Origin of the sequence: Mitsuaria chitosanitabida ATCC BAA-476 = NBRC 102408 (assembly GCF_001598255.1) — a bacterium.
Lineage (GTDB): Bacteria > Pseudomonadota > Gammaproteobacteria > Burkholderiales > Burkholderiaceae_C > Roseateles > Roseateles chitosanitabidus.
Genome location: NZ_BCYP01000009.1, coordinates 1 through 40,543, shown reverse-complemented (window position 1 = coordinate 40,543; position 40,543 = coordinate 1). Strand labels below are relative to the sequence as shown.

Annotated in this window: 29 protein-coding genes; 7 read left to right on the top strand and 22 right to left on the bottom strand. The window is 71.0% G+C overall.

The features are described from left to right. Nucleotides 1–104: 104 nt before the first annotated feature. The 6 genes from MCHT01_RS06025 to MCHT01_RS06000 form a co-directional block, all read right to left on the bottom strand. Entirely contained in the window at nucleotides 105–13,397 is a 13,293-nt protein-coding gene (locus MCHT01_RS06025) for a filamentous hemagglutinin family protein (RefSeq protein WP_067063709.1), read from the bottom strand. A 340-nt stretch (nucleotides 13,398–13,737) separates the two neighbouring features. Further along, entirely contained in the window at nucleotides 13,738–14,727 is a 990-nt protein-coding gene (locus MCHT01_RS06020; RefSeq protein ID WP_067063708.1) for a FecR family protein, read from the bottom strand. A gap of 162 nt (nucleotides 14,728–14,889) precedes the next feature. Further along, nucleotides 14,890–15,408 carry an RNA polymerase sigma factor gene (locus MCHT01_RS06015; protein ID WP_067063705.1) on the bottom strand — a complete coding sequence of 173 codons (519 nt, stop codon included), beginning with the start codon at nucleotides 15,406–15,408 and terminating at the stop codon, nucleotides 14,890–14,892. Then, nucleotides 15,405–16,091 carry an STN domain-containing protein gene (locus MCHT01_RS06010; RefSeq protein WP_245643174.1) on the bottom strand — a complete coding sequence of 229 codons (687 nt, stop codon included), beginning with the start codon at nucleotides 16,089–16,091 and terminating at the stop codon, nucleotides 15,405–15,407. Before MCHT01_RS06010 ends, MCHT01_RS06015 begins: the two co-directional genes overlap by 4 nt. 114 nt (nucleotides 16,092–16,205) lie before the next feature. Beyond that, nucleotides 16,206–16,940: a transposase gene (locus tag MCHT01_RS06005; RefSeq protein WP_067063701.1), complete on the bottom strand. Its 735-nt coding sequence runs from the start codon at nucleotides 16,938–16,940 to the stop codon at nucleotides 16,206–16,208. Between the two features lie 200 nt (nucleotides 16,941–17,140). Beyond that, nucleotides 17,141–17,632, bottom strand: coding sequence for a type II secretion system protein N (locus MCHT01_RS06000; protein WP_067063699.1), 492 nt, complete (start codon nucleotides 17,630–17,632; stop codon nucleotides 17,141–17,143). 188 nt (nucleotides 17,633–17,820) lie between these two features. Here MCHT01_RS06000 and gspH point away from each other — a divergent pair, with 188 nt between their 5' ends. The 3 genes from gspH to MCHT01_RS05985 are packed head-to-tail and all read left to right on the top strand — an operon-like array spanning nucleotide 17,821 to nucleotide 19,573. Continuing rightward, complete coding sequence (gspH, locus tag MCHT01_RS05995) at nucleotides 17,821–18,432, top strand: type II secretion system minor pseudopilin GspH (RefSeq protein ID WP_084451995.1); 612 nt, start codon at nucleotides 17,821–17,823, stop codon at nucleotides 18,430–18,432. Next, nucleotides 18,429–18,836, top strand: a complete 408-nt coding sequence (gene gspI, locus MCHT01_RS05990; protein ID WP_067063696.1) for a type II secretion system minor pseudopilin GspI — start codon at nucleotides 18,429–18,431, stop codon at nucleotides 18,834–18,836. Before gspH ends, gspI begins: the two co-directional genes overlap by 4 nt. After that, on the top strand, nucleotides 18,833–19,573 hold the full coding sequence (locus MCHT01_RS05985; RefSeq protein ID WP_067063694.1) for a prepilin-type N-terminal cleavage/methylation domain-containing protein: 741 nt from the start codon (nucleotides 18,833–18,835) through the stop codon (nucleotides 19,571–19,573). The genes gspI and MCHT01_RS05985 overlap by 4 nt, the downstream gene beginning before the upstream one ends. A gap of 205 nt (nucleotides 19,574–19,778) precedes the next feature. Here the strand turns inward: MCHT01_RS05985 and MCHT01_RS05980 are convergent, their stop codons facing one another. The 9 genes from MCHT01_RS05980 to MCHT01_RS05940 form a co-directional block, all read right to left on the bottom strand. Then, the gene (locus tag MCHT01_RS05980; RefSeq protein WP_067063691.1) at nucleotides 19,779–20,999 is read right to left on the bottom strand and encodes a substrate-binding domain-containing protein; all 1,221 of its coding nucleotides are present in this window, start codon (nucleotides 20,997–20,999) and stop codon (nucleotides 19,779–19,781) included. A gap of 322 nt (nucleotides 21,000–21,321) precedes the next feature. After that, entirely contained in the window at nucleotides 21,322–22,530 is a 1,209-nt protein-coding gene (gene gspF / locus MCHT01_RS05975; RefSeq protein ID WP_067063690.1) for a type II secretion system inner membrane protein GspF, read from the bottom strand. A 190-nt stretch (nucleotides 22,531–22,720) separates the two neighbouring features. Next, on the bottom strand, nucleotides 22,721–24,265 hold the full coding sequence (gene gspE / locus MCHT01_RS05970) for a type II secretion system ATPase GspE (RefSeq protein ID WP_084451993.1): 1,545 nt from the start codon (nucleotides 24,263–24,265) through the stop codon (nucleotides 22,721–22,723). Continuing rightward, nucleotides 24,262–27,138 (bottom strand): type II secretion system secretin GspD, encoded by a 2,877-nt coding sequence (gspD, locus tag MCHT01_RS05965; protein WP_084451991.1) that lies wholly within the window; start codon nucleotides 27,136–27,138, stop codon nucleotides 24,262–24,264. The genes gspE and gspD overlap by 4 nt, the downstream gene beginning before the upstream one ends. Before the next feature lie 20 nt (nucleotides 27,139–27,158). After that, on the bottom strand, nucleotides 27,159–27,743 hold the full coding sequence (locus tag MCHT01_RS05960) for a type II secretion system protein M (RefSeq protein ID WP_067063687.1): 585 nt from the start codon (nucleotides 27,741–27,743) through the stop codon (nucleotides 27,159–27,161). After that, nucleotides 27,740–29,215 carry a type II secretion system protein GspL gene (gspL, locus tag MCHT01_RS26680; protein ID WP_245643173.1) on the bottom strand — a complete coding sequence of 492 codons (1,476 nt, stop codon included), beginning with the start codon at nucleotides 29,213–29,215 and terminating at the stop codon, nucleotides 27,740–27,742. Before gspL ends, MCHT01_RS05960 begins: the two co-directional genes overlap by 4 nt. A 1-nt stretch (nucleotide 29,216) precedes the next feature. After that, nucleotides 29,217–30,245: a type II secretion system minor pseudopilin GspK gene (gspK, locus tag MCHT01_RS05950; protein ID WP_067063683.1), complete on the bottom strand. Its 1,029-nt coding sequence runs from the start codon at nucleotides 30,243–30,245 to the stop codon at nucleotides 29,217–29,219. 9 nt (nucleotides 30,246–30,254) lie between these two features. Beyond that, nucleotides 30,255–30,707 carry a type II secretion system major pseudopilin GspG gene (gspG, locus tag MCHT01_RS05945; protein WP_067063681.1) on the bottom strand — a complete coding sequence of 151 codons (453 nt, stop codon included), beginning with the start codon at nucleotides 30,705–30,707 and terminating at the stop codon, nucleotides 30,255–30,257. Nucleotides 30,708–30,892: 185 nt separating this feature from the next. Beyond that, nucleotides 30,893–31,741: a hypothetical protein gene (locus MCHT01_RS05940; RefSeq protein WP_148661415.1), complete on the bottom strand. Its 849-nt coding sequence runs from the start codon at nucleotides 31,739–31,741 to the stop codon at nucleotides 30,893–30,895. Between the two features lie 10 nt (nucleotides 31,742–31,751). Between MCHT01_RS05940 and MCHT01_RS26040 the strand changes: the two genes are divergently transcribed. Further along, the gene (locus tag MCHT01_RS26040) at nucleotides 31,752–32,087 is read left to right on the top strand and encodes a hypothetical protein (RefSeq protein ID WP_148661414.1); all 336 of its coding nucleotides are present in this window, start codon (nucleotides 31,752–31,754) and stop codon (nucleotides 32,085–32,087) included. Nucleotides 32,088–32,114: 27 nt separating this feature from the next. Here the strand turns inward: MCHT01_RS26040 and MCHT01_RS05935 are convergent, their stop codons facing one another. Both MCHT01_RS05935 and MCHT01_RS05930 read right to left on the bottom strand, forming a co-directional pair. Next, nucleotides 32,115–33,062, bottom strand: coding sequence for a 2-hydroxyacid dehydrogenase (locus MCHT01_RS05935; protein ID WP_067063677.1), 948 nt, complete (start codon nucleotides 33,060–33,062; stop codon nucleotides 32,115–32,117). Then, the gene (locus MCHT01_RS05930) at nucleotides 33,059–33,472 is read right to left on the bottom strand and encodes a VOC family protein (protein ID WP_067063674.1); all 414 of its coding nucleotides are present in this window, start codon (nucleotides 33,470–33,472) and stop codon (nucleotides 33,059–33,061) included. The genes MCHT01_RS05935 and MCHT01_RS05930 overlap by 4 nt, the downstream gene beginning before the upstream one ends. Nucleotides 33,473–33,676: 204 nt before the next feature. Here MCHT01_RS05930 and MCHT01_RS05925 point away from each other — a divergent pair, with 204 nt between their 5' ends. Both MCHT01_RS05925 and MCHT01_RS05920 read left to right on the top strand, forming a co-directional pair. After that, nucleotides 33,677–34,129 carry a hypothetical protein gene (locus tag MCHT01_RS05925; protein ID WP_067063673.1) on the top strand — a complete coding sequence of 151 codons (453 nt, stop codon included), beginning with the start codon at nucleotides 33,677–33,679 and terminating at the stop codon, nucleotides 34,127–34,129. Continuing rightward, nucleotides 34,126–34,350, top strand: a complete 225-nt coding sequence (locus tag MCHT01_RS05920; RefSeq protein WP_067063670.1) for a hypothetical protein — start codon at nucleotides 34,126–34,128, stop codon at nucleotides 34,348–34,350. The genes MCHT01_RS05925 and MCHT01_RS05920 overlap by 4 nt, the downstream gene beginning before the upstream one ends. Nucleotides 34,351–34,375: 25 nt before the next feature. Here the strand turns inward: MCHT01_RS05920 and MCHT01_RS05915 are convergent, their stop codons facing one another. The 3 genes from MCHT01_RS05915 to MCHT01_RS05905 all read right to left on the bottom strand — a co-directional run bounded on the left by MCHT01_RS05915 (nucleotide 34,376) and on the right by MCHT01_RS05905 (nucleotide 37,487). Next, nucleotides 34,376–35,110, bottom strand: a complete 735-nt coding sequence (locus tag MCHT01_RS05915; RefSeq protein WP_067063712.1) for an aspartate/glutamate racemase family protein — start codon at nucleotides 35,108–35,110, stop codon at nucleotides 34,376–34,378. Between the two features lie 19 nt (nucleotides 35,111–35,129). Continuing rightward, entirely contained in the window at nucleotides 35,130–36,116 is a 987-nt protein-coding gene (locus MCHT01_RS05910; RefSeq protein ID WP_148661413.1) for a hypothetical protein, read from the bottom strand. 129 nt (nucleotides 36,117–36,245) lie between these two features. Continuing rightward, complete coding sequence (locus MCHT01_RS05905) at nucleotides 36,246–37,487, bottom strand: MFS transporter (protein WP_067063664.1); 1,242 nt, start codon at nucleotides 37,485–37,487, stop codon at nucleotides 36,246–36,248. A gap of 130 nt (nucleotides 37,488–37,617) precedes the next feature. Between MCHT01_RS05905 and MCHT01_RS05900 the strand changes: the two genes are divergently transcribed. Next, entirely contained in the window at nucleotides 37,618–38,409 is a 792-nt protein-coding gene (locus MCHT01_RS05900; RefSeq protein ID WP_067063661.1) for an AraC family transcriptional regulator, read from the top strand. A gap of 35 nt (nucleotides 38,410–38,444) precedes the next feature. On the opposite strand, the gene MCHT01_RS05895 is transcribed toward MCHT01_RS05900, so the two are convergent. Next, nucleotides 38,445–39,422, bottom strand: coding sequence for a porin (locus MCHT01_RS05895; protein WP_067063659.1), 978 nt, complete (start codon nucleotides 39,420–39,422; stop codon nucleotides 38,445–38,447). 103 nt (nucleotides 39,423–39,525) lie between these two features. After that, entirely contained in the window at nucleotides 39,526–40,425 is a 900-nt protein-coding gene (gene yddG, locus MCHT01_RS05890; RefSeq protein WP_067063657.1) for an aromatic amino acid DMT transporter YddG, read from the bottom strand. Nucleotides 40,426–40,543 lie beyond the last annotated feature (118 nt).

The following is a 40,543-nucleotide window of genomic DNA, read 5'->3' as shown; positions in this document are numbered from 1 at the left end:
GACCTCAAGATGCTGGGTTCCGCAACGCAGATGCTTGGCACTCGCGGCCCCCTCTCCCGCTGCGCGGGAGAGGGCTGGGGTGAGGGCCGTCGCAGCCCAGAGCCTCACGGCTTCGCCGGCCGCTTCCGCTCGTCGAGCAGCGCCTTGCGCTCCGTCTCGGTCAGTTGCGCCATCACGGCGGGATCCAGCGCCTGTCCATGCCCGAGCACCTGCACCGGACTGCGCGGGTCATACGGCACGGTCGCCTGCCCCAACGGCGACGCGGGCTGCGCCGGCGGCGTCGGCGCCGGATCCCCGCCGAAGCCCAGCACGCGCACCGTGAACACCGACGGCTTCTGCTGCCGCACCGCCTCGCGCTCGCGCTGCAGCACGTCCTGCGCCGCGGTCGCCGCGGTGGCCGCCGCCTGGCTGGCGCTGGCCAGCGCGCCCACGTTGACCGCCGCCACCGTCGGCAGACCGGCCGACTGGCCCTTCACCTGGATGTTCTCGGCGTTGACCACATGCAGCGCCGCGATGTTGATGTTCCCGGACACCCGGATGCCGGCCTCCCCCGCGTCCACCGTCCCCAGCGGCGCGATCAGGTCGATGTCGCCCGGCTTGACCTCCGGCAGCGGATTGAGCGTCGCGATGCCGGCGCCGGTGCTGGGCACGTCGGGCGAGAGCCTGACGTTGCCCACCTCGTCGTAGACGCGCCGCGGCGGCGTGAACACCAGCGTGGTCTTGGAGCCGCGGCCCGCGTTGATGTCCCCGCCCGCGGACCAGGCCAGGATGCTGCCGCCGAAGGTGGTCATCACGCGGCTCTGGCCCAGCAGGATGCTGCCCAGCGAGAACAGCTGGATGTCGCCCTGCCCGCGCGTGATCAGGCCCGCGGTGGCCGGGGGCGCGGCGCCCTCGATGCCGTAGGTCTGCGCGCCGCCGGGGGTCAGCACCTGGATGTCGCCGCCCAGGTCCGTGTGGATGCCCGAGCCGCCGTACATCAGCAGATCGCCGCCCGACTTGCCGCCGTCCTTGACCGGGAACATCGACGCGATGGCGTTGCGCCCGCGCAGATAGCTGCCCGTGCGCGGACCGGCGACCGCGTTGAACTCGCGCCCGCCCTCGCGCAGCTCGGCGAAGAACACCTGGCGCGCGAAGATGCGCTGCTGCTCCGGCGGCAGCGCGGCGAAGAACTTCGCGGCCTCGTCGGCGCCGCCGTTGAAGTCGAAGCGCGCCTTCAGCCAGGCGGCCAGCTCGGCGCGATAGGTCTTGACGACCTTGCCGGGCTGGTCGGCCAGCGGCGTGCCGGTCGCGGCCTGGTTGGCCGGGTCCAGGTAGCGCTTGAGGAAGTCGCCGTAGTCCGGCCCCTGCGCGCCCAGGCCCGTCTGCACGACGATCCCGGCGCCAGGTCTTGCGTCCGCGGCGACGACCGGTCCGATGCTGCGCAGCACGGCCTTGTCGTTCTGGATGACGTTGCGGCCGGCGGTGATCTCCAGCGTGCCGGGACCGGCGACGTCGACGTTGGCGTAGAGGATGTCGCGACCGGCCTGCATCACGGAGACGTCGTTCCTGCCGGTGTTGAGGACGAGGTTGCCGGAGAGCGTGGCGGTCTGCGTGAGGTCGCCGCTGAACTCGAAGGTCGTGGTCAGCGGATCGCCCAGCCGGTTGCCGGCGTAGACGATGTCCCGGCCCGCCTTGATCGACACCGGACCGGCCGCCACGTAATCGCGCTGGCCGTCGCGCAGCGTGCCCCTCAGAGTGACGGTCGTGCCGCTGCGCAGACCCACGATGTCGCCGGCGACCGCGTAGAAGCGCGACGGCTCGGCCCCGGTGGACAGGGTCGCGGGGTCACCGCTGACGGTGTTCGCCCCGAACATCAGCAAGGGCTGCAGCCCGCGATCGATCGCCGCGTAGGCATCGAGCCCATTGGTGACGATCCGGTTCCCGCTCGCGTCGAACCCGGCGAACCCGGGATGCAGCGGGGTGGCCATGATCGACGCGTCCGCGCCCGACGAACTGATCGCATAGCCGCCGCCATACAGCGACTGGCCGGCCAGCAGCTCGATGCGACGAGCGCCCATCGGGGCCTGCAGCAGACCGGCCGTGGTCCACTGCGCCATCGAGGCTCCCGCCAGTTGGTTAGCGCCCGAGCTGCCGTAGTAGACGCTGCCGACCGGCGCCACCGCGACCACCTCCCCGGGCAACAGCAGCCAGCCGCCGTTGCGTCCGTAGTCGTAGTCCGCGACCTCCGCCCTGGCCACCGACTCGCCGCCCCGGGTATCCAGCACCAGTTGTCCCCCCGCCGCCATCAGTCGCAGCGCGGTGCGATCGGTCCACAGGCTGAACCAGGAGCTTCCGCGCTGACCATTGCCCGCCGAGGACGTGAACGCGCTGAAGTTGGCCGTCCCCGTCAGACCCGGATCGCCGGTGCCGCCCAGCACAAGGTCACCGCGGCTGGCGATGCGGATGCCGGCGTCGCCCGGCATCAGCATCAAGCCGCCCGTCGCTCGGGTGAGCGTCGAGGCATACGGATCCGGTGCGCGCAACTCCTTCGCGTCCTGCCCGGATCCGTAGAACTGCTCCACGGTCCCGATCTGTCCGGCCGACAGACTCATCGCGCCACGCAGGTTCACCAGGGCCCCGTAGAGCTCGTGCGTCTGAGCCTGCGCACCGACGTTGTCCTCCATGCGTGCCTCGATGTGGCTGTTCCAGCCACCGCCGACGCGCACGTCCAGGTCACCGCCGCCCGTCTGTCGAAGGCTACCGTCGCCCAGGACCCTGCCGCTGCTCGCGACGGCCAGCACCAGCCCCTCACCCCGCGCGGTCAGCGCGCTCTGGCTGTTCTGCAAGACCGGGCCCGTCGTGCGCCGCGAGATCGCGCCCGCGTCGCCCTCGACACGGATGCGCGCGTCGCCGCCGCCCAAGGTGCCGATGCCGGTGAAGCCGTTCACGGTCGGCCAGGCCGTGTCCGCGCCGAGCACACCGCTCACCGGCGCGACGTAGCTGCCGAAATTGATCCACCACGCGGTGGGCTGGGCATCGACGCCGGCGGTCGCCCCGGTGCCCTGACGCCACAGCCAGTTGCCCACGGACGAGCTGGCCGCGCGCGTCTCGCTGCTGGCGGTCCAGGAGTCTCCCGTGAGGTTGCCGCCGACATCCACGCTCAGGTTGCCGCCGCGGTCCGGATACCAGGCCTTATAGAGGCTGTCGGCGCCCGCGACCAGCCGCTCGTAGGCCGGCGCCAGCGATTCCGCCGCGCCACCCAGCACGGTGCCACCGTTGATCGCGCCGCGCGGCGGGTTGAACTTCGCGTCGAGCGCCGCGTTGCCCAGGCTGGTCGCCGTGCCCGCGGTGTAGACGCCGTAGGCCGACTTCATCGTCAGGTCGCCGCCCGCCGCCATCGACAGGTCGCCGGTGCCGGTGCGCACGACGCTGAAGGCCGGCGCCTTCGCGACGATCGTCGTCGGGCCGTTGAGCGTCGACGCGTTCCCCACGCCCAGCGCCCAGAAGTTGTCCGGCATGCCGAAGTCCTGCCACTGGAACGCGCCGTACAGACGCACCAGCTCCAGGTCCGTCTTGCCGATCAGCTCATTGATCGAGTTCATGCCCGGCGGCAGGCCCGCCACGTTGAAGACCTCGTTGGCCCCTTGCAGCGTGAGGCCCATGAGGATGTGACCCGCCGTCGGGTCCCAGTAGTCCATCGGCAGGCCGAAGTCGCCCCAGCCCAGGACCTGGTACAGCCGGATGATCTGATCCTCGCTCTTGCCGATCATGTCCTGCCAGTTGGTGATGCCGTCCGGCAGGCCGAAGTTGCTGAACAGCTCCAAGGCGCCATTCGAGTTCAGCCCGATCTTCACGCCGCCCGGCGTGACCTTCACGCCGTAATGCGTGTCGGCCAGCGTCAGCGTGCCGGTGCCGCGCGTGTTGCGCAGTCGCGCGTCGGCGGCGTCGAGGTCGGCGCCGGCGACCAGGCGCAGGCTCCAGGACTGCGACCCCTCCGGCAACATCTGCGCCACCGACCAGTTCAGCCCCTGTCGCCCCGACGCGTCCGTGGACCGCAGCGGCACCGAGGTCACGCCCTCGGGCAAGGTCAGGACGACCTGGGTGCCCGAGGCGATCAGGGCCCCGACCGGCAGCGCCAGGCTGCCCGCCTGCGTCATGTCGACCGGCAGCGGCGCGCCACTCGGCCAGGCCAGCATGCCCACCTTGAGCGCGGACGGGAGCCGCGTGCCCGCGCCCAGCGTCGCGCCCGCGGGCACGACCAGCCCGCCCGCGCCGACGACGCGTCCCGCGGCGAGCAGCACCGATCCGTCGGCGGCCTTCACGTCGGCCGCCAGCACCGTGCCGACGGGCAAGGTGAGCGACGCGTCGAGCGTGAGCGCCACGGGCAGGCGGGTGCCCGCCGGCAAGGTCACGTCGCGCGCCGTGATCGCGTAGTTCAGCGTCTTGCCCTTGGGATAGACCGTGCCGTCCGCCAGCGTCACGCCGGCGATCGGCACGATCACGTCGCCGCCGAAGCGCTGCACGCCCGGGGTCAGGATCCAGCCCTGATCGTCCGGCGTCTCCGGTGGCGGCGCGAAGCCGTCGTTGATGCTGCCGTAGATCGACAGGTCCCCACCCGCCCGCAGCGTCAGCATGCCCACCTCGCCCGAGCCGTAGACCGCCGTGCGAGGCGTCCTCGGATTCAGGCTGGCGTAGCGCTGGCCGGACAGGTCCAGGTCGCCGCGCACGACGAGATCACCGTCGGGCGTCGCGCTGTCGATCTCGACGGCGGGACGCAGGTGCAGCACGTCGCGGTAGGCCGCGTTGTTGAGGCCCGCGAGCTTCGTGTTCAACAGATCGCCATTGGCCAGCGCGCCGTCGACGAAGCGCGTCGACTCGGCGTGCTTCGCGTCCAGGTAAGTCTGGTCGACGACCTGGTACGGGCGGCCGCTGGCGGCCGGGTCCGTGCCGAAGGGCGCGTCGGTGTAGACCTGCCGGCCGTAGACGGCGATGGCCTTGGCGCCTTGCACGTCGATCCTGCCACGCGCATCGATGGCGATGTCGCCGAAGGTCGCGGCGTCCGTGTCGTGCACGCTGCCGGTGCTGCCGACGCGCGCCGCATACAGATCCAGCGTGCCGCGCGCGACGCCGTCGCCGCCGGTCGAGGCGGTGCCGTGGCGCAGGTCGATGCGCGCGCCGTCGCCCAGCGTCAGGGCGCCGGTGCCCGCGTCCAGCGTCACCATCGCGCGGTTGGGGCTGTCGATGATCTGGCCGCGGCTGTCCACGCGCAGCACCGTGCCGTGCGCGTCCAGCGAGGCCGTGCCGGCGACGGTCAAGCCGCCCGCCGCGGCCAGGCGGATGGCGCCGACCTGCTCGCCGCTGGCATCGACCTTGCCGGTCACCGTCAGCTTGCCGCCGTCCAGCGACACGTTGATCTCGCGCGCCTTGAGCTCATCGCCGATGGTCAGGTCGCCCTGCTTGAGCTGGAAGCTGCGCTCGCCGAGGAAGCCGCCCGCGTTGAGGGTCTTGTTGAGGGTGGCGAACTCGCCGGTCAGCGTGCTGCCGGCGGCGCCATCGCCCAGCGACTGCGCGCGCAGGTCCAGGCCGCCGGCGCGATACGGCACCAGCGTGCCACCCGCGTCGTAACGACCGCTCGCACTGGCCAGCAGCTTCCCGTCCAGGTCGACGCGGCCGGCGTCGGCGTCGAGCGCGATCACGCTCAGCAGGCCGGCGGCGTTGTTGGTCGCGGACAGGTCGATCACCGATCCCGCCGCCTGCGTCAGGTTGCCGTGCGCGCTCTGCAGCGTCACGTCCCCGCCCCAGGAGTAGCGCGTCACGTCCTGCATCGCGATCGCGCGGCCCGCCAGGTCCAGGCGCGAGCGCTCGGTGAGCACGATGTCCCCGTCGGACTTCACGACCAGCTTGCCGCTGGGCAGTGCCACGACGGTGTCGATGCGCACGCTGGCGCCTTGCAGGTCCAGCTCGGCGCCGGTCTGAACGTCCTTGGGGACGCTCGTCACCGGTCCGCCGGTCGGCGCCAGCAGTTGCAGGTCGCCGCCCGCCGTGATGCGGTTGACCGACGCGCCCTGCCCCGTCACCAGCGGCGCGGTCAGTGTCAGATTGCCGCCGGTGTAGGTCGGCTTCGTGCCGGTCCCGGGCGACTGCGACTGGTACACCGACAGCGAGCCCTTGTGGTTCGCGGTGATTCGGTCGGTCGCGGTCATGCGCACGTCGGCGAAGCCCAGGACGGTCCGACCGAAATCGTCGATGTTGTTTGGCTGCGCTTGCGGGCCGTAGCCGAACTCGATCACGTCCGCCTTGATCTGCAAGGCGCCGCTGCCGGTGCCGCGTCCGCCGACGATGGGCGGCGGCGCGTCGCCGGTGCCGCCGACCCAGGTCAGGCGGCCGGTGGCGATGGTCGCCACGTCGCCCGCGTCGCCGTGGCCGTACAGGGCCGGCGTCGACAGCACCAGATTGGCCAGGCGCGACTTTCCAGTGGCCGGGTCGATGGTGCTCAGGTTGACGTCACCGAACAGGTTGATCGAATCGGCGGCAGTCAGAGTCAGACGCTCCAACGCCGGCGCGCCGGAGATGGGATCGCCCTTGAGCAGGCGATCCAGCACGGCCTGGTTCAGCATGAGACCCGGCGTGAGCGCGCCGCGGGTCTGCGCGGCCGCGAGGTCCTCGGCGCTGCCGGCATTCACGGCGCCGACAGCCAGGGTCAGGTTGCGCGTGCCATAGCGGACACCGTCGTTCAGTTGAAAGTCGCTCCGGGTGGCGGCCACCAGCGTGCCTTCCGAGTAGAGCTGCGCGGGCGTTGACGGGACACTGTCGCCGGCCACACCGATGCGGATCGGTCCGCTTCCCGAGAATGCGTTGTCGGGCTGTGGCGCCAGAATCTGCAGTTGACCGTTGGAGGCGCCCACGACCGCAGTCGCTCCCGGCCGATAGACATAGCCATTCGTCGAATCGACGCCTGTCGTGCCAGCACCGATCGTGTTGATCCCGGCACCGGATTCGATGGTGATGCCTCCGTCGAGTCCGTTGGCCAGCAGGAAGACCTCAGGCGCGCGCAGCAGGGCCCCGTCTCGCAAGGCCACTGCACCCACCGACGAGGTCAGGTCCAGGAAGCCGCTTTCGTTGCTGCCGCTCGGCCGGACGCCATAGGACGAACCGAGGGTGCCGCCGACCACGATGCGGGCGGCCCCGAGTGCGTTGAGGTCGCGCGCTCGCACCGACACGCCGCTCGCGCCGGGCGCTCCCGACTCGCTGTCACCAAGCACGTCGATCGTCGACGAAGTTCCCCCCCCTTTGACCCCCAAGCTGGCCGTTCCCCCGTAACCATCCTTGGCGGCACTGAAGAGCGCCGTGCCATCGAAACGCAAGCCGATGCCCGCTCCCGGCACCAGTTGAAGCGCCAGATCCTTGGCGTCGGCCGGCAGCAGTGCCCGCACCGTCCCGTTGAGCACTGCCTGCTGACGGACGAAATCGGCATAGCTGGTTTCGTTGTACTGGGAGTAGCGACGCAGCACTTCCGCGGGCGTGACGATCACCTGCGTGGGCATCGCATCCCGCAGGCCGGTATTGGCCACGGCCAAGGTGCCGGCCACCGCATAGGAACCGTTGCGCATCGCGATCGCGTGGTCAGGCGATTGAGCGGGTGCTGCCCCGTTGAGCTCGACGCGGAACGCTCCCGGCAACAGTGCGTAGTTGGACGGCAGCAAGGTGTAGGTCCCCGCCGGCAACCCGGGCACGTCGCCGGCGCGCAACGCGATCTGCTGGCCGATGCGCGGGGCGACCGCCCCGCCCTTGTCGGTCGGCGCATAGGACGACGCGTAGCCGGGCACGATCGCATAGACCGGATTGGTGGCCAGGCCGGGCAAGGTGAAGCCGTCGCGGCCCACTTGCACCAGGGGACTCACGCGGGCGTCGGTGGAACCACCGCGACCGGAGACAAAGCCGGCGCCACGGAGATCGCCGCCGCCGGACAGGTCCAGCACCGCCCCCTGGCCGACCTCGATGGATCGGCCCGTCAGCGTGAGGTTCGGACCGTTGCCGACACCGGCCAGGGCAGCCGCCTTTCCGTTGATCAGATAGTTCACGCCATCGGCCGTGCCACCGTAGGGCATGACCAGCCCGGCGGCGCTCACGGAGGTCAGGCTGCCGGCGCCGAAGGTCAGTGAATCCGTGTGGAGGGACCCCAGCTGCAGCCGGCCCATCGGCGCCCGGACGACACCGTTCTGCTCGATGCGCTCGCCGTCGAGGGTCAGGAGTCCGAAGGCCTCGGAAGGAATCGCCGGCGGCACGGCGCCGGCGTCGATGCGCTCGATCACCAGACGTGTCCCAGGCACGAAGAAGTCGCCGTCACGCCGCCCCGCCGTGACCTTCGCGATCACGCCGCTGGACGGATACACCTGGGCCGCCCGCATGAGGATGCTGCCGGTCGATGCGAGCTCCACATCAAAGTTCGCGTTGCCGTCAGGCTTGCCGCCGTCCGGGATGAAGCGCAGGTCGCCCTGGCTGAGCAGATTCAGTTGCCCGAAGCCGGCTCGATCCAGCTTGACGTCCCCGACCACCGCATTCAGTCCCAGGGTCACCGCCCCCTTCAGATCGATCAGACTGCCCTCGACCGTCAGCGTGGCGCTCGACGCCAACGTCGTGTTTCCGCCCTGGTAGCTCGGACGTGTGTATTGGTCCGGCCCCCCCAGGTCGCCAACGCCGGAGAGCATCACGTACGGCGCGGCAAGATGCACCTGCCGGCCGGTTCCCGCCGCCGTACCGGACGACAGAGCGGTCGAATAGAGGCGCAACTCGCGGTCCAGCGACAGCTTCACGTCCCCGGCGAAACTCACCGCGCCGTTGCTGTAGGCCGTCAGCGAGGAGAAGCCGCCGTCGCGCACCTGATCCACGCCCAGCGCGCCGTGGCCATAGCGAAGGGCCTCGCCCTCGGCCAGCGTGGCACCGCGTTGCTGCGAGATGACCAGATCCCTGAGATTCAGCACCTCGGGATCCACGCCTTTCGTGAGGTAGGGAAGCGCCTCCAGAACCAGTTGCAGCTGTCCTCCGGACGCGCCGCCCCCCCCAGCGCGGGCGCGCACGGTACCGTCCAGATAGATCCCGTTGGACGACGCGAGCTGGATGCTGCCACCGTCGCTGGCCACTGTGCGCCGCCCGACACCGGGCAGATCGAGTTCGGCCGAGGCGCCGGACGCGTCCAGCAAGGCGCCCTCCCGCACGACGACGAAGGCGTCGGAGGACAGTGCCCGTCCCTTGGGTTCCTCCAGCGTGCCGCCGATGACGATGGCACCGCCGTCGCGGACCAGGCCATGACGTCGACCCTGCGCATCGGTCGCCACCGCGGCGGTCCCGGACACGTCGACGACCGCCTGCTCACCCAGCGTGATGGCACGCTGGCTGGCGCGAGGATCACCCAGCAGGTCGTCGGTCCGACGTGCCGTGGCCTCGAAGTTCCGCGGCCCCAGCAAGGACACCGTGCCGCCGCGCGCCTGCAGGCGCCCTTCGACGTCCAGCCCCTCCCGCCCGCTGAGCGAGATCGACTGTCCCGGGTCGACGCGCACCGTCGCATCGTCTCCGACGATGACCCGGCCGGTCAGGCGCTCAGCATCGGGCAGCCGGGAGAAGACCGTGTCCGCGACACCGGCGGCGAGAGACACCGATGCGCCCTTGCGCTGCGTCAACACGCCGCGCACCGCGTTCTCCTGGTAGAGCTCCGGGAGCCACGATGCGAAACCGGCCGCGGGATCGGCGCCCACCGGCAGGGCCGAGCGATCGGCTCGCAGCACCGGCATCGTCACGTCCAGCGTCACGCCGTCCGGCACCGCGAGACCGAGCCGCCCACGCACGTTGTAGGCGGAGAAGCCCGAGGAGAACAGGTCCGTCGCCAACGACGTGCTGTCGCCCACCGACACCGATCGGGTCAGGCGGGCGCCCGCTGGCAGGCGCGAGCCGGCGGCCACGGTGAAGTCCGTCGGCGCGATCTGGCCTGCGGGAGTCGTGACGTCCTTGGGCTCCCGCAGCCGCATGCCATCCGGGAAGACCTTCTTCTCGACGGCATAGCCGGCGAAACCGCCACTGCCGCCAAAGGTGTAGATGTGGACCCGGGTGCCCTTGGGGATCACCATCGATCCGGGGGCGGAATGATTGAACATCACCCATTCCCGCCCGTCGTCCGCCTGCACGCCGTTGACCGATCCGATCGTTGGCGTCGGCAAGGTCCAGTCATCCGCCAGCACGTACCAGACGTCCGTGGCCAACGATCCGCCTTCCAGTCGCTGCCCGGGCAACGCGACGTAGGACTTGGACACATAGTCCACGGGCAGGACATCGCCGGCCTTGACCTGATAGTCCTCCTGCAACAGCAGGTCGACGAACGAGGTCTCGCCGGCGGCCAGGACGCCACGCTTGGACACCGCCTGGCCACCGATGACGATGCCGCTCGCGGACTCGATGTCCAGGGTGCCCCCGCCCTTGACGCCATGTCCCTTGATGGTGGCGTCCATCGTCAGCACGGCTCCTCGATTGGTGAGGTTCTGGAAGACGATGCCGGCGCCGAGCTGGACCGTCCCGCCCTTGCCGCCCTCGGTGCTGCCGTCGCCCTGTACCGCCGCGCCCGAGGAGACATCGATCGTCGATCCCTTCCGCAGCGTCACGCTGTCGGTGGATCGGATGCTCACCGTGCCGCCATCCAGCCAAGCCATCAGGCGCGCGTCGCCATCCGCCGCGCGCAGATCGGTGTAGCGGCCGGACGCGTCCAGCTTGGCGCCGCCTTGCAGCGTCACGCCGGTCTTCGCGCCACCGGGCGCCGAGAGCCATTCGTCGCCCGTGAGCACGCCGGCGCTGGACCCCTGCGACTGTCTCAGCACATTGCCCACGCGGATCGTCCCGCCATGCGCGGTCAGCCCGGCCGCGACGTCCACCGACGGCGCGTACAGCGTGATCGCGCCACCGTCCGCGACCTGCAGCGCGCCCTGCACGCCGATGTCGGATTTCGCCGCGATCAGCACACCGCCCAGTCCGGCGGCATTCAGGCTGTCGGTGCCGAGCGTGATCACGCCCTGCCGATCCGCGGCCACCGCGTCCCCGAGCTTCACGCCGTCCGCCAGCGCCGGCGCGGTCGGCGTCAGCGCGACGCTGTCGACCACCGCGTCGAGGCGGTACTTCACCGTCGACGACGCCGCGTCATACATCGGCCGATAGGCGCCCACGATCAATTGCGCGCCACGCGCCGCCGCATCCTGCGACTGGTAGTAGCCATCGACGCCGGCCTGCGGCGCCTTCGTCTGCTGCGGCCCCTGATAGGTGTCGCCGACGATCGTGCCCTCCAGCACCGCGCTGCGCGAGGCGATCACCAGCTTGCCCGCGTCGCGGCCGACGGTGTAGCCGTTCTCCAGCCGCTCCTGCGGCGCGATCAGCGGGTTGTAGAAGGTCTCCTGAGCGCTCGCGCCCCAGCGCGCGTGCTCGCCCGAGTAGCCCTGGAACAGGCCCTTGTAGAGCAGGTCGCCCGGCGCGCTCGAGACCTCGTACAGATGCCCGTCCGCCCCCTTGAGCCAGCTTTGCCTGACCACGCCGCCGGCCACGTCCAGCGTGCCGCCCGACAGGTTGACGCGCGAGCCCGCGCGCGTGACCACGTCGCCGCCGGCCAGCGTCACCGTGCCGCCCTGCGCCATCCATTCACCGACGCCGTGGCCGCTCGTGGCCAGGTAGCCGGAGACCTCCAGCAGCCCGCCCGCCGTGTACCAGCGGTCGGTGGTGTAGCCGTTGGTGCCGGCCGGCACCAGCACCAGCTTGCGGCGGTCGATCCACAGGTCCAGGCTGTTGAGGCTCTTGTCGTCGCGGTTGACCGGCGCGTCGCGCTGCTCGTTGCCCTGGGCGTTGAGCTTGAGGTTGTTGGTCTCCATCGCGACCTTGACACCCACCGCGCCGGACACGTCCAGCTCGGCGCCCTTGTCGACCAGCGTCCGCTTGACCGCCTGCACCGCGATCTCGCCGCCGGTGGCCAGCGTGAGCGAACTGCCTTCGAAGGCCACCGTGCCGCCGCTGACGATCTCCACGCGCGACAGGTCGCGCCGGTCGACGATCGTGCTCAGGTTGTCGAACACGCCGGAGGCGTTGTTGCCGGCCGTGCTGCCGATGGCCTTCAGCGCCGCGTCCCGCTGCGAGTCCAGCGCCGTCGGCGAGGCGGTCTCGAGCAGGATGGCCGTCGTCGAGCCCTTGGCCAGCGTCACCGTGCCGGTGTCGTCGCTGGCGCGCGTGGACAGATGCACCGTCCCACGCTTGGCGGTCGAGGTCGTCGCGACCACGACGCCCCCCTGCGTGATGTCGTGGCCGGTGAGCGTGATGTCGCCGGTGGCGGCGGTGATCAGGCCGGTGTTGACCACGGTACCGGCCAGGCTGCCGGCCTTGCGGGTGGTCGCGACCTCGTTGCCCACGGTGGTCGAGCCGGCGTTGCCGTCCGTGCCCGCGCCCTTGCGGATGACGAAGGCGTCACCGGCGGCCAGTACGGTCTGGCCCGAGGGCGTGTCGATCTGGCCGTCGTTGCGCACCTGCGCGCCGACCAGCATCGCGTAGCCGCCCCCCTGCGTGGAGGAGCCGGGCTTGGCCGTGGCGATCCTCGCGCCGGCCTGGACCTCGACGGTTCCGAGCGCGTCGCTGAAAGTCGGCGTGCTGCCGGTCGAGTACAGACCGTTCTTGCGGAACTGGTCGTCGGTGATGGTGGCCGCGGCGGCCACCAGATTGCGCGTGTTGATCTGGCTGGTGCCGGTGAACACGATGCCGTTGCGGTTGACGATCAGCACCGTGCCGTCGCCCTTGATCTGGCCCTGGATCTGCGAGGGCCGCGCCGACGGATCGTTGACCTTGTTGAGCACTGCCCAGTCGGCCTGCTGCTGGAACTGCACCGTCGTGTTGCGGCCGACGTTGAAGGTCTCCCAGTTCAGGATGGCGCGGCTTTGCGTCTGCTCGATGTTGACGGTGGTCTGGCCCGCGTTGACCGTCTGCGTCGGCGCCTTGGCACCGAGCCAGCCGGCCGTGAGGCTGTTGGTGTCGACCGCGAGGCCGCCCTTGCCCAGTCCGTCCGGGACGGTCGGGGCCGTGGCACCGGCCGCGGCGCGCGCGGCGGCCTGACGCGCCTGCTCGGCGGCGATGGCCTGGGCGCTCAGGCCCAGGTTGGCGATGGAGCGCTGCAGCTGCTGACGCGCCGCGTCGGACTGCTGCTGCGCGGCGGCCACGCCGGTGGCGGGCTTGCCGTTGGGCAGGCGGCCGGTCTGCGCGGCGCTGTTCTGCACCGCGCCCTTGGACGCGAACCACGCCGGACTGAAGGCCGTCTGCGCCTGCGCCTGTGTCGCGGCCAGCGTGCCGCCCACCGCGACCATCAGCGCCGCGGCGCGCGCCAGCGGCGCGAGCGCGAAGGACCGATCCATCCCCTCCACGCGGACGGCGCGCCGATCGCGTCCGGCCCCTTGTCCCTGCCCTGCCCGTTCGTCCCGACCTGCTCCCGCGTGCAAGCCCATGTGCTTCTGCGTCATGAATCGTCCCGCCTGATCGTGTGTTCGTCTGTTGTCTGTCGCCAAGCCCACCGACGCTTCCGACGGTGATGGCGCTAGCTCCTTGACGAACGTGGCGATGAGAAACCGCAGCGGATCCGCGGCGATGGCCAGGAATATTTCGAAGGCGGGGCGGGCCGCGGCGACGGGCCGCACGCACACGGTCCGCCGCACCGCCGATCGATCCGATGGCGGGTCGCGTGATCCGAGACGTCGATCAGCTGCTGAGCAGCAGCACGTGCGACGGCAGATGCGTCGCGTCCAGCTGGAAGGAATGCTGGATCTGCAGCAGCGCGGTGTCGAGCTCCGCGATCTTGATGCGCGCGCTGACGGTCTTGCGCCGTACCGCGTCGCCGACCAGCACGACCTTGCCGGCGCGATAGCGGTTGATCTCGTCGATCACCAGCGGCAGCGGCGTCTGCTGGAAGACCAGCTCGCCCCGGCGCCAGGCCGAGGTCTCGTTCGGCCGCGCGGCGGCGACGTCGCTGATCGCGCGGCGGTTGTAGCGCAGCAGCTGCGACTCGCGCAGCGTGCGCTGCCCCGCCGGATGGTCGACCACCACCGTGCCCGACACGCAGGTCACGCAGGCTTGGTCGTCGATCATGCGGATCTCGAAGCTCGCGGCGTTGGCCACGACGCGGCCGGCGCCCGCGACCACGCGGAAGGGCTTGGCGGCACGGGCCACGTCGACGGCGGCCTCGCCCTCGATCAGCTCCATGCCGCCGATCGAGCGCTCGTCGGCCGCGAGGCGACGCACGCTGGTGCGCGTGTTGAGCGCCACCTGCACGTGCTCGACGAACTCGATCTGGCGCTGCTCGCCGGCGGCGGTGCGCTCGTCGGCGCCCCACAGGCGCAGCGCGGGCCACAGGTCCAGCGGCGCGTAGGCCACCACCGCGGCGGCGCCCGCCCCGCCGACGGCGAAGCCCAGGAAGGCGCGCCGGTCCGGCCGCGCGCGTCGCATCAGCGCCTCGCGGTGATGCCGCGCCACGGCGGGATCGGCCTGCAGCAGGCGCGCGCCGGCGGCGCCCATCAGCTGCCATTGACGCGACGCCTGCCGCACCGCGGCCAGCCGCGCCGGATCGGCCTCGACCCAGCGCTGGAAGGCCGAGGCCTCCCAACGGGTCACGCGTCCGGAATGCAGCTTGCGCACCCAGGCCTGTGCATCCTTGAGCACATCGGTCAGCTGGGGTTCGGTGGAGAGCGTCATGTCGTCGTGAGCCGGGTGGCGGTCACCGTTTCGGGACCCTTGCCAACCCTAGACGGATGGCACGGGCCAAAACCGCAGCCGCGGCCATGGATTCTTCAAAAAATTGTCGTGATGCGCCCGTCGTGATGCTTTCGAGCCATGGCATCGCGTCCCGCCCGCCGCTCATCCGGCGACGCGGTCCAGGCGCTCGGCGCAGAACTCCTGCGCGGCCTTGAGCTCCGACTCCACCGTCCGCAGCGAGATCGCCAGATGCCTGGCCACCTCCTTCTGCGGCCAACCCTCCAGGCGCACCAGCAGCACGACCTCGCGGCGGCGCGCCGGCATCTCGGCCAGCGCGGCCATCAGCACGTCCATCTCGGAGCGCAGCTCGGCCAGCTCGGCCGGACCGGGCGCGGGATCGGGCAGCGCCTGCATCAGCTCCTCGACCTCCTCGGTCGACATCAGCTTGCTCTGGCTGCGCTGCACGTCGATGGCCAGGTTGATGCCCATGCGGACCAGATAGGCCTGCGGGTTCTGCACCGGGCCGGAGATGGTCGGGTCGCGCTGCAGGCGCAGCCAGACCTCGTGCAGCGCATCGCCGGCCAGATCGGCGTTGCCCAGCTTGATCGTCAGGCTCTGACGGATCTGCTCGTAGCGCTGCACCAGCAGGTTGCGCAGTTGCGGGAGCACGCCCTCGCTCATGGCCGCGCTCCGCCGTCGGGACAGGCCGTCGCCTCGCTGCCGGCGCGCGGCAGGATGACCAGCGCCAGCGGCTGGGCCAGGCGCGGCGGCGGCGCGGCGCCCAGCCGCAGGCCGTGCAGCGTCGCCACGATGGCCTGGTCGCGCGAGGCGCTGCCCGTCGTCGCCACCAGCCGGGGCGCGACCAGACGGCCGCTCGCGTCGACCTCGAGCATCAGCACCGCGCGATAGCGCCCCGGCGCGGTCTGTCCGTTGGCGCACAGCGCCTCCCAGACGCGGCGCTGCACGAGGCCGTCGTAGCGGCGGTCGTTGGCGGCCTGGGGGAGCTCGGGCCCGGGCTCGTCGTCGAGCACCCGCAGCACGAAGGAGGATTGCGTGCCGTTGCCGACACGCTCGGCGCGCAGCCGGGTGCCCATCAGCAGCAGGTCCAGCGCCTCGCGCGGCGTGTAGCGGCCGCGCACACCGGCGCTGCGGCGGCGCGAGACCAGCTCGTCGCTGAAGAGGACGGTCTGGTCGGCGACAACGGCGTAGCGCTCCAGCGCCGCGGCCAGGTCCTGCCCGGGAATGTCGAAGTCCAGCGGGTCCTGCCGATTGGGGACCGCCGAGGTCGGCCATGGGCCGGGCCCCGCCGCGGGCGCGGGGGCGCCGGCGAAGGACAGTGCGCAAGCGCAGGCCGCGGATCGCATCAGCACGCCAGGGGAACCCTCTTCAAAAGAGAGGGATGTTTCCGTCCTTACGTTGCGACCCGATGACGAAGCCGCGAATCGCGTGCGAGCGCGCCCGCGTTTATCCGACAGGGATTACCCGAGCATGGCGCGGCCTCCCTGCTCGTTCGGTCTGCCGACGGGGCCGACGACCGGGCCGATCGCGCCGAGGGCACCCACCGATCCGACCGACGGCGCCGATCCCATCGGACCGCCGCGACCGCCGTTGCCGACGACCGCGCCCGCCGCGCCGACCGGCCCGTCGGCATGCTGCATGCGCAGGGCATGGAGCAGACCGCGATTGATGCGGAACTCCTCGCTGTCCACATGCAGCATCGCGCCGGTGTTGAGGCAGCGGTGGACGATGTCGATCACGTGCGGATGGCTGGCGACGGTGTTGAGGTCGCGCACGAAGGCCTCGACCTCGGGCAGCGCCTCGGAGCGCAGCAGGTAACCGACGAACCAACGCCAGAGCATGTTGTAGACCAGACCCTCGCGGACGCGTCGCGGGTCCGACAGCGAGTACACGACCTGCAGCAGCCAGGCGCGCGTGATCATGCGGGCGTCGAGCCCGCTGGCGCACTGGCGGGTCAGTTCGGTCATGAACAGGCCTTCGTAGGCCAGCGTGCTGTCGATGGCTTCGCGCAGGGTGACCAGCGGGTGGTCCTCCGGCACGAAGGACTTCAGGTGATCGGCCGCCATCCACAGCGGATGCGACACGATCCAGACCCAAGGCACCCCATAGCGATCGACGGGGACCGGCTTGGTCCGCGCGATCTCCACATGCCGGGACAACTCCTTGTCCAGCGTCTGCATGGAGACGCCCTGCATGTAGTCATTTGGGACATCGGGTCTCAGCCTCTTTCTTCCCATTCACTTCCTCCATCCCTGAAGGTGGCCGACCGGCCGGCGGACAACAAGCGATCTCGCCACGGTGTGCCACTCCCTATCCAGACGAACGAGCCGCGTCGAACCCGCAGCAAGCACGCTCCGGCGGGAGGGCCTTTGCAGTCGAACGGGCCATCCGAGGCTCAGCGCACGCGCGTCAGGCCCGTCGTGTCCAGCGCTTGCCCGGGCGCCGCGACGCGGCGTCGCTGGCCGTCGCGCTCGAGGGTCACGCCGTCGGCGTGGACCGCGGCAAGCGTCGTGCCACGGGTGATCTGCTCGCCGACGACGTAGGGCCTCGGCGGCTCGTCGTTGACGCGCAGCAGCGCGACGGCGCGGCCCTCGCGGATCGCGAGTCCCATCACAGCGACGTCGATGCGCACCTGACCCGGTCCGATCCAGGCCGCCACGGCACCGGCGGCCGGGTCGTCGGGGATGCGGATCGGCGCTGGCGCCTCGGCCGCCACGGCGGCCGGCGCCGGCGGGTGCAGGCGGCTCGCCCAGCAGGCGGTGACCGCCACGACCGCGGCCAGGCCAAGCGCGTGCGCGATCAGCGCGGAGCGGCGTCGTGTCGACCCGGCATTCGCCGATCCCTGGGATCCTCGGAATGCGTTGATCCCATCGAAGAAGTGGGGCATGTGGCATGTCCTCCTTGACCATCCATGCATGCGGCCGGCATTGGCGCCGTGTCCGCAAGAGGCCGAGTGATAGCAGAGCCACATGAGCGATTCGTGTCAGCGCTTCATGTCATCGCCATATAGCGGATCTACGCTGGGCGGCTCACGCAATCGAACGGACGCGAGCGCAGGCCGCTCGCGCTTTCCCGATGGATCCGACAACAAGTCCGCGAGGCCGCGCGCGCGGCTTCACGCTGATCGAGGTGATGGTGGTGCTGGTCATCATCGGCATCGCGACGGCCGCCATCTCGCTGAGCATCGCGCCCGATCCGGCGGCGGCGCTGCGGCTGGACGCACGCGAGCTGGCGCAGCGGCTGGCGGCCGCGCAGCAGGAGGTCCGCATCGACGGCCGCGTGATCGCCTGGGAGGCACGCGGCGACGGCTACCAGTTCGCGCGCGGGACCTGGACGGCGGCGCCGGACAGCGTCGTGCCCGTGGTCACGACCGCGGGCGAGCTCGACCGCTTCGATCGCGACGAGGCGCTGCGGCCGCGCCGCTGGCGCGCCGGGACCGTCCAGGTGATCCCGGCGACACCGCTGCTACTGACCTCGGAATGGGTGGGTGATCCGCTGACCGTCGAGCTGCGCCAGGGTGGCTACGCCATCACGGTCGAGCGGGATGCGACGGGCCGGTTCGAGATCGGACAGGCCCGGCCGATCCCCGACGAGACCTCGCCCGCCACGGTCCGTCGAGCCGGGCGTCCGGCGCTGACGGCCAAGGCGGTCGGCACGGCACCGACGTGGGACGCCGGGGTCGCATGAGCCGCGTCACGCGCGCCGGTCACGCCGGTGGCCCGGCCCGCCCCCTCGGCTTCACCCTGATCGAAGTGCTGATCGCGCTCGCGATCGTGAGCATCGCCCTGGCGGCCTTCGTGCGGCTCACCAGCCAGACGACGGGCAACCTCGGCCTCGTCGAGGCCAAGTCGCTGGCGATGCTGTCGGCGCAGAACTGCCTCAACGAGCTGCAGATGGACGCGCTGCCGCCCCCTGGCCAGCGCCGCGTGCCCTGCCCGCAGGCCGATCAGGCCTTCGTGTGCGACGTGACGATCGGCGCGGCCGAGGGCGGCCTGCGATCGGTGTCGATCGCGGTCCGCGCGGATCGCTCCGAGCGCGGCGACGGACCGCTCGCCACGCTGGCGACACGGATCGCGGAGAAGCAGCGATGAACGGAGAGCATGCGCAATCGGACGTCCGAGGCTTCACGCTCATCGAGGTGATGATCGCGATCGTCATCATGGCGGTGCTGAGCCTGATGGCCTGGCGCGGGCTGGACAGCATGAGCCGCACGAACGCGCGACTGGAGGAGCGATCCGCGCAGTCGGTGCAGCTGATGCGCGCGCTCCAGCAGATCGAGCGCGACGTGGCCTGGCGCTCCACGGTGGAACTGCCGTCGGTCGCCCTCGATCAGGCAAGTCCTGACCCCGCCGCCCCGGCCGCGGCCGGCGTGCCGGGCACGGCGACCGCCGCGACGGGAACGGCGGCCGGTCGCGGTGCCGCGCCGCCGCCGCAGATGCCGACGCTCGTCGCGCTGCTCCCGTCGGGCATGACCGCGACTCGACCGACGTCCATCCCCTTGCGGTTCGAGCTCGTCCGCGCGGCCCCGGCCGCGCCCGGCCAATGGCAGCGCGTGCAGTGGTGGATGCAGGACGGGACGCTCTTCCGCGCGGCGGGCTCACCGTCGGCCTCGTATCCGCTGCCGGTGCCCCGCCCCGAGGCGCGGGTCGCGGTCCTGGCCGACATCACGGCCTTCGACGTGCGGGCGTGGGAGCCGGAGAAGGGGTGGCAGCCGCTGCCCGCCGCGAATCCGGTGCGCGCCTCGGCCTCGGGCCTGGAGATCACGCTGGCGATGCGCCGCGGCGCCGGACCGGTGCTGCGTTACCGGCAGGCGATCGCCTTGCAGTGAGCGCGCGTCCCGCGCCGCGTGCGGGTCGCGGTGCTCCACCACGTGGCCGCGATCGCGACGCGGTGCGGCACACGATCCCCCCGCTCCAACACGATGATGGTCGCTTCGCCATGAGAGAAGCCAGGCGGGTCGGGAGGACCTGGCCTGGCTCGTGGTGCGGGAAGGGGCGGATCCTCCCGGACGGCCCCTTCTCAGCAGTCGCCGATCAGCGGCCGATGCCGGCGCAGACGGACGTGGCGCCGATCTCCAGCGTGCTGCCGGAGGTCAGGAACGCTTGCTGGATGGCCGTGTTCCAGTTGGCCGGCAGCTTCACGAAGTTGTGCGACGCGATCTTGCTGTCGTACGTGCCGTTGTTCAGCTTGGTCACGAAGTCCTTGACGGCGGCGGCCGACGTGCCGGCGCCGATGCCACCGGCGTAGCACTGACCCAGCACCAGGTTGGTGGTGCCGTAGATCGGGTACGCGCCGGTCGGGACGGCGTAGGCCGGCACCCAGTTCAGCGGGTTGGCACGGGCGAGCGCCGTGGCGGGAGGCGTGATCGCGCTGATCGCGGATTGGATCGACGCGGCCGTCGGCAGGAAGGTGTTGATCCGGGCGACGTTGCTGTTGGAGCTGCCGGTGTAGACCGGGTCCGGGCTCACGTAGCCCAGGCGGTGGTCCGTCGCCAGCGCGCTGCTCACGCCGGAGCTGCCGGTCGCGCCAACCCAGGCGTCGGGCAGACCGTCGCCGTTCGCGTCATCGGCCGCCGTCAGGGACTGGGCGCTCGCCACAACCGTCTTGAAGTTGTTGGAGATCGTGAACGACTTGCCGGCGGGCAGGTACGGGCCGCAAGCCGCGTTCAGGAAGCGCGACAGCAGTTCGGTCGTGCCGCTGGTGTCCGTGCGGAACACCACCTGGATCGGGTTGGTGCTGCCATTGGCGCCGTCATCGGCGACGGTCGCGACCTTGTCCCAGGTGCGGAAGTTCGCGTCGTACGCGTAGACGCGGCAGACTTGCTCGGTCGTCAGGTTCAGAGCCGTGACGCCGGTTTCCTTGTAGCCCAGCAGCACCGGGGTGGCGACGGCGGGGATCTGCACCAGACGACCGTAGTTGGCGACCGTCGAGGACGCGCCCGTGTTGTAGGCGCTGTTGTAGGTGGTGACTTCGGCCGAGGTCAGCGCGGAATCGCTGCCGACGATGTGCACCGTGCCGGTCTTGCCGAACAGCGAGGCGTTGTTCGTCAGGAAGGCCGTCTTGCCCGTGCCGCTGCCGGTGCCGTTGTAGCTCCACACGCCTTGGATGGGGCCGTTGGTGAAGATGTCGGTGTACAGCTGCTGCGGCAGCGTCGCGCCGCCCGAGGTCACCGCTTGCGCCGAAGCGGCACCGGCGACGACCATCAGGCCGGCGGCGATGGCCAGGCTGCTCAGTTTGACTTTCGCGAATTGCATTGGATGCTCCTTGAACAAACCAGGTAAGTGGATGAGACCTGGACCTGGCCGACCTCCCTCTGCGGGCACACCGGCTGGTCCCTCTGCTGCTTGAAGCACGCCGGCTCTCTCCGGCGCATCGCCATTCGTTTGACGACGAAGTCATTCTTCGTTTCGCCGGTGACGCCGAGCCCCACAAGACTCCCCAGGATCCGGCCCCGTTCACCGGAGCATTCATCCCGTCCCGACGCCTGCCCATCGGCTTCCTCACGCCGAGCCGGCGCGATCCTCCCGAACACCGGCGATTCGCTCGTGAGAACGCCCGGATCGCGACGCTCCCGCGTCACTGCACCATCTGGTTGATCTCCATGATCGGCAGCAGGACCGCCAGCACGATCAGCATCACCACGCCGCCCATGCCCAGGATCATCAGCGGCTCCAGCAGCGCCGTGAGCCGCGAGGCGCGGCGCTCCAGGTCCCTCGACAGGTTGGCCGCCGCACGGTCCAGCATCGGCGCCAGCGCGCCGGTCTTCTCGCCGCTCGCCACCAGGTGGACGAGGTTCGTCGGGAACAGCCGCTGCTGCCTGAGCGCCGCCGCCAGCGGCGCGCCCTCGCGCACGCGCGCGGTGGTGTCCGCCGCGCAGTGCTTCAGGCGGTCGTTGCTCATGGTCTCGCGCGCGGCGTCCAGCGCGCGCAGCAGCGGCACGCCCGCGTCCATCAGGATGGCCAGCGTCGACGCGAAGCGCGCCGTGTCCACGCCCAGCGCGTAGCGGCCGATCAGCGGTGCCCGCAGCAACGCCGCGTGCCAACGCATCCGACGGCCCGCGTCGCGCAGCGCGCGCCGCGCCACCACCACCGCGCCGGCCATCGCGCCCGCCGCGATCCAGCCCCACTCGCGCAGGAAGCCGCTGGCGTCGAGCATCACCCGCGTCAGCGTGGGCAGGTCCTGCCGCGCCTGCGTGAACGCGCTCACCACCTGCGGCACCACGTAGCCGAGCAGGAAGATCACGATGCCCACCGACACCAGCGCCACCACCGCCGGATAGATGAAGGCCGTCAGCATCTTGCCGCGCAGCTGGTCCCGGTTCTCGAGGTAGTCGGCCAGCCGCTCCATCACGCGGGCCAGATCGCCCGAGTCCTCGCCCGCGCTGACCAGCGCGCGGTAGATCGCCGGGAAGTCGCGGGGCCGCTGCGCCAGTGCATCGGCGAAGCGCATGCCACCACGCACGTGGTCGCAGACCGCCGTCAGCGCGTCCACGAGGACCTTGCGTTCGGCCTGTTCGATGGTGGCGGTCAGGGCCGCTTCCAGCGGGAGGCGCGCGCCCAGCAGGCTGGCGAGCTCGCGCGTGGCCCAGCACAGGTCGGCGCCGCCGAGCCGCGGGGATAACCAGGCCACGCCGCCACTCGCCGCCGTGGCGCTCTCGCGCACGCCCAGCGCGGACAGGCCGCGCTCACGCAGCTGCAGCCGCGCGGCGCGCTCGGAATCGGCGTCGAGCGCGCCGGACTGGATCCGGCCGCTCGCGTCGGCCGCCTCGTACTGGAATCGTGGCATCGCGCCCTCCGTCGTTCCCACATGCCTGAAACCGGCGTACTGCGGGCCACCCTCACCCCTGCCCTCTCCCGCCAGCGGGAGAGGGAGTCATCCGTCGTCGTCCGCCAGCGGGAGAGGCGTGATCCGTCGTCGTCCGGGACATCGGTGTCGGGGCCACGCACGACGCCCGCGGGTTGCGTCAGCCCTTCCGTTACTCGTCGTCGCGCGTGACGCGCAGGATCTCGTCCGGCGTCGTGATGCCGGCGTCGACCCAGCGCCGGCCGTCCTCGCGCATGCTGCGCATGCCGCGGCGCCGCGCGGCCTCGCGCAGCGCGTGCTCGTTGCCGCCGTCGTGGATGATCCGCCGCACCTCGTCGTCGACGATGAACAGCTCGTGGATGCCGGTCCGGCCCTTGAAGCCGGTGTGGTTGCACTGCGCGCAGCCCACCGGCTCGCCGTGCACGGCGCCGTCGGGCTGGGGCCGCTCGCGCTTGCAGTGCGGGCACAGGCAGCGCACCAGGCGCTGCGCCACCACGCCCAGCAGCGAGGACGAGAGCAGGAAAGGCTCGATGCCCATGTCGGTCAGGCGCGTGACCGCCGACACCGCGTCGTTGGTGTGCAGCGAGGCCAGCACCCCGTGCCCCGTCAGCGAGGACTGCACCGCGATCTGCGCGGTCTCCAGGTCGCGGATCTCGCCGATCATGATGTTGTCCGGGTCCTGCCGCAGCGCGGCTCGCAGCGCCGCGCCGAAGCTCATGCCGATCTTGGCGTGCACCGGAATCTGGTTGACGCCGGGCAGGTCGTACTCGACCGGATCCTCGACCGACAGGATGTTGGTCACGCTCTTGTCGAGCTGGCCCAGCGCCGCGTACAGCGTCGTCGTCTTGCCGCTGCCGGTCGGACCGGTCACCAGCACGATCCCATGCGGCTGCCGGATCAGTCGCGTCAGCGCCGCCATGGTGTCGGGGGCCAGGCCCAGGCGGTCCAGGCGCAGACGGCCGGCGTCCTTCTCCAGCAGGCGCAGGACCGCGCGCTCGCCGTGCACCGTCGGCACCGTGGACACGCGCACGTCGATGGGCCGTCCGCCGACGCGCAGCGTGATGCGGCCGTCCTGCGGGATGCGCTTCTCCGCGATGTCCAGCTGCGACATGATCTTGATGCGCGAGATCAGCGCCGCATGCAGCGCCTTGCGCGGCGACACCACGTCGCGCAGCGTGCCGTCGACGCGGTAGCGCACCACCGAGTGCGTCTCGAAGGCCTCGAAGTGGACGTCGCTGGCACCGTCGCGCGCGGCCTGCGTCAACAGCGCGTTGATCATGCGGATCACCGGCGCATCGTCCTGCGCGTCCAGCAGGTCGGTGATGGCCGGCAGGTCCTGCAGCAGACGCTCGAGGTCGACCTCCGACTCCGCCGCGCCGACCACGTCGGCGGCACTGCCCGTCTCCGCGTAGGTCGCGGCGAGCAGCGCGTCCATCTCCTCGTCCGCCACCTCGCGCCAGGCCTGGACGCCGGTGCGACGGCGAGCCTCCGCCAGCGCCCAGCCCGGCGTGCGCGGGCTCAGCACCAGCACCGCGCCGGAGATCGGCGCAACGTCGCTCGCCGTCCCGGTCACCTCCCCGGTCGCGGCCGGACGGTCGGCGACACGCGCGCCCCCGCCTTCCACGCGGAGACCGGGATGCGCCCCATCGCCGCGAGGCTCGTCCGCGGTCACCACGACGCGATGCGCCCGCGCCCACGCATGCGGCAGCGCGCTCATGGCGTCACCACGATCTCGGGGCGATAGCCGAGCTCGCGCAGCACGCTGGTGGCCGTGTCCACGGCGCGCGCGTCGCGCGGCGAGTCCAGCCGCACCGCGTAGCCCGCGCCGCCGGGCCCGGAGACGATGTAGGCCGAGAGCCCGCTGACGCGCACCCGCTTGGCGATGCGCACCGCGTCCTGTTGATCGGCGACGTCCGCGACCTGCAGCACCGTGCGGTTGCTGTCGGGCGTCGCGTAGAGCACCGTCGGATCGGCCGTCACCGCCACGTTGCCCGGCAGCCGCGATCGGACCGGCGGCTCCAGCGGCTCGCCGGCCGCGGGACGCTCACGGGTCTCCCGTGATTGCGCGGTCGTGGGCGCGGGCTGATCGCGCGTCTCCGGCCATTGCTCCGGCCGCAGGTCCAGGCTGGAGCGGCGGTTGAGCATGGGCACGTCGGCCGGCGGCAGGATGGGCGCCGGCACGTCCGGCAACACCAGGTGCCTGCCTGGTTGCGCGCGACTCTGCTGCGTGCGCATGAAGTCGTAGCGGTCCTGGGTCAGGCCTCGGCCGGCGTTGGCGTCGCGGATCACGTAGGGCCGCAGGAACACCATCAGGTTGGTCTTGGCGCGCTGGCGCTTGTCGTAGCGGAACAGGTGGCCCAGCACCGGGATCGCGCCCAGCACCGGCACGGCCTGCTCGGAGGTGTTGACGCTGTCCTCCAGCAGCCCGCCCAGCACCATGATCTGGCCGTCGTCCAGCAGCACGCTGGTGTCGATGGCGCGCTTGTTGGTGACGATGCCGGCGGTGCTGGAGTTCTGGTCGTCGATGTTGGACACCTCCTGGTAGATGTCCAGCTTGACGGTGCCACCCTCGGAGATCTGCGGGCGGATGCGCAGCTGCAGGCCGATGTCCTCGCGGGTGACGGTCTGGAAGGGGTTGTCGGAGCCCCCGCCGCCCGGGGTGATGTACTGGCCGCTGACGAAGGGCACGGTCTTGCCCACGATGATGGAGGCCGACTCGTTGTCCAGCGTCAGGATGTTGGGCGTGGACAGCACGTTGACCTTGCCCTGCGTCTGCAGCGCGCGCGCCAGCAGGTTGAGGTTGAGGATCTGGCCCACGCCGGGCAGATTGAGGCTGCCGTCGATGATGCCGAGGTTGAGCCCGCCGGGCAGCAGGTCGATCGAGTTGCGCGCGTTGACGTTGAGCCCCGCGCCGCCCAGGTTCACCCCACCCAGGAAGCGCCCGTTGTTGCGCATCCACTGCACGCCCAGCTGCGCGGCGTCCTGCTCGGACACCTCGACGATCAGGCTCTCCACCATGACCTGCGCGCGGCGCTGGTCCAGCATGTCGACGACGCGGCGGATGCTGCGGTACATCGGCTCCGGCGCCGCGATGATCAGCGAGTTGGTCGTGGCGTCGGCCTGGACGGTGACGCCGTTGGCGGAGAAGGCGGTCGATCCCGGACCGCCCTGCCCGCCCCCGCCGCCCGACGACGAGGCGCCCGCGGCGCGCGAGCGAGAACTGGCGGCGTTCGCGCCGGCGCTCATCCCGCGCGCGCTCGCGTCGGCCGATCCGCCGGCGGCGGCGCTCGATCGCCCGCCGGATGCCCCCGCGCCGGCCAGCATGCCGCCGGCGCCCAGCGCGGCGCGCGCCGCCTCGCCATTGCCGCTGCCGAGCGCGCTGGTGCCGGTGTCGCCGGTCAGAAGACCCCGCAGCACGCTGGACAGCGAGGTCGCCTGCGCGTTGCGCAGGTAGACGACGTGGAGGTTGCCGGGGTCGCCCTGCACGTCGTCGAGCTTGGCGATGAGCTCGCGCGCCAGGCGCGTGCGGGCCGGGCTGCTGGCGCGCACGACCACACTGTTGGAGCGCGGGTCGGCCAGCAGCACGATGTCGCGGCGGTTGTCGGCGCCGCCGGATTGCAGCATCTCGTTGGCCAGCGCCGCGATGTCGGTGGCGACGCCCTTGCGGACCTTGACGACATCGGAATCCAGCGAGGTCGGCGTGTCGATGCTCTCGACGATGCGGGCGATGCGCTCGAGGTTGTCGACGTAGTCGGTGACCACCAGCGTGTTGCTGGTGGCGTGCGCGCTGATGCTGCTCTCGGGCGCGATCATCGGCTTGAGCACCGGGAGCAGCGCCTCGGCGTTCTCGTAGGCCAGCCGGATGGTGCGCGTGGCCACGCCGCCGCCGGGGGAGCGCGCGTTGACGGCACCGCCCTGCAGCTTGGCGTCGGCGACCGGGACCACGCGGCTGACGTTGCCCACGTCGACGATCGCGAAGCCGCGCATGCGCAGCGCGGCGACCAGCATCTCGTGCGCGGTCGCGGCGGGGACCTCGCCGTCGGAGACCACGGTGATCTGGCCCTTCACGCGGGGGTCGAGCAGGAAGGTGCGACCGAGGAACTTGGACAGCGCGGCGACGACCGACTGGATGTCGGTGTCGACGAAATTCATCACGGCCTTCTCGCCCGCGCCGCCACGCGCGCCCGCGCCGGCCTTGCCGCCGACCACCGGCGACCGGCTCGCCGCCTCCGCCTGCCGCCGCGTCAGGCCCGCGGCGGTCGGCGTGTCGGTGGCGGGCACGGGCGTGAGCTCGGCCGATGGCGTGCTCACCGGCTGGGTGCGGGCCGCTGCGTTCTGCGACGCACGCGTGCTCGGCAGGTAGAGCCCGTCGCGGAACAGTGGCGGCCCGGCATCGGCGCCAGGCCCCCCGTCGGCGGCCCTCGCGTCGGTGTCGGTTCTCGCATCGGCCTCGGCCCTGGCATGGGCGGTGGTCCTCGCGTCGGCCACGGTCCCCGCGTTGCCGGCGGCGCAAGCGCTCAGCGCGAGGCAGCACGCCAGCGCGATCCCGCGCCGTGACGTACGCAGCTTCGGATCCTGGATGGACCGCATATCGTTCGACTCCCTCATCGTCATTGGGCGTTGTCCGTCAACAGGGTGACCGTGAAGCGGACCTCGGCGCGCGGCGTGGCGGCCGCATCGCCGCGTTGCAGCGAGAACTGGCTCACCGTCATCCGCAGCGCGCGCGGCGCGGCGAGCATCCAGGCCGTGGCCTTGGCGACGTCGACCCTCGGCGCGAACTCGATCTGGATCTGGGTGCCGGCGTCCGCGCGGCCTTCATGCATGGTGTAGGCCCCCGCCAGGCCCGCGGTGGCGAGGCTCTCCTTGAGCCTTCGCAAGCGGTCCCGCGGCGTGTCGGCGGGATTCGCCGGCTGGTAGCCCGCGTCGGCGAGCACGTCCTTCAGCGCGGCGGCCTGCGAGCGCAGGCGCGGCAACTCGTTCTGCCAGTGGCGGGTCGACTCGATCGCCGGCTTGACGAGGAGCAGCCACGTGGCCGTCGCGACCACGGCGATCACCATCGCGCCGACCTGCTGGCGCTCACGGGGCGACAGCGCGAGCCAGCGTTGACGACCCTGTGTCAGGACCGGCGTCACGCGGGCGCGCAGCGGCTGGATCGCGGTGATGACGCGCGACGCGAACGGCTTGCGCGCGCTCATGGCGCGGTCCCCAACGCCCCCGGCGCACCGACAACACCACCGAATCCGCCCGGCGATCCCGCGGCGCCGGGTCCGCCGAGCGCGCCGGTGGCGCCGCCCGCCGCGCCTCCCACGGTCCCCGCGGCCTTCGCCGTCGCGCCACCGCTCGCCTGCGCGGTGCGGACGCCTGTACTCGAGGTGGGTGGTGGCTGCGACGCGTCGGCCAGCATGCGCAGGCCATGACCCTCGGACTGCACGGCGAGGCCCTTCTCCTGCGCGCGGGCCTGCAAGGCGCTCAGGTCCTTCTGACCGAAGGCGCTGCCATCGCGCCACTGCACGCGCAGCTGACCATCCCGGAACTCCAGCGCCTGCACCTGGCCCTCGGCCTGAACCAGCAGCGCAGCGGACGCTCGCAGCAACGCAGCGGCATCGGTCCCATCCAGACCCGCGCCAGTGGGAGTGCCGCCAGTGCCCTGCCCGCCGATCACGCCGTTGCGGCGCGCGTCGCGCAACTGGCGCGCCTGCTGCAGCGCATTGAGCACCACCGGCACCTCGGGAAAGGCGGCCTTCACGTCGGCCGCCATCTGGCGCGACACCGCCTTGCCCTCCGCCGCGAGCCGAGCGGCTTGCAGGTTGATCCCGACCACGGCGATCGCCGCGGCGACGGTCGACCAGGCCAGCGTCGGCATCAGCCAGCTCGATCCCTCACCCGCGCCGGCCCCATTCACGAGCGGGAAGGACCAGCTCCAGCCGCCGCCGTTCCAGGGCTCGTCGGCGCTCAGCCACTGGATCGCGGCCAGGTCCGGATGTCGCGCTCGCAGGCGCGCCTCGATGGCGATAGGGTCGTGGGATCGCGCATCGACCGGATGCAGAAAACCCTCGTCGTCGCGCGTGCGCATGATCACCCAGTCCTCCATGAGCACGGCGTTCGCGGCCACCTCGCCGGTCGGCGCCGGCAGTCCGGCGGGCGGCGGCTCGACCGCGCGCACCACGAGTCCCGCCGCGCGCGCCACTGCCACCAGCGCGGCGAGCACCGCGGCGTCCATCCAGGCGACCGGCACGCGGCCCTCCGCGTTGCGCGGCCCGTAGGCGACGGACAGCTGATCCGGCTCCGCCAGCGTCAGGAGCGCCAGCGCGCCCAGCACCGCCTCGCGCTGGCGCTTGGCCGGCAGCGGGGGCAGCTCGATCTCGGTCATCGCCACGTCGGACGGATGGGGGCACAGCACCACGCGGCGCGCGTCGAAGCAGCCGGCCACCGCGGCCAGTCGGTCGAAGCGCACGCTCTGCCAGGTCCCCGTCCCGTCCGATCCGGTCCGCGCGGCTCGCTCACTCGATCGAGTCGACCCGTGCGAGCCAGGCGACCCGCTCGGGACATCCGGCCCCTTCGACCGGTCCCGGCCACCGGCCTTCTCCAGCCACGACGCGACGACCGCGCCATCCTCGATCCGATCGGCCGGCGGCAAGGACAGCCGAAGCAACGCCACGGGGGTCATGTCAGGCGCCCTCCCTGATCCAGACGAGTCGCGGCACTGCGGACTTGTCGTCATGCAGCAGCGCCTGCATCAGCAACGTCGTGCGCGACATCCGCAGGGCCGTCGACACCCGGAACCACTCGCTGTTGATGCCGATCAGGACCTCGGCGTCATCCAGCCCGGGGATCTGCAGCCGATGCACGAAGTCACCGCGGTTGAGGAACCACTGGCCGCGATCGCGCAGCTGCAGCACCTCGCGCGCGCGATCCAGCGACAGGCCCGGCACCCAGGCCGCGATCACCTCGGGCCGCGCGGTGTTCGCGTTGATCCAGGTGCGACGGGGCAGCACGGTGACGAAAGGCCGCAGCCGCGCGACGCTGCCCGCCTCCACCCCCGGCATGCCGAGCAGGTCCTCGACGACGCGCAGTCGCGGCGCCAGATCCCGGTCGCTCGGCGCCTCGACGCCGAGCTGACCCGCCACGCGGGCGAAGTCCTCCATCTCCTTGGGATCGGTGGACGGCGGCTCGGCGGAGGCGCGGTCGGCCTCGGCGAGGCTGGTCACGACGCGACGCGCGATGCGCGCGGCCTGCTCGGGCGGCACGCCGGTCATCGCGCACAGGCGCAGGAAGGCCGCGCCCTCGACCGCATCCAGACGCCCGCCTCGCACCAGGTTGCGCAGGTTGAAGCGGGCCTGCTCGTCGGTGATCTCGGTGAAGGCCAGGGCCGGCGCGCCCTCGAGGGTGCCCAGCGCCTGGCCGGCCACCGGCGCGGCCCAGGCGCCATCCAGGCGCGTGGCGATCTCGCGTCGGGCCTCGGCGCGCAGCAAGACCTGGGCGCGGGCGATCTCGCCGCGCAGCAGCCAACGCGCCTGCGCCCCGGTCTGATCGGATTGCGCGGCGCGGATGACGGCGCTCTGCCGGCCCAGCAGCGCGGACGCGATCACGGCGATCACCGCGACCACCATCAGCACCGCGACGACCGCCATGCCGCGCGCGGTCCGCGCGCCGTCGAGGCGACGCCCGGCCCCGCGCCGGGTGGAGATGCCCGCCATGTGGCTCTCTTACAGCTGCCAGGAGCCGATGTCGGCGTTGGCCTTCTCGCCGCCGGGCTCGCCGTCGGCGCCCAGGGAGAAGACGTCGATCTCGCCGTTGGTGCCCGGGTTCAGGTACTGGTAGGGGCGGCCCCAGGGATCGGTGGGGAGGCGTTCCAGGTACTTGTGCCAGTTGGCCGGCGGCTTGCCGGCGGTGGGCTTCTCGACCAGCGCGCGCAAGCCCTGCGCGGCGCTGGGGTACTCGCCGTTGTCCAGGCGATAGAGCTTGAGCGCCTGCATGACGGCGCCGACGTCCTGCCGGGCGGCGGTGGCGCGGGCCTGGTCGGGGCGCTCCATCAGGTTGGGGACGACGAGCGCGGCGAGCACGCCCATGATGACCAGCACCACCATGATCTCGATCAAGGTGAATGCGTGTTGCGACTGCTTGCCCCAGCGCGTCTGGCGGCGCGTACCCCTGACCATTCGATGCTCCCTGGAATCGCCGGACCCGTGTCCGGGATGCGGGACATCTTCCGAAGCCGCGATTGCATGGGCATGAACGATGTTCGGGAGGATTCGCGCCGGGATGGGTGGAACGGGCCGGGGATCCGGCGGGATGCTCGGGGGGAACGCGCAAGAACTCGGGAGGATGCCGCCTCCCGGACCGTTCAGCGCTGCGAGTCGGGCGTGGCCGCGGGCGTCGCCCCGTCGATCCGCGCCAGCGTGGTCTCGATGACCATGCTCATCGGCTTGCCGTCCCGGACGCCGGAGACGATGCGCCGCTCGGTGACGGCGCGCGGCCAGGGCTGCCCGTCCTCGACCTCGAAACGGCCCTCGGTGCGCAGGCCCATCCTCAGCTCGGACAAGGTGCGGACCATGCCCGCGCGGGCCTTGTCGGACGCGGTGGTGGCGTCATCGACACCCAGCCGCTTGTTCATCGCGGCCATCCCGGCCGACAGCGCGCCGGGCAAGGCGTCGCTGGGGACCTCCTCGAGCGTGGTGATGACGGCGGACCGGGTCTTCGCGGTGGTCTCTACGCGATAGCGCCTGACGGTGTCGATGGTGACGTCCGTGCCGAGGACCATCCCGCGAGCGGGCACGTCGCCGACGGTGCCGTCGCGGTATTGCTCACCGAGGCCGGCGGCGTAGATCCACCTGGGGAGCTCAAGCAGGTTGCTCTTGACGACCTCGGGAGACATCAGGTGCTCCAGGCGCTCGATCATCTTCTTGCGCACCTCGGCCTGTGCATCGCGAGTCGCGAGCTCGAGCGCCTCGCGCTGTCCCCCGAACACCTTGTCGATGAGCGCATCCAGATTGATGACACGCAGAATCTCGCCGCGCGAGGACACCTCGAGGTCGACCTCGACGGTGACCGTCCCCATGGACCGCGCGCCGGGGCCCGCCATGTGCAGGCGATGGACGGCGTTGCCATCCTGGCCGACGGAGAGGACCTCGGCGTCCACCGTGATCTTCATGGGCGGCTGGAAGTCCGGCCACCGCATGTTGAGGCTGGACATCGTGCGCTCGATGGCGAAGCTCGCCTTGTCGCCGACCCGCCAGCCCGACGGCATCGTGACAAGGGTCCTGGTGTCGACGACAGACACGGGCGCCGAAGCCGAAGCCGAAGCCGAAGCGGCTGGCGGCGGAGCCGCCCAGGCGTTCGTCGACACACCGAGGATCAGGCCGAGCGACAGCGCGGCGGCGGAGCGGATAGCAATCAAGCGCGACTTTCGTGAGAGGACAGGATCGCGGATTCTCTCCAGCCGGATGGCCCCGCCCTCGCCCCGGGTCGACGAATGCGAGGAAGGCGTGAAGGAGTGCAGACCGCGCGCGCTCGAAACGACGTGTCAGGACGCGACATGACGCCGCCCGACGCGGGTCAACGGGACTTCAGTAGCCCCGTGCCCGGTCCACATGCGGCGGGATCACGCCGCGCTCCCGGAACGATCGGAGGTTGGCCGCGACGATGGCGGACGCGGTCACGCGATCCGTGGGCCCCGAGATGTGCGGCAACACGGTCACGCCGGGGTGCGTCCAATGCCAGCTGTCGGCGGGCAGCGGCTCGACCGGGAACACGTCGAGCACCGCATGCCCGACGCGCCCCGCGTCGAGCGCGCGCCGCAGCGCCTCGTCCTCGACGATGGCGCCGCGCGCGAAGTTGACGAGCGATGCGCCTAGTCTCAGCTGCGCGAAGGCCGCGTCGTCCAGCAGACCTCGTGTCTCCGCCGTCAGCGGCAGCAGGCATACGAGGATGTCCGTGTTGGCGAGCAGCGTCGCCAGGCCTTGCGCTCCCGCATGCGTGGTCACGCCGGCCAGCGATTTGGGTGAGCGGCTCCAGCCTTCGACGCGAAAGCCCGACGCCAGCAGGCGCCGGGCGGCGGCTTCGCCGAGCGCGCCCAGGCCCAGGAGTCCGACGGTCTTGTCGCGAGGCTTCACGTACTCGAGCGGCTGCCATTGCCGCGACTGCTGCTGGCGGGCGTAGCGCGGCATGTCGCGATGCAGGTAGAGCGTCCACGCGAGCACCGCCTCGGCCATGGTCTCGGCGAGCTGGGGATCGACGAGCCGCACGATGCGCAGGTCGGTATCGGCGAGGTCGGCCACCAGCCGCTCGACGCCGGCCCACACGCTGTGGACCCAGCGCAGATTCGGCAGCCGACGCAGATCCTCGGGACTCGGGTTGGCGACGATGGCGACCTCGCAGGCGGCGAGCTCGGCCGCGTCGAGCTCGCGCAGCGGGACGATGCGCTCACCGGGCATCGCCGCCTGGAGCGCGGGGATCCAGCCGGCCTCGTTCGCGGGCGTGGAGACGAACGGGATCCGGTACGCGCGATCGCTCATGAGGCGAAGACCTTGTCGAGGTCCGCGAAGCCCTTGACCTCGATGGGATTGCCGCAAGGGTCGAGGAAGAACATGGTGGCCTGCTCGCCGGGCTCGCCGACGAAGCGGCGGGTGGGCGCGATGACGAAGCTGATCCCGGCGGCGACCAGTCGATCGGCGAGCGTCGTCCAGTCGGCCAGTCCGAGCACCAGGCCCAGATGCGGCATCGGGACCAGGTGGTCGCCGACGCGACCGGTGTTGGTCACCGGGAACGGCTCGCCCAGATGCAGCGAGATCTGATGTCCGAAGAAGTCGAAGTCGACCCAGGTGTCGGTGCTCCGCCCCTCGGCGCAGCCCAGGACGCCGCCGTAGAAGCGACGGGAGTCGTCGAGATCACGGACGTGATAGGCGAGGTGGAAGGCGCTGCGCATGGGGGCTCCTGGGGTGACGGGGGCTGGTGGAGTCTAGTCGGCACCTGCCAGTCGTTCACCAGCTCGGGCGTCTGCTTGGAATCGTCTCAAGTGGAGGGCTTCCCGAAGATCCTTGGGCCCCGACGATTCCGTGACCTTCGGATACTCCGAAGGCCCTTCCGCTTCATAGACTATGCGGTCCATAGATCGTCAGCAGGAGCGCAGATGGCCAACGACAAGGCAACCAAGCCGCCTCCATACGAAGGCGATGAGCTGAACATGTGCTTGGCCCGAGCCTTCGACTTCAACACGACGACTGCCATCGTCGTCAGCGGCACCTTCCCGAATCCCTGCGGGCACATGGTGCTCAAGGTCGGCGACGCTGATGGTCATTACTTCCACACGGCCGGTGGCGCCTACTCGCGCCCCAAGTTCATGCGGGAGCTGGGATTCCAGCGCTACCTGCGGGAGAACAAGAAGCGCGTCCTGTCCCGCCGCCCCGTTCCCATCACCGATCCGATCGCGGCGCAAGCCAAGCTGGATCAGCTAATGGCGACTCCCTGGCGCTGGTTGGTTCTCCCGAACAACTGCGCAAGCTTCGTCGAAGAGGTCGTACAAGCGGGCGGAAGCAACGCCGGCCTGTACTTCAACTGCCCAAGGGCGGAGGCCTTCAAATGAAGAAGGTCCTTGTCTTTGCAGCCTGGATCCTCGTGCCGCTGCTGTGCGGCATCGGCGGTATCGCGATCGCACTGTTCACGCACCCCGACGCCAACATCGATCGCGAGGGCTGGCCACTGGCATGGGCCGGTCTGGCCTTGGGGGCGCTCGCGGGCGCTGCGCTGACGTGGTGGCTTACGCGACTGCTCGGCAGCAAGCGAGGGTCCCTGCCTCAAGTCTGAGGCGGAGCTTGCGGATGTCGAGGTGTCAGCCCTGAGCAAAGCCCTGGATCGATGCACGGAGCGCGGCCCTCGCAAGGAGGCGCGTGGAATCCAGCGTCGGGAGCGATGAGTTGGCGTCGCTGATGATCAGCGGGATCTCCGTGCAGCCGAGCACCACGGCATCGCAGCCGCGATCGCGGAGCGCGTCGATGGCAAGCTGGAAGCGCTCGACAGTGCCCGCGCGGAGGGTCCCCGGGACGAGCTCGTTCATGATCAGCGCGCCGAGCTCATCGCGCCACGCGTCGGTCGGTTTGATGCCCTCGAGGCCCGCGGCGGCGAGCGCGTCGGGATAGACGTCGCTGTCGACCAGCCATTTCGTCCCCAGGATGCCGATGCGTCGGAAGCCCCGTGCCCGCGCCTCATCGGCCACCACGCGCGCGATGTGCAGCCAGGGCAATGGGGAATGGGGCTCGACCAGGTCGAAGGCCTGATGAATCGTGTTGTCCGGGCAGAGCAGCAACTGCGCCCCCGCCGCCTTCAGCTTGTGGGCGGAGGCCAGCATCAAGGCCGCGACCGTGGCGCGATCGCCCTGCTCCAAGGCCTCGACGTAGAGATGCAGCGAAGGGGTGTGCATGCTGATCTCGGGATGGGCGTGCGGGCCCATCAGGGCCGGAGCCTCCGCGAAGATCGTCCGGTAGCAGAGCGCGGCGCCTTCGGCGGAGCAGCCCACCAGGCCGAGGTGGAGCGGTGATCGGCGATCCGATGCCGGTGTCGTGTTCATCTTCTGCATCTCCTGGATGTCATGACCTCGCCTTGAACGCGGCCAGATCATTCGCTTTGAACGCCGCGGCGATCCGTTCCGCCAGCGCCTTGATCCTTGCGCTCGACTCGGAGCCCTTCGGCAGGTCTCCCACCGCCAGCTCAGCCAGATTCCCATCACACTGCGCCGAGTACACGCACGCCCTCAACATCCGCAGGTCCTGGCGACCGCCCTCGGCTGGCGCCGTGGCCAGCAGCGCCCCCAGCTCCATTGCCCGATGGAATTCTTCCGTCGACAGACCGCCCTGCAGCCGTCCATCGAAGTAGCCGAACGAACCGTCCGGTGATGCCAGTTCGCCCCAGGCATCCCACAGCATCCCCTGCTCCACGAGCGAGGCGATCATCCTGGTCACGTCATCCGGCGTCGCCATCACCCGGGCGGGCAATTGATGCAGCTTCTGGTAGGCCACGCCGAAGGCGTCATCCGGCAAGGGCTGACCAATCTCCCGGTCGTCGACGAACGGACGACAACGCGCGGCGACCGCTTGCGACGCCGCCGTCCGGCTGGCCAGCACCGCTGGCGACAGGCCTTCATCACTCACCGGCATGCCCCGCCCGCGGGGCGCCGACTGCACCCCCTGTGCGAAGGGCAGCACCGCGATCGTCATTCCATAGGCCATGTGGCAGGTGGCGACCAATCGAGAGACGACCGCGAAGCTCCCCGGCCCCTTCTGATGTCGATACTTCACTGCCAAGGCGTAGGGATCCGAGCTCGACATCGCTGCCGCGAACAGCGCCGCGGGCGCCTGTCCCTTCTCGAGCTTGGTACCCGTCGGCGCCGACGCTGGCGTTGGCTCGGCCCCGCCGAGCGGCTCGGCCCTGGACGCCGCGGACACGGTGTCAGGTCTTGCCGAGAGCTGGACACCCGAATCAATCACGCTCCGCGCACGCCAAGCGTAGAGCCCCGCCACAACACCCAGCGCCAATGCAACGGCGATCACGACAGACGATGGCTTCTTGAAGTTCATTCCGGCGGGTGCGATGAGGGGGCTGAAGCATCGCACCTTTTTCCGATCAAGCGGGCAGCAAGCGGCCGTCGCGATCGGCCCTGTCCCGCCCAAATGCAAATGGGCCGACATCGTCGGCCCATTCACTGGTCAGGCGGCTTTCGCCTTCCTCGTCTCCGGCAGGAACGCCGTCGCCACCCCGAGCAGGGGCAGGAACGAGGTCAGACCGTAGACCCACACGATGCCGTGCACGTCGGCCAGGTGACCCAGTCCCGCCGCGCCGATGCCGCTGATGCCGAACATCAGTCCGAACATCAGGCCCGACACCATGCCCACCCGGCCCGGCACCGCCTCCTGCGCGTACACGACCAGCGCCGCAAAGGCCGACGACATCACCAGACCGATCGCGATCGCCAGGATCGCCGTCCAGGCCAGGCCCACGTAGGGCAGCGCCAGCGCGAACGGCGCCACGCCCAGGAAGGACACCCAGATCACCGCCTTGCGACCGATCCGGTCCCCCACCGGGCCACCCGCGAAGGTGCCCGCCGCCACCGCGGCCAGGAAGATGAACAGATAGATCTGGCTCTGCTGCACCGTCAGGCCGAAACGCTGGATCAGATAGAAGGTGAAGTAGTTCGTGAACGACGCGATGTACACGAACTTCGCGAACATCAGCACCGACACGACCACCACCGCGCGGATCACCTCCGGCTTGCTCAGGCCGCGCGCGGCGTTGCTCGCCAGGCTCTTGGCCTTCGCGTGGCCGTGCTTCAGCGTCCAGCCCGTCACCCGAGACAACACGAAGATCGCCAGCGCCGCGACCAGCATGAACCACGCCACCGCGGTCTGGCCGTAGGGAATCACGATGGCCGCCGTCAGCAGCGGCCCGATCGCCGAGCCCGTGTTGCCCCCCACCTGGAAGCAGGATTGCGCCGTCCCGAAGCGGCCCCCCGACGCCATCCGCGCCACGCGCGACGCCTCCGGGTGGAAGGTGGCCGAGCCGATGCCCACCACCGCCGCGGCGAACAGCAGCATCTCGTAGGACGTCGAGAACGCCAGCAAGCCCACGCCGATGAAGGTCGCGCACATGCCCAGGGGCAGCAGGTAGGGCTTGGGATGCTTGTCCGTGTACATGCCCACCCACGGCTGGAGCAGCGACGCCGTCACCTGGTACACCAGCGCGATCCAGCCGATCTGCCCGAAGCTCAGCGCGTACTTGAGCTTCAGCATCGGATAGATCGACGGCAGCACCGCCTGGATCAGGTCGTTCAGCAGATGCGCGAACGCGGCCGCCCCGACGATGGGCAGCAGGAAGCCGTGCTGAGGGGCGGCGGCAGGCGCCGGTGGGGTCGCCGCCTGCGGGCTGGCGAGGGTCGCGGTGTCGGTGGTCATGCCAAGGAGGGGAAGTTGAAATTCGGGAGCGCCTGGGGATCCGCGAGGGAATCCTGGGAATGACCGGAATCTACGCACCTCGAGACCGTCCGTCGCCCGCCAATGCGACATGACTTGTAGACTTTGGGACATGAGGACGAACAGCGCACACCGCAAGTTCCAGGACTTCCACGATGTGGAGCGGCCGACCGTCGCGATGGAGGTCGACTACCCCTCCGGCGCGGTCACCGGTTGGCACAGCCATCCGCGCGCCCAGTTGCTGTACGCGATCGACGGCGTGATGCTGGTGGACTCCGCCGCCGGCTTCTGGGTCGTGCCGCCCAACCGCGCCCTCTGGCTGATCGCCGGCGAGCGCCACAGCGTCCGCATGGCCGGCCTGGTGAAGATGCGCACCGCCTACATCGACGCCACCCGCATCGGCGACCTGCCCGAGCAGACCTGCGTGCTCAACGTTTCCCCGCTGCTGCGCGAGCTGCTGGTCGCCGCCGTGCAGGTGCCCGTCGACTACGCGGAGCGCGGCCGCGAGGCCACGCTGATGGCGCTGCTCATCCACGAGCTGCGCCGCGCCACCACCCTGCCCTTGCACCTGCCCATGCCCGAGGACGACCGGCTCAAGACCATCTGCGACGCGCTGGCGGAGAAGCCCGCCGACGCCGCCACCGCGCAGGACTGGGCCGGTCGGCTGGGGGTGTCGTCCAAGACCGTGCACCGGCTCTTCCTGAAAGAGACCGGCATGACCTTCGCGCAATGGCGCGAGCAGGCCCGGCTGCTCTTCGCGCTGCGCCGCATCGCCGAGGGGGCCCGTGTCATCGACATCGCGCTCGATTGCGGCTATGCCAGCCAGAGCGCCTTCGCGGCCATGTTCCGGCGGCACTTCGGCGCCCCGCCGTCGAGCTTCGGGGCCAGCGCGTCGCGCGCGTGAGCGCCCGGCCGACTGGCGACGATCACCCGCGCGGCTCAGAACGCGTGCGCGATGCCCACGCCGGGCAGCGTCACGTCGCGGCCCGCGATGCGCTTGAACGCGAGGTCGGCGTAGACGGCGGTCCGCTTGGACAGCGCGTGCTGGGCGCCCAGGCCCAGCAGGGTTTCCGCCGCGCGGCCGTCGACACGCAAGCGCCCCCAGCCCGCCTTGAACGTCGTTCGCCCCAGCGCGTAGGTCGCGCCCAGCGTGAGCGCGCGCGCGGTCGATCCCTCCGACCGGGACACGTCGACCGCGCCCATCAGCGCGACCTCACCGAAAGTGCCCCGTGCGCCGGCGAAGGACACGGTGTCCCCTCGACGGTTGATCTGGCGCGCCAGCACGCCGCTGAAGCGGCCGTCGGCATAGCGCACCGCGGCCCCGCGTCCGCGCCCCTTGTCGGCCGGGTCGCGATCGATCGCGCCGCTCAGGTGCAGCGAGAAGCCCGCCACCGGCGCCGAGTCGAAGAACACGCCGTCGTTGAGCCGGCCGTACTCCGCCGACCCGTTGTTGCCGCGCGGATCCGACGGATACAGCGTGTGCCACAGGTCCCAGGCCGGCGAGGCCACGCGGTCGTAGTTGGCCCAGGGATCGAACTCCCAGTCCAGGCTGTAGAGCGCGTCCAGCCGACGTCCGACCTGCACCGAGCCGAACGGCCCCTTCAGGCCGACCGTCGACTCGCCGTACCAGAAGGGCTTGGTCGAGGACTCGAGCCTGCCGTCGCCGCTGTCGAAGCGATGCGAGAGCGCGAACGTGGCGGACAGGCCGCCGCCCAGATCCTCGACACCGTCCAGGCGCAGCTGGCTGCGCTGGATCGGGCCGACTTGCCAGACCTTGGCGGCGTCGCGGTAGACGCCGGTGTCGAGCATGCCCGACAGGGTGATCGCGCTGGATTGGGCGAGCGCGGACGCGCTCAGGGTGGCGGCGATCGACGCGCTCGCCAATGCGGCGGCGCGCCGCACGAAGAGGTGCGACATGGGAGGTCTCCTTCTCTTGGTGAAACCGATGCCGCGCCGACGCCGCGCCCGCGGCGCGACGGCAGCCTGGGGCCCGACGGGCCGCGGCGCGAAGTCGGACGGGCTAGGCCGTCCGGCGTTGCCGGGCGCGCGTGGCGAGCCAGCAGAGCACGGAGCCCGCGACGACCATGCAGGCGCCTTGCCAGAAGCTCAGCGACAGCGGGGTCCGCAGCACCGCGGCGGCCAGGGCCGCCGAGAACACGGGGACGAAATAGGAGGCGCCCGCGAGCACCGTCATGTTGCCGCGCAGGATGCCCACGTTCCAGGCCGCGTAGCCGAAGCCCATCGCCGACGCGGCCAGCACCAGCAGGACCAGCGCGCGCAGGTCCATGGTCATGGGCGGGTTGTCGGTCAGGGCGTACTTGATCCAGAGCGTCAGCGCGGTGAGCGCGAAGAACAGGGTCACGCCGCTCTTGCCCTCGGCGATGCGGGCGGTGACGGTGCAGTAGGCGGCCCAGATCACCGCGCCGAGGAAGGCCAGGCCGTAGCTCAGCGGGTTGCTGCGCACGTTGGCCAGCATCTCGGCCAGGTTCAGGCCCTGATCGCCCCCCAGTACCCAGCACACGCCGAGGATGCCGAGGATGAAGCCGGGCACGATCAGCGCGCTGGTGCGCTGCCGGTTGAAGAGGATGGCCGCGGTGAGCGTGAAGGTCGGCCAGAGGTAGTTGACCATGCCGACCTCGATGGCCTGGCGCGCGTTGTTGGCGTAGCCGAGGGAGAGGGACAGGCAGAGCTCGTAGGCGACGAACAGCCCGCCGCCGATCCACAGATAGCGGCGCGGCATCTCGCGAAGGCGGGTGGGACCGACGGTCAGGACCAGCATCGCCGAGGCGACGGTGTAGATCAGCGCGGCACCGCCGGTGGCGCCGAAACTCTCGCTGACGCCGCGGATCAGGCCGACGACGGAGCTCCAGAGTCCGACCGCGGTCAGGCCGATCAACGTGGCTTGCTTGCTTCCAGACATCGCCGGGACTCTACCGGGGTCCGCGGGCGCGGCGGGCGAATACTGCCCCGAAAGACCCTCACCCCAGCCCTCTCCCGCAAGCGGGCGAGGGGGCAAGAGGGCTCGCTGTCCTCAACGA

What these genes read in the sequence shown, in the direction of transcription:
- MCHT01_RS06025 (WP_067063709.1), bottom strand. Translation starts at nt 13,397, where the DNA reads ATGGATCGGTCCTTCGCGCTCGCGCCGCTGGCGCGCGCCGCGGCGCTG.
- MCHT01_RS06020 (WP_067063708.1), bottom strand. Translation starts at nt 14,727, where the DNA reads ATGACGCTCTCCACCGAACCCCAGCTGACCGATGTGCTCAAGGATGCA.
- MCHT01_RS06015 (WP_067063705.1), bottom strand. Translation starts at nt 15,408, where the DNA reads ATGAGCGAGGGCGTGCTCCCGCAACTGCGCAACCTGCTGGTGCAGCGC.
- MCHT01_RS06010 (WP_245643174.1), bottom strand. Translation starts at nt 16,091, where the DNA reads ATGCGATCCGCGGCCTGCGCTTGCGCACTGTCCTTCGCCGGCGCCCCC.
- MCHT01_RS06005 (WP_067063701.1), bottom strand. Translation starts at nt 16,940, where the DNA reads ATGCAGGGCGTCTCCATGCAGACGCTGGACAAGGAGTTGTCCCGGCAT.
- MCHT01_RS06000 (WP_067063699.1), bottom strand. Translation starts at nt 17,632, where the DNA reads ATGCCCCACTTCTTCGATGGGATCAACGCATTCCGAGGATCCCAGGGA.
- gspH (WP_084451995.1), top strand. Translation starts at nt 17,821, where the DNA reads ATGGATCCGACAACAAGTCCGCGAGGCCGCGCGCGCGGCTTCACGCTG.
- gspI (WP_067063696.1), top strand. Translation starts at nt 18,429, where the DNA reads ATGAGCCGCGTCACGCGCGCCGGTCACGCCGGTGGCCCGGCCCGCCCC.
- MCHT01_RS05985 (WP_067063694.1), top strand. Translation starts at nt 18,833, where the DNA reads ATGAACGGAGAGCATGCGCAATCGGACGTCCGAGGCTTCACGCTCATC.
- MCHT01_RS05980 (WP_067063691.1), bottom strand. Translation starts at nt 20,999, where the DNA reads ATGCAATTCGCGAAAGTCAAACTGAGCAGCCTGGCCATCGCCGCCGGC.
- gspF (WP_067063690.1), bottom strand. Translation starts at nt 22,530, where the DNA reads ATGCCACGATTCCAGTACGAGGCGGCCGACGCGAGCGGCCGGATCCAG.
- gspE (WP_084451993.1), bottom strand. Translation starts at nt 24,265, where the DNA reads ATGAGCGCGCTGCCGCATGCGTGGGCGCGGGCGCATCGCGTCGTGGTG.
- gspD (WP_084451991.1), bottom strand. Translation starts at nt 27,138, where the DNA reads ATGCGGTCCATCCAGGATCCGAAGCTGCGTACGTCACGGCGCGGGATC.
- MCHT01_RS05960 (WP_067063687.1), bottom strand. Translation starts at nt 27,743, where the DNA reads ATGAGCGCGCGCAAGCCGTTCGCGTCGCGCGTCATCACCGCGATCCAG.
- gspL (WP_245643173.1), bottom strand. Translation starts at nt 29,215, where the DNA reads ATGACCCCCGTGGCGTTGCTTCGGCTGTCCTTGCCGCCGGCCGATCGG.
- gspK (WP_067063683.1), bottom strand. Translation starts at nt 30,245, where the DNA reads ATGGCGGGCATCTCCACCCGGCGCGGGGCCGGGCGTCGCCTCGACGGC.
- gspG (WP_067063681.1), bottom strand. Translation starts at nt 30,707, where the DNA reads ATGGTCAGGGGTACGCGCCGCCAGACGCGCTGGGGCAAGCAGTCGCAA.
- MCHT01_RS05940 (WP_148661415.1), bottom strand. Translation starts at nt 31,741, where the DNA reads ATGTCCAGCCTCAACATGCGGTGGCCGGACTTCCAGCCGCCCATGAAG.
- MCHT01_RS26040 (WP_148661414.1), top strand. Translation starts at nt 31,752, where the DNA reads ATGGCGAAGCTCGCCTTGTCGCCGACCCGCCAGCCCGACGGCATCGTG.
- MCHT01_RS05935 (WP_067063677.1), bottom strand. Translation starts at nt 33,062, where the DNA reads ATGAGCGATCGCGCGTACCGGATCCCGTTCGTCTCCACGCCCGCGAAC.
- MCHT01_RS05930 (WP_067063674.1), bottom strand. Translation starts at nt 33,472, where the DNA reads ATGCGCAGCGCCTTCCACCTCGCCTATCACGTCCGTGATCTCGACGAC.
- MCHT01_RS05925 (WP_067063673.1), top strand. Translation starts at nt 33,677, where the DNA reads ATGGCCAACGACAAGGCAACCAAGCCGCCTCCATACGAAGGCGATGAG.
- MCHT01_RS05920 (WP_067063670.1), top strand. Translation starts at nt 34,126, where the DNA reads ATGAAGAAGGTCCTTGTCTTTGCAGCCTGGATCCTCGTGCCGCTGCTG.
- MCHT01_RS05915 (WP_067063712.1), bottom strand. Translation starts at nt 35,110, where the DNA reads ATGAACACGACACCGGCATCGGATCGCCGATCACCGCTCCACCTCGGC.
- MCHT01_RS05910 (WP_148661413.1), bottom strand. Translation starts at nt 36,116, where the DNA reads ATGAACTTCAAGAAGCCATCGTCTGTCGTGATCGCCGTTGCATTGGCG.
- MCHT01_RS05905 (WP_067063664.1), bottom strand. Translation starts at nt 37,487, where the DNA reads ATGACCACCGACACCGCGACCCTCGCCAGCCCGCAGGCGGCGACCCCA.
- MCHT01_RS05900 (WP_067063661.1), top strand. Translation starts at nt 37,618, where the DNA reads ATGAGGACGAACAGCGCACACCGCAAGTTCCAGGACTTCCACGATGTG.
- MCHT01_RS05895 (WP_067063659.1), bottom strand. Translation starts at nt 39,422, where the DNA reads ATGTCGCACCTCTTCGTGCGGCGCGCCGCCGCATTGGCGAGCGCGTCG.
- yddG (WP_067063657.1), bottom strand. Translation starts at nt 40,425, where the DNA reads ATGTCTGGAAGCAAGCAAGCCACGTTGATCGGCCTGACCGCGGTCGGA.